At 69.6% G+C, this 57,671-nt stretch carries 47 protein-coding genes (2 of these 47 running past the window's edge); 25 read left to right on the plus strand and 22 right to left on the minus strand.

Going from position 1 to position 57,671, the window contains the following annotated elements; genetic code table 11:
- Together EKE94_RS11900 and EKE94_RS11905 are read right to left on the minus strand one after the other, a co-directional pair.
- On the minus strand, window positions 1-548 hold the 5' end (the start) of the coding sequence (locus EKE94_RS11900) for an MFS transporter (protein WP_127906812.1). 796 nt of this gene lie to the left of the window's left edge; the window shows 548 of its 1,344 coding nt (coding positions 1-548); the start codon lies at window positions 546-548; its stop codon lies off the left edge, out of view.
- A 362-nt stretch (window positions 549-910) separates the two neighbouring features.
- Window positions 911-1,429: an acyl-CoA thioesterase gene (locus EKE94_RS11905; protein WP_127906813.1), complete on the minus strand. Its 519-nt coding sequence runs from the start codon at window positions 1,427-1,429 to the stop codon at window positions 911-913.
- 258 nt (window positions 1,430-1,687) lie between these two features.
- Here EKE94_RS11905 and EKE94_RS11910 point away from each other — a divergent pair, with 258 nt between their 5' ends.
- Window positions 1,688-1,975, plus strand: coding sequence for a YggT family protein (locus EKE94_RS11910; protein WP_127906814.1), 288 nt, complete (start codon window positions 1,688-1,690; stop codon window positions 1,973-1,975).
- A 113-nt stretch (window positions 1,976-2,088) separates the two neighbouring features.
- A complete protein-coding gene (gene recQ / locus EKE94_RS11915; protein ID WP_127906815.1) occupies window positions 2,089-4,164 on the plus strand; it encodes a DNA helicase RecQ in 2,076 nt (691 codons plus the stop codon).
- Between the two features lie 203 nt (window positions 4,165-4,367).
- On the opposite strand, the gene EKE94_RS11920 is transcribed toward recQ, so the two are convergent.
- From EKE94_RS11920 to EKE94_RS11945, 6 genes are all read right to left on the minus strand, one after another.
- Entirely contained in the window at window positions 4,368-4,919 is a 552-nt protein-coding gene (locus EKE94_RS11920; protein ID WP_127906816.1) for a CHAP domain-containing protein, read from the minus strand.
- Window positions 4,920-5,184: 265 nt separating this feature from the next.
- Window positions 5,185-6,030 carry a hypothetical protein gene (locus tag EKE94_RS11925; protein ID WP_127906817.1) on the minus strand — a complete coding sequence of 282 codons (846 nt, stop codon included), beginning with the start codon at window positions 6,028-6,030 and terminating at the stop codon, window positions 5,185-5,187.
- Between the two features lie 131 nt (window positions 6,031-6,161).
- The gene (locus EKE94_RS11930; RefSeq protein ID WP_127906818.1) at window positions 6,162-7,445 is read right to left on the minus strand and encodes a TRAP transporter large permease; all 1,284 of its coding nucleotides are present in this window, start codon (window positions 7,443-7,445) and stop codon (window positions 6,162-6,164) included.
- Window positions 7,442-7,972: a TRAP transporter small permease gene (locus tag EKE94_RS11935; protein ID WP_235855996.1), complete on the minus strand. Its 531-nt coding sequence runs from the start codon at window positions 7,970-7,972 to the stop codon at window positions 7,442-7,444. Before EKE94_RS11935 ends, EKE94_RS11930 begins: the two co-directional genes overlap by 4 nt.
- Before the next feature lie 60 nt (window positions 7,973-8,032).
- Window positions 8,033-9,037 carry a TRAP transporter substrate-binding protein gene (locus tag EKE94_RS11940; RefSeq protein WP_127906819.1) on the minus strand — a complete coding sequence of 335 codons (1,005 nt, stop codon included), beginning with the start codon at window positions 9,035-9,037 and terminating at the stop codon, window positions 8,033-8,035.
- A 233-nt stretch (window positions 9,038-9,270) separates the two neighbouring features.
- Entirely contained in the window at window positions 9,271-11,997 is a 2,727-nt protein-coding gene (locus EKE94_RS11945; RefSeq protein WP_127906820.1) for a PAS-domain containing protein, read from the minus strand.
- 172 nt (window positions 11,998-12,169) lie between these two features.
- Between EKE94_RS11945 and EKE94_RS11950 the strand changes: the two genes are divergently transcribed.
- From EKE94_RS11950 to modC, 7 genes are all read left to right on the plus strand, one after another.
- Entirely contained in the window at window positions 12,170-17,668 is a 5,499-nt protein-coding gene (locus EKE94_RS11950) for an alpha-2-macroglobulin family protein (protein ID WP_127906821.1), read from the plus strand.
- Entirely contained in the window at window positions 17,665-18,240 is a 576-nt protein-coding gene (locus EKE94_RS11955; protein WP_127906822.1) for a putative glycolipid-binding domain-containing protein, read from the plus strand. Before EKE94_RS11950 ends, EKE94_RS11955 begins: the two co-directional genes overlap by 4 nt.
- Window positions 18,233-20,272, plus strand: a complete 2,040-nt coding sequence (gene pbpC / locus EKE94_RS11960; protein WP_127906823.1) for a penicillin-binding protein 1C — start codon at window positions 18,233-18,235, stop codon at window positions 20,270-20,272. Before EKE94_RS11955 ends, pbpC begins: the two co-directional genes overlap by 8 nt.
- 99 nt (window positions 20,273-20,371) lie before the next feature.
- Window positions 20,372-21,139, plus strand: a complete 768-nt coding sequence (locus EKE94_RS11965) for a glutaredoxin family protein (protein WP_127906824.1) — start codon at window positions 20,372-20,374, stop codon at window positions 21,137-21,139.
- A gap of 39 nt (window positions 21,140-21,178) precedes the next feature.
- On the plus strand, window positions 21,179-21,952 hold the full coding sequence (gene modA / locus EKE94_RS11970) for a molybdate ABC transporter substrate-binding protein (protein ID WP_127906825.1): 774 nt from the start codon (window positions 21,179-21,181) through the stop codon (window positions 21,950-21,952).
- 4 nt (window positions 21,953-21,956) lie between these two features.
- A complete protein-coding gene (gene modB / locus EKE94_RS11975) occupies window positions 21,957-22,661 on the plus strand; it encodes a molybdate ABC transporter permease subunit (RefSeq protein ID WP_235855997.1) in 705 nt (234 codons plus the stop codon).
- The gene (gene modC / locus EKE94_RS11980) at window positions 22,658-23,743 is read left to right on the plus strand and encodes a molybdenum ABC transporter ATP-binding protein (protein WP_127906827.1); all 1,086 of its coding nucleotides are present in this window, start codon (window positions 22,658-22,660) and stop codon (window positions 23,741-23,743) included. The genes modB and modC overlap by 4 nt, the downstream gene beginning before the upstream one ends.
- 211 nt (window positions 23,744-23,954) lie before the next feature.
- Here modC and EKE94_RS11985 read toward each other — a convergent pair whose 3' ends face one another.
- The 4 genes from EKE94_RS11985 to leuC all read right to left on the minus strand — a co-directional run bounded on the left by EKE94_RS11985 (window position 23,955) and on the right by leuC (window position 28,326).
- On the minus strand, window positions 23,955-25,043 hold the full coding sequence (locus EKE94_RS11985; RefSeq protein ID WP_206615067.1) for an endonuclease/exonuclease/phosphatase family protein: 1,089 nt from the start codon (window positions 25,041-25,043) through the stop codon (window positions 23,955-23,957).
- 95 nt (window positions 25,044-25,138) lie between these two features.
- Window positions 25,139-25,972, minus strand: a complete 834-nt coding sequence (locus EKE94_RS11990; RefSeq protein ID WP_127906829.1) for a hypothetical protein — start codon at window positions 25,970-25,972, stop codon at window positions 25,139-25,141.
- A gap of 258 nt (window positions 25,973-26,230) precedes the next feature.
- Window positions 26,231-26,836 carry a 3-isopropylmalate dehydratase small subunit gene (gene leuD / locus EKE94_RS11995; protein WP_127906830.1) on the minus strand — a complete coding sequence of 202 codons (606 nt, stop codon included), beginning with the start codon at window positions 26,834-26,836 and terminating at the stop codon, window positions 26,231-26,233.
- Window positions 26,837-26,922: 86 nt separating this feature from the next.
- Window positions 26,923-28,326, minus strand: a complete 1,404-nt coding sequence (gene leuC / locus EKE94_RS12000) for a 3-isopropylmalate dehydratase large subunit (RefSeq protein ID WP_127906831.1) — start codon at window positions 28,324-28,326, stop codon at window positions 26,923-26,925.
- A gap of 399 nt (window positions 28,327-28,725) precedes the next feature.
- On the opposite strand from leuC, the gene EKE94_RS12010 reads away from it, so the two are divergent.
- Complete coding sequence (locus tag EKE94_RS12010; RefSeq protein WP_127906917.1) at window positions 28,726-30,045, plus strand: mechanosensitive ion channel family protein; 1,320 nt, start codon at window positions 28,726-28,728, stop codon at window positions 30,043-30,045.
- Between the two features lie 104 nt (window positions 30,046-30,149).
- On the plus strand, window positions 30,150-31,211 hold the full coding sequence (locus EKE94_RS12015; RefSeq protein ID WP_127906832.1) for a sensor histidine kinase: 1,062 nt from the start codon (window positions 30,150-30,152) through the stop codon (window positions 31,209-31,211).
- A 109-nt stretch (window positions 31,212-31,320) separates the two neighbouring features.
- On the opposite strand, the gene EKE94_RS12020 is transcribed toward EKE94_RS12015, so the two are convergent.
- Window positions 31,321-31,584 carry a DUF7218 family protein gene (locus tag EKE94_RS12020; protein ID WP_127906833.1) on the minus strand — a complete coding sequence of 88 codons (264 nt, stop codon included), beginning with the start codon at window positions 31,582-31,584 and terminating at the stop codon, window positions 31,321-31,323.
- 154 nt (window positions 31,585-31,738) lie between these two features.
- Between EKE94_RS12020 and EKE94_RS12025 the strand changes: the two genes are divergently transcribed.
- The 4 genes from EKE94_RS12025 (at window position 31,739) to EKE94_RS12040 (ending at window position 41,050) form a co-directional block, all read left to right on the plus strand.
- Window positions 31,739-32,563: a formate/nitrite transporter family protein gene (locus EKE94_RS12025; RefSeq protein WP_127906918.1), complete on the plus strand. Its 825-nt coding sequence runs from the start codon at window positions 31,739-31,741 to the stop codon at window positions 32,561-32,563.
- A 194-nt stretch (window positions 32,564-32,757) separates the two neighbouring features.
- On the plus strand, window positions 32,758-34,554 hold the full coding sequence (locus EKE94_RS12030; RefSeq protein WP_235855999.1) for an autotransporter assembly complex protein TamA: 1,797 nt from the start codon (window positions 32,758-32,760) through the stop codon (window positions 34,552-34,554).
- 2 nt (window positions 34,555-34,556) lie between these two features.
- Complete coding sequence (locus tag EKE94_RS12035) at window positions 34,557-40,364, plus strand: translocation/assembly module TamB domain-containing protein (RefSeq protein ID WP_127906834.1); 5,808 nt, start codon at window positions 34,557-34,559, stop codon at window positions 40,362-40,364.
- A 53-nt stretch (window positions 40,365-40,417) separates the two neighbouring features.
- The gene (locus EKE94_RS12040; RefSeq protein WP_127906835.1) at window positions 40,418-41,050 is read left to right on the plus strand and encodes a PRC-barrel domain-containing protein; all 633 of its coding nucleotides are present in this window, start codon (window positions 40,418-40,420) and stop codon (window positions 41,048-41,050) included.
- Between the two features lie 63 nt (window positions 41,051-41,113).
- On the opposite strand, the gene EKE94_RS12045 is transcribed toward EKE94_RS12040, so the two are convergent.
- Genes EKE94_RS12045 through EKE94_RS12065 form a run of 5 tightly spaced genes read right to left on the minus strand, consistent with a single transcriptional unit; the run spans window position 41,114 to window position 45,313 of the window.
- Window positions 41,114-41,833 (minus strand): gamma-glutamyl-gamma-aminobutyrate hydrolase family protein, encoded by a 720-nt coding sequence (locus tag EKE94_RS12045; protein WP_127906836.1) that lies wholly within the window; start codon window positions 41,831-41,833, stop codon window positions 41,114-41,116.
- Window positions 41,830-42,822, minus strand: a complete 993-nt coding sequence (locus tag EKE94_RS12050; RefSeq protein ID WP_164870907.1) for an amidoligase family protein — start codon at window positions 42,820-42,822, stop codon at window positions 41,830-41,832. Before EKE94_RS12050 ends, EKE94_RS12045 begins: the two co-directional genes overlap by 4 nt.
- Window positions 42,823-42,868: 46 nt before the next feature.
- Window positions 42,869-44,614 (minus strand): sensor histidine kinase, encoded by a 1,746-nt coding sequence (locus EKE94_RS12055; RefSeq protein WP_127906838.1) that lies wholly within the window; start codon window positions 44,612-44,614, stop codon window positions 42,869-42,871.
- On the minus strand, window positions 44,614-45,171 hold the full coding sequence (locus EKE94_RS12060; RefSeq protein ID WP_127906839.1) for an RNA polymerase sigma factor: 558 nt from the start codon (window positions 45,169-45,171) through the stop codon (window positions 44,614-44,616). The genes EKE94_RS12055 and EKE94_RS12060 overlap by 1 nt, the downstream gene beginning before the upstream one ends.
- The gene (locus tag EKE94_RS12065; RefSeq protein ID WP_235856000.1) at window positions 45,161-45,313 is read right to left on the minus strand and encodes a NepR family anti-sigma factor; all 153 of its coding nucleotides are present in this window, start codon (window positions 45,311-45,313) and stop codon (window positions 45,161-45,163) included. Before EKE94_RS12065 ends, EKE94_RS12060 begins: the two co-directional genes overlap by 11 nt.
- Window positions 45,314-45,417: 104 nt before the next feature.
- Here EKE94_RS12065 and EKE94_RS12070 point away from each other — a divergent pair, with 104 nt between their 5' ends.
- Window positions 45,418-46,242 carry a response regulator gene (locus EKE94_RS12070; RefSeq protein ID WP_127906840.1) on the plus strand — a complete coding sequence of 275 codons (825 nt, stop codon included), beginning with the start codon at window positions 45,418-45,420 and terminating at the stop codon, window positions 46,240-46,242.
- A 94-nt stretch (window positions 46,243-46,336) separates the two neighbouring features.
- Here EKE94_RS12070 and EKE94_RS12075 read toward each other — a convergent pair whose 3' ends face one another.
- Together EKE94_RS12075 and EKE94_RS12080 are read right to left on the minus strand one after the other, a co-directional pair.
- Complete coding sequence (locus tag EKE94_RS12075; RefSeq protein WP_127906841.1) at window positions 46,337-46,501, minus strand: DUF1328 family protein; 165 nt, start codon at window positions 46,499-46,501, stop codon at window positions 46,337-46,339.
- A 98-nt stretch (window positions 46,502-46,599) separates the two neighbouring features.
- Complete coding sequence (locus tag EKE94_RS12080) at window positions 46,600-46,980, minus strand: response regulator (protein ID WP_127906842.1); 381 nt, start codon at window positions 46,978-46,980, stop codon at window positions 46,600-46,602.
- A 90-nt stretch (window positions 46,981-47,070) separates the two neighbouring features.
- On the opposite strand from EKE94_RS12080, the gene EKE94_RS12085 reads away from it, so the two are divergent.
- Window positions 47,071-47,799, plus strand: a complete 729-nt coding sequence (locus tag EKE94_RS12085) for a Crp/Fnr family transcriptional regulator (protein ID WP_127906843.1) — start codon at window positions 47,071-47,073, stop codon at window positions 47,797-47,799.
- A 65-nt stretch (window positions 47,800-47,864) separates the two neighbouring features.
- Here EKE94_RS12085 and EKE94_RS12090 read toward each other — a convergent pair whose 3' ends face one another.
- A complete protein-coding gene (locus EKE94_RS12090; RefSeq protein ID WP_235856001.1) occupies window positions 47,865-48,971 on the minus strand; it encodes a YihY/virulence factor BrkB family protein in 1,107 nt (368 codons plus the stop codon).
- A gap of 50 nt (window positions 48,972-49,021) precedes the next feature.
- Window positions 49,022-49,231, minus strand: coding sequence for a hypervirulence associated TUDOR domain-containing protein (locus EKE94_RS12095; RefSeq protein WP_127906844.1), 210 nt, complete (start codon window positions 49,229-49,231; stop codon window positions 49,022-49,024).
- A gap of 243 nt (window positions 49,232-49,474) precedes the next feature.
- Between EKE94_RS12095 and rsfS the strand changes: the two genes are divergently transcribed.
- The 8 genes from rsfS to EKE94_RS12135 form a co-directional block, all read left to right on the plus strand.
- Window positions 49,475-49,840, plus strand: a complete 366-nt coding sequence (gene rsfS, locus EKE94_RS12100) for a ribosome silencing factor (protein WP_127906845.1) — start codon at window positions 49,475-49,477, stop codon at window positions 49,838-49,840.
- Between the two features lie 15 nt (window positions 49,841-49,855).
- The gene (rlmH, locus tag EKE94_RS12105; protein ID WP_127906846.1) at window positions 49,856-50,326 is read left to right on the plus strand and encodes a 23S rRNA (pseudouridine(1915)-N(3))-methyltransferase RlmH; all 471 of its coding nucleotides are present in this window, start codon (window positions 49,856-49,858) and stop codon (window positions 50,324-50,326) included.
- A gap of 102 nt (window positions 50,327-50,428) precedes the next feature.
- Window positions 50,429-51,952 carry a 2,3-bisphosphoglycerate-independent phosphoglycerate mutase gene (gpmI, locus tag EKE94_RS12110; protein ID WP_127906847.1) on the plus strand — a complete coding sequence of 508 codons (1,524 nt, stop codon included), beginning with the start codon at window positions 50,429-50,431 and terminating at the stop codon, window positions 51,950-51,952.
- Window positions 51,949-53,190: a murein hydrolase activator EnvC family protein gene (locus tag EKE94_RS12115; protein WP_127906848.1), complete on the plus strand. Its 1,242-nt coding sequence runs from the start codon at window positions 51,949-51,951 to the stop codon at window positions 53,188-53,190. Before gpmI ends, EKE94_RS12115 begins: the two co-directional genes overlap by 4 nt.
- Before the next feature lie 10 nt (window positions 53,191-53,200).
- Window positions 53,201-54,643, plus strand: coding sequence for a S41 family peptidase (locus EKE94_RS12120; protein ID WP_127906849.1), 1,443 nt, complete (start codon window positions 53,201-53,203; stop codon window positions 54,641-54,643).
- Window positions 54,644-54,785: 142 nt separating this feature from the next.
- A complete protein-coding gene (locus EKE94_RS12125) occupies window positions 54,786-55,268 on the plus strand; it encodes an RNA pyrophosphohydrolase (RefSeq protein ID WP_127906850.1) in 483 nt (160 codons plus the stop codon).
- Between the two features lie 138 nt (window positions 55,269-55,406).
- Complete coding sequence (locus EKE94_RS12130; RefSeq protein WP_127906851.1) at window positions 55,407-56,864, plus strand: M16 family metallopeptidase; 1,458 nt, start codon at window positions 55,407-55,409, stop codon at window positions 56,862-56,864.
- Window positions 56,861-57,671: the 5' portion of a M16 family metallopeptidase gene (locus EKE94_RS12135; RefSeq protein WP_127906852.1), read on the plus strand. It continues 665 nt past the right edge of the window; 811 of the gene's 1,476 nt are visible here — the first part of the coding sequence; its start codon is at window positions 56,861-56,863; its stop codon lies beyond the right edge, outside the window. Before EKE94_RS12130 ends, EKE94_RS12135 begins: the two co-directional genes overlap by 4 nt.

The raw sequence follows: 57,671 nt of genomic DNA on the forward strand, positions 1-57,671 counted from the left end.
AAAGCCGGCGACAGGCCCGCGAAGGTGCGTCCGGACGCGCTGCTTTCGGCAAAGAACACCAGCATGATGACCAGCGCCACCAGCCCGCCGAGATAGCCGAAGGCCCAGCCATTGCCCGAGATCCGCGCGATCTCGTCCCGCCGCCCCAGATCCGGCAGCAGCGCGTTGGTGAAGATCGTCGCGAACTCCATCCCCACGAGGCCGATGCCGAAGCTGAGCATGACGAGGCCGGGGCGGAAGGCGTCGGGCGAGGCGAACCACAGGCCCGCCGATCCCAGGACGTAAAGCGCCGAGAACCCGGCGATCCAGCGCATCCTGTGGCCGCCCTGATCGGCGATCGCGCCCAGCACCGGCGCCATCAGCGCGATGGCGACGCCGGCCAGGCCCACGCCCGTGCCCCACAGCGCCTGCGCCGCGGCGCCGTCGGCCAGAAGCTCGGCCATGTAGGGACCGAAGATGAAGGTCAGCAGCAGCGTGGCATAGGGCTGGCTGGCCCAATCGAAGAAGAACCAGCCCCAGATGCGGCGGCGTTTCGTGACCTCGGTCATGGCGCGGGGGTCCCCTTGCGGTCGGAAGGCTGCGCCAGTCATGCCGCGGCGCGGGCGATCCCGCAATGTCGACGCGCCGCGGCCCCCGCCTTTGCGCCCGGGCGTGGCGCCAGGGTCCCGGCGCCGCCCGTCGCAAATCCACAGGGCCCCGGCCGCCCGGGCCGAAGGACGGTCGCCCCCGACCGTTGGACCGAACAAGGGGGCTCCGAGGTGTCATTACAAGGACGGCGCGGCCGCAGGCCGCCGGGCCGGTTGGGCCTGACTTGGTGGGCCTTTCTAGGGTCCCGGGCGCGGGGGGCGGACCCCGGTCCGGCCCCGGGCCGTTCCTGTCAGGTTCCGCGCGCGGGCGCCGGGGCGGGGGCCTAGAAGCGTGGCGGCCAGGGGCGGGTATCCTCGGCCGCGATCCAGGCGGTCACCCAGTCGGGCAGGGGCGGGCTTTCGGCGGCAAGGCCCGCATCGCGCGGCGGCACGATGCCCGAGGGCCCGGTCAGCGCCACGCGCAACAGCACGTTGTTGGCGCATTCCTCGCCCTTCCACAAAGCCTGCTCGATGTAGAAGAACCGCCTGTCCCACCCCAGCAGGCGCGAGCGCATCTCGAACCGCTCGAACATCTTGATCCGGCGGCGATAGCGGATCGAGGCGCCGGCCACCGCCGCGCCCCACTGGTTTTCGTACATCACCGGGCGCAGGCCGCAGCGATACATCATCACCACGCGCCCCAGATCGTAAAGCGTCAGGGTGCGGCCGTTGTTAAGCTCGCGCCACAGGTCGATGTCGATGGGCCAGCAGCGGTGATGCGAGACATGCGTGTCGAAAACCCCCAGCCGCGGCGCGCGGCGGAACTTCACGATCTCTTTGACGAAACGGATCACCGGATACATGTGCGCCCCCTTGGCCAGACCTGTCCGATGTCGCCAATATCCCCGGTAAGGTCAAACCGGCGCGGCAGGCAGGAACGCGACGTTCCGGGCAAAAGCGACGCATGGCGTCCCGCGCGGTGCGGTCACGACGGGGGCAAGGCGGGGCAAGGCGGGCTGCCGCGTCAACTCTGCGCACCGCAAAGGCTTGCCTCGCGCGCGGGGTGTCCTTACCTCTCCCCCGACCCAGTCTTGCGACAGATATTTCAGGAAAGTGCGCCGATGACCTCGCTAATCCAGATCCTGCTGATGATCCTCGACGTGATCTGGTTCATCATGATCGCGCACATCATCATGAGCTGGCTCATCAACTTCCAGGTCCTGAACCTGCGCCAGCCGCTGGTGTCGCAGTTGTGGTATGGCCTGAACCGCCTGCTCGAGCCCCTTTACGGGCCGATCCGGCGCATCCTGCCGGCGACGGGGGGGCTGGACCTTGCGCCGCTGGTGGCGCTGCTCATCATCTACGCGCTGCGGATCATCCTGCTCAACAACGCCGCCGCCTTCTACTGACGGGCGCGCGACGGGCGTGGCCCGGCGGCGCCGCGCCGCAGGGCCACGGACTTGTTTACCGATTCTCCATCTGAGATGTTGCAGCCTCAGAGCAGCCAGAAGATGTAACATCCATGCCGCCCAGCCCCCCTTCCGATGCCGGGACCGCAGATCCGCTGCGCGTCCTGCGCGAGGTTTTCGGTTTCAGCGCCTTCCGCCCCGGACAGGCCGAGATCGTCGAGGCCGTGGCGGCGGGGGAAAATACGCTGGCCATCCTGCCGACCGGCGGGGGCAAGTCGCTGTGCTACCAGCTGCCCGCACTGTGCCGCCCCGGCCTGACCATCGTCGTGTCGCCGCTGATCGCGCTGATGCGCGACCAGGTCCGGGCGCTGACCGAAGCGGGGGTCGAAGCGGGCGCGCTGACCTCGGCCAACACCGAAGAGGAAACCGACGCCGTGCTGGCGGCCCTGCGCGAGCGGCGTCTGAAACTGCTCTACATCGCGCCGGAACGTCTGGCCTCGGGGGCGACCGAACGTCTGTTGCGGCAGGCCGACGCGACGCTCATCGCGGTGGACGAGGCGCATTGCGTCAGCCAGTGGGGCCATGATTTCCGCCCCGACTACCTGCGCATCGGCGCGCTGCGCAAAAGCCTGGGCCTGCCACTGGCCGCCTTTACCGCGACGGCCGACGAAGAGACGCGGGCCGAGATCGTCACCCGCCTGTTCGAGGGCGAACAGCCGCGGCTGTTCCTCGGCGGGTTCGACCGGCCGAACCTGCACCTTGCCTTCCAGCCGAAAGACAATCCGCGGCGCCAGATCCTGGCCTTTGCCGCGGCGCGCAAGGGGCAGTCGGGCATCGTCTACTGCGCGAGCCGGGCCAAGACCGAAAGCCTTGCCGCGGCGCTGCGGCAGGACGGACACTCGGCCTGCCATTACCACGGCGCGATGGAGGCGGGCGAACGGCGCGAGGTCGAGAGGCGGTTCCAGCAGGAGGACGGGCTGATCGTCGCTGCGACCATCGCCTTCGGCATGGGCGTCGACAAGCCCGACATCCGCTGGGTCGCCCATGCCGACCTGCCCAAGTCGATCGAGGGCTATTACCAGGAGATCGGGCGCGCGGGCCGCGACGGCGCCCCGGCCGAAACGCTGACGCTGTACGGCCCCGACGACATTCGCCTGCGCCGCGCCCAGATCGACGAAGGCATGGCCCCGCCCGAACGCAAGGCCGCCGATCACGCGCGGCTCAACACCCTTCTGGGGCTGGCCGAGGCGCTGGGATGCCGCCGCCAGCGCCTCTTGCGCTATTTCGGGGAAGAGCGGGAGCCCTGCGGCAACTGCGATCTCTGCGACCGCCCGCCCGAGGTCTTCGACGGGACCGAGGCGGTGCGCAAGGCGCTGTCGGCGATGCTGCGGACGGGCGAAAGCTTCGGCTCGGGCCACCTGATCGACATCCTGACGGGCAACGTGACCGACAAGGTGCGGGCGCGGCGGCACGACGACCTGCCGACCTTCGGCGTCGGGCGCGATTACGACCGGCGGCAATGGCAGGCCATCTTTCGGCAGATGATGGGGCTGGACCTTGTCCGGCCAGATCCCGAACGCCACGGCGCGCTGTTCATGACCGATCCGGCTCGCCCCGTGCTGCGGGGCGAGGCGACGGTCGATCTGCGCCGCGACGCCCTGCGCGCCCAGACCTCGCGCCCCGTGGCCAAGGCGCTGGTCAGCGAAGAGGACGCGCCGCTTCTGTCCGCGCTGAAGGCCAAGCGCCGCGCCCTGGCCGAGGCCGCGCGCGTGCCGGCCTATGTCATCTTTCCCGACCGCACCCTGATCGAGATCGCCGAGCGTCGCCCCGGCTCGCTGGACGACATGGCCGGGATCAGCGGCATCGGCGCGAAAAAGCTTGAGCGTTACGGCGATGCCTTCCTGTCCGTCGTGACCGGCGCCGCCGCGGAAGAGATGCACCCGACCCGGCGCAAGCTTGCGGGCCGCGAGGCGGGCAGCATCTTCGACCGGCTGGAAGCCGCGCAGCGCGATCTCGTGCGGGGGCCGGACGGGACGGGCAAGTACCTTTCCTGCACCACCTCGACCCTGCGCCAGATCGCCGAGCGTCGTCCCGCCACGCTAAGCGCGCTCGCCGCCGTGCCGGGGATGGGAGAGATGAAGGTCGAACGCTTCGGCGATGCCTTCCTGACCGTGCTCGTCGCCGACTAGGCGGTCGGGACGCGGGGGCTGGAAAGCGGGAGCTGCAACCGCAATCCCCCGCGCCGCGCATCGCCGCCGACTGCCGCGCCGGGTGCGGTGAAGCTGGCGCCGCTTCGCGCAGGCCCAAGTTATGTCAGGAAGTCTCTCGCGCCCCGGGGCCCCCGGTGATGGGGGCGGTGGGGGCAAGGCCGCGCCCGGGTCGTTGAGAGCGATCAGATCGTCGAGGCGGGCGAGATGAAGCCGTCGATCAGGTAGACGCTGCCGAAGGTGCCGGGCTGGCTTTCGACCCGCACGCGCGACCAGTCATTCGCGTCCGAGACGTCCTTGACCGCCATGCCGAGCGAGACCTTGTTCCGTTCCCAGTTGGCGTGGTCGATCAGGATCATCCGGTCGGACAGGACCTTCGACACCACGGCGACATGGCCCATGGGCAGCGACGGGGTCGAGCTGAACGCCATGACCGCGCCGGGAACCGGGCGCTTGCCAGTCGGGAACTGGCCGATGGCCTGGTCCCACCACGTGCCCGCGTTGCCGCGGATCTGCACGCCCGAGGCGTTGCGCGCGAAAGGCACGCACCAGACCCGCTTGCCCGCGGCGCGCAGCGTCTCGGCCTCTTGAATGGCAAAGGCGGCGCGATGCGGCATGATGCCCCGCGTCGTCTCGACCTCGGGGGCGCGGGCGGTGCCGCAGGCGGTAAGGACCAGAAGTGTGGCGAAAACAGGCAGGCTGCGCAGCAGGCCCCTGATGCGTGTCGAAGCGATCATCCCTCGTCCCCGTTTTTATGGACTGCCCGTCCGGGGTTAACTTTGATTGGGATTGTCGCGAAAGTTTCCGTCGGAACAAGTTCGAGAGGATGGAACCGGCAGAATTCCGCCAAAATCGGAACTCATTGGGAACTTTATGCGAACGGGGCGCAAACCGATGCCGCGTTGCCGTGGGCTGCGGCGGGGCGCACCGCGTCCACCCCCGCGCCGAGGCGGCGCGGCGGGGGGAATCGTCCGGGTCGGGCCCCGAGAGGCGGGGGGCGGCTCAGGGCCGGGCGGGCGTCCCGGCGTCGGCCGGAGCCGGCGGCTGGGCCGCGGGGGCCGGCACGGCGGGCACGGCATCCAGCGGCAGGCTTTCCACCGGGGCCGGCAGGGCCGCGCCGGGCACGGCGTCCGATGCGGCGGGGTCCGCAGGCGGCGGCGCATCGGAGGGGGCGCCGGGGGCCGCCGTGGCGTCGGGCGTGCCGGGCGCCCCGGGGGACGACGGCACCGCCGCACCCGAGGTCTGGACATAGTCGACCCGGCCCAGAGACCGGTTGGGCCCCCACTTGCGATGCTTGAGCTGGCCGTTGACGATGTAGAGATCGCGGACGTCATAGGCGACGGGCTCTCCCTTGTCGTCGCGCATGTAGAGGATCGCGGCCTCGGGGTCGCCGCCCGCCGGGTCCAGCAGGAAATAGGCCGGATCGGCCGCGTCGGACATGCTGTCGAGAATGGCGAGAATCGTCGCGGGGTCGGTGATGCGTTCGTCGCGGAAGAAGCAGACCCCCTCCATCGCGCCGACGCCGAGGCCCAGCACCGCACCGGCGGTCAGCGCCGCGGGGGTCGACAGAACGCCCGCGGCGGTGCCCAGCCCCTTGCCGGCGCCCGCGACCAGCCCGCCCGCGCCGCCGCCCTGCGACAGCAGCGTGGCACCGGTGGCGGTATTGCTGAGCGAATAGAACCCCTTGACCGCCTCGACCGCGCCGCCGGTGGCGACGGGTGCGGTGCCCGCGGCCTCATCGGGGCCCTTGCCGCCGATGAACCCGCTCAGCCGGTAGTCGCAGACGCGGGCGGCGGCGGGGTGCGCGGCCAGCAGCGTGGCGGCAAGGATCAGGGGAAAGCGGCGCATGGCGAACCTCGCATCTGGGTCAGGGCAGCGCCTGCTCTATACCCGGGCGGGGTCCGCGCGGCTCTTCACATTGCGGTGGCCGCGGCGGATTTCGGGCGCTGTGTCGCCGCCGCGCCGGGCGCCGCCCGGGCCTAGAGGATCAGCCGCGGCAGGAGGGTCGACAGGCCGGGGACGTAGGTGATCAGCAACAGCACCACGAGGTTGGCGAGGATGAAGGGCCAGATACCCTGGATGATCGTGGTCACGGGACGGTTCAGCTGCGACGACGCGACGAAAAGATCCAGCCCGAAGGGCGGCGTCACCATCCCCAGCGTGACGTTGACCGCGACGATCATGCCGAAATGCACCGGGTCGATCCCCAGCGCGGTGGCCACCGGAAAGAGCGGCGGTACCAGGATCAGCTGGATCGAGTTCGGGTCGACGAACATGCCCGCGATGATGAAGATCACGTTGACCACGATCAGGAAGGTGATGGGTCCGCCCTCGATCGCCTCGAACCCGGCGATGATCGCGCCGGGGATCTGCGCCAGCGTGATGAAGTAGGACAGAAGGCTGCCCATGGCGAGCAGGATGAAGATCACGCCCGTCGCGATGGCCGCGCGTTCGGTGACCCGCACCAGGCCGCCGAAGCCCAGCTTGCGGTAGACCACGCATTCCACGAAGATCGCGTAGGCACAGGAGACGGCGGCGGCCTCAGTCGGTGTGAAGATCCCGCCGTAGATCCCGCCGAGGATGATCAGCGGCATCCCCATGGCCCAGCCCGCGCCGCGGATTGCGGCCCAGAGCTCGAACCGCGACGGGCGCGGATCGCCCCGCACGCCGCTGCGCCGGGCCTGCAGCGCGACCATGACGGCGAAGGCGAGCCCCAGCACCACGCCCACGCCCAGCCCCGCCACGAAGAGCGACGCGATCGAGGTGCCGGAGAGCCAGCCATAGATGATCAGCGCGATCGAGGGCGGGATCAGCAGCGCGGTTTCGGCGCTCGACACGATCAGCCCCAACGAGAATTTCTCGGGGAACCCGGTGCGGCGCAGCTCGGGATAGATGATGTGGCCCATCGCGGCCACGGTCGCGGGCGCCGATCCCGAGACCGAGCCGAAGCCCATCGCCGCGCCGATGGTGGTGTAGCCCATGCCGCCGGGCAGATGGCCCACGAAGGCGCGCACCAGCGTCGTCAGCCGCCGCGCGATCTGGCCCTCGCCCATCAGCTCGGCCGCGAAAAGGAAGAACGGGATCGCCAGCAGCAGCGACTGGTTGATGCCACCGGTCATCTTCTGCGCCAGCACCGCGTCGGGCAGCGCGGCGAAAAAGCCCTCCTTGACCACCAGCGTGGGCAGCCCGAGGACGAGGAGCATCTCGAACCCCGTAACCAGGAGGAGGACGGCAAGCGCGCAGATCGCGGCGATCAGGATCATTGCGCGATCTCCTCGGGCTCGGGGGTATTGAAGCGATGGACCACGCCGGCAAGGCTGAGCGCGTAGCGCAACGCCAGAAGGGCAAAGCCCAGCGCGGGGGCGAGGTAGATGTACCCGATGGGCACGTCCAGCGTCGGCGATCTCTGGCCCGTCGAGAAGACGAAGCGCGCCATCGTCAGGGCCATCCACGCGATGTAGAGACTGAAGAGGCAGCCCACGATGTCGATGATCCGCCGCAGCGGCAGGCCGGTGCGTGCCGCGATCCGGTCGCGCCATGTGTCGACGGCGACCTGGCGGCCGCGTTCCAGCGCCAGCCCGGCCGAGAGGAACACCAGAAACAGGTTCATCAACCGCACGGTTTCGTCGATCCAGGCCAGTTCGGCCGCCATCGGTCCGCCCCATTGGCGCACCAGCACGTTCAGCGCGAACAGCGCAACCATGCCCAGCAGGATGGCGACCAGTACCGTGCGTTCGGCCAGTCTGAGGGCGGTAAGGAACATCTTCATCAGGTCTGATCGCTCCAGCATGATCCGGGCGGCCGTGGGGCCGCCCGGGTGCTAAGGTGTTTCCGTTCTGGCAGTGCGGGGTTACTGCGTCGCGGTCGCGTAAGCCTCTTCGTAAAGGTCGATCAGCGTCTGCCCGGCTGTGCCCGCCCGATCAAGATAGGCCTCGCGTGCCGGGGCATACATCGCCGCGCGGAACGCGGCGGTTTCCTCTTCGGACAGCTCGCGCACCTCGGTGCCGCTGTCGCGGATGACCTGCAGCGCCTCTTCGCCCGCTTCGGCCTTCTTCTCGATCAGCTCGGGGATCACCTCGGCAAAGGCCTCGGTGATCGTGGCGCGGTACTCTTCGGGCAGGCTGTCCCAGAACATCGGGTTGAACAGGATCACGTTCTCGATCACGCCGTGGTTCGACACCAGAAGGTAATCCTGCACCTCGTGGAACTTCATGTTGAAGATGGTGTCGAGCGGGTTCTCCTGGCCCTCGACCACGCCGGTCTGCAGCGCGGTGTAAAGCTCGCCGAAGGGCAGCGGCACGGCAGTGGCGCCCAACGCCTCCATCTGCGCCTGCAGGATCGAGGATTCCATCACGCGGAAGGTCTGGTTCTGGAACGCGTCCATGTCCTCCATCGACGTGTTCGAGGTGAACTGCTTGCGCCCGTTGGGCCACAGGCCCACGCAATGCGTGCCACGGCTTTCGAAGCTCTCGCACAGGGCGGTGCCGAACTCGCCTGCGCGGATCTCCTGCGCGGCGGTTTCGTCGGCGGGATAGAGGAAGGGGATATCGACGATCGAGGCTTCGGGATTGAAGCCGCCGAGAAAGGCGATCGGCGCCACGGTGGCCTCCAGCGTGCCAAGCTGCACCGCCTCGGTCATCTCGCGCTGCGGTCCCAGCTGGCCCGAGGGGAAGAGCTGGAATTCCACCGCCCCGTCGGTGCGTTCCGAGACCAGGTCGCCGACCTTTTCGATCATCTGGTTGATCACCGCCTGCGGCGCTTCGAGGTTGCCGATCTTGGCGGTGAACTCCTGTGCCCCCGCGGGAAGCGCCAGCAAGGCGAGGGGAAGCGAGAGAAGGGCTTTGTCGAGGGGCATGGCGATCTCCACCGTTTCAATTTTGAGACTATGGCAAAAGCCATGACCCCCCTTGTGTCAAGGACTATCCCCCGCAGCGCAATATCTTGGCGAACTGCCCGCAATCCGCGCGCACTCCGGCGTCGGCTGCCTGATTTTTGTGCTGGTTTGGGGCGCGGCGCGCGGCGAAGACTTTGCGCGCCTCCCAGGCGGACAGGCTGGTCCGCCACGAAACCGGGTTCCGATCCGTATCGTTATAGGGGACCGCCCCCGTCCCTTTTCTGCCGTGTGGCGTCGAGGGTGGCGAGAAGCTGATCGCGTGACAGCGGTTTGGTCAGCGCCTGGTCGAAGCCGGAGCGGCGGAATTCCTCGATATCTTCGGGCATCGCGTGGGCGGTGACAGCGATGATCGGGACGGGCGGCAGGGCCGCGGCCTCTTCGTGATTTCGAATGCGGCGTGTCGCCTCGCTGCCGCCCATCACCGGCATCGAGATGTCCATCAGCACGAGGTCGGGACGTTCCTGCAGGTAGGCGGCCAGCGCCTCGGCCCCGTTTTCGGCAAAGCGCAGGGCCACGTTCTGGCTTTTCAGCATTCCGGCCAGCACCATCCGGTTGATGGCGTTGTCCTCGGCCGCGATCACCCGCAACGGCGCGAGCAGGGCGGCGTCGGTCCGGTCGACGGCGGCGGGCGGGATCGCGCGCGCGTCCATGGCGCGGTGCAGCGCCCGCTCCAGCGTGCGGCGGCGCGGCGGCTGCACCAGCCGTTCCGCGATTCCGGCGGGCAGCGGGGCCTCCGCCCCCTGCGTCATGGCATCGGGGGCCAACAGAAAGACCGGGCCCGCCCCGCAGGCGGTGCAGGCGGCCAGCGCGGCATCGCGTCGGGTGGGCGGCAGGCTCTGGGCGAGGAAGGCGGCATCGCCCGGGCGCAGGTCGGCAGCCTCTGCGACAGGGGCGATCCCCATGTCGTCCAGCAGCCGCAGCAGGTGCACGCGCTGCCGGTCATCCGGGTCCAGTACCAGCGCACGGGCCGGGTAGCCCCCGAGCGGGCCCGCCATCGCCGGACCCGTCTGCGCGACGAGGTCCAGCGGCAGGGCGAAGCCGAAGGTCGAGCCCTGCCCAGGGTCGCTTTCGACCCACATTTCGCCACCCATCAGGTGCACAAGGTCGCGGCTGATGGTCAGGCCCAGGCCGGTTCCCTCGGCCTGGCGGGTGTCGGTGCGGTCGACCTGGTTGAAGCTGCCGAAGATGTGGCCGAGCTTGTCCTTGCCGATCCCGATGCCGGTATCTGTCACCGCGACATGGAGCCGCCAGCGTTCGGGGCCCCCGCCGGGGCGCGCGCCGGACTGCGTGCCGGTCCCCGTCTCTGCCGCGGGATCCGGGGCGAAGCCTACGACGCGGATCGTCACGCTCCCCGAGGGGGTGAACTTGACCGCGTTGCCCACGAGGTTGATCAGCACCTGCCGGATGCGCCCGGCGTCGCCGTCGTAGCGGGCGGGCAGGCCCGTGTCGTAGTCGACCCGCAGGTCCAGCCCCTTTTCCCGGGCCCGGGGGCGCAGCAGGGCGGCGGTTTCGTCGATCAGCGATTCGAGGTCGAAGGCGGCCCGCTTCAGCGTCAGCTTGCCGGCCTCGATCTTGGAATAGTCGAGGATGTCGTTGAGGATCTCCAGCAGCGCGGCGCCGGACGACCGGATGGTGTCGACAAAGCGGCGCTGCTCGGTATCCAGCCCGGTCTCGCCCAGAAGCTCGGCCATGCCGACGACGCCGTTCATCGGGGTGCGGATCTCGTGGCTCATGTTGGCGAGAAAGGTGGATTTGGCCCGGCTCGCGGCCTCGGCCCTCTGGCGCGCCTCGTCCAGCGCGGCCTGCTGCGCCTTGATCGCGGTGATGTCGACGCGCAGCCCGACGCGGCCGCCATCCGGGGTCTCGGCTTCGAGGATGCGCAGCCAGCGGCCATCGCTCAGGTGCTGTTCCAGCATCGTGTCGGCCTGGCGGTGGGCGGTCAGCCGTTCGTCCAGCCACGCCTCTTCGCGCCCCGTTGCGGCGGCGTACTGGCCGTTCTCCAGGCCGAAGCGCAGGATGTCCTCGAACGGGGTGCCGGGAATCATCGCGGCGGCGCTTTCGGGATAGATTTCGCGGTAGCGGCGGTTGCAGACGACCAGCCGGTCCTCCTGGTCGAAGAGGACGAAACCGTCGGGAATGGTCTCGATCGCGGCCAGCATCCGCATCTCTTCGGTGATGTCGGTGATCCGGCTGACCCGGCCGCCATCGGGCATCCGCCGGTTCTCGATCCGCAGGGTCGCACCGCCGAAATGGCGAAACGTCAGGTCGGGCGCCGGATCGCCCTCCCAGCACGCCGCCGCCTCGGCCAGCCAGGCCTCGCGCCCGCCGTCGGGCACGGCGATGCCCTCGTCGATCAGCAGGCTGCAGATCTCGTGGTAGAGGATGCCGGGCTGCACCGCCTCCAGCTCGTCGAAAAGCTCGATATAGGCGGGGTTGGCCAGGACCAGGCGGGCGTCGCGGTCGAAGATCGCCAGCGCCTCGGGCAGGGTGTGCAGCGCATGCAGGGTGGTGGCCAGCGTGTCGCGTATCGCCTCGGTCTGGGCGCGGGCGGTATCGCGCGCCGCCAGCGCCTGCCGGCAGGAGTCCTGGGCGGCGGCGGCACGCTCGGCCGCCGCCGCCCGGTCGGCCAGGTCGAGCGCCTGCGCGGCCAGCCTGCGGTTGGCGGTGCGAAGCTCGGCCTCGCGCCGTTCCAGCAGCCGTTCCGCCGCCAGCCTGCGCCGGCGTTCATCGGAGAGGGGCTGAGATGGGGACTGAGACAGCGACTGAGACAGGGGAGCGGGCCGCAGGTCGTGCCGGAGCTCGGGTTGAAGCCCGGCCAGCGAGTCGGGCGCCAAGTCGGGCAGCCGGTCAGCCCGCGGGTCGGGTTGAGGCCCGTGCGGGGTCTCATGCGACGGCTCGTGCGGGGGCTCTGGCAGATCCATTGCGTCATCCCGGTTCAGCGCGCGACGGGTGTCGGGCGTCCGGACCGTGTTTGACCCGGCACGGGTAAACGCCGCCCTAAGGCCCGGCCGCCACGCCCGGGGGATTCGCGATTGTGCGGCATCTGGGGGCGTGCGATCCTTCGGGTCGGGACATACGAAGGGAGTCGTGGCCATGCGTCGCATCGTGAATGCCATAGTGCTGGCACTGGCGACGGGTGCGCCCGCTCTGGCCCAGACCCCCGAAGCCGACCCCGCTGCGCCCATCCCCGAGCGGCGGCTGATCGTGTCGCAGGACACCGATTTCTACGGCGGCGACCTGCGCGCCCTGTTCGACACCACGCTCGAGGCCTGCATCACCGCCTGTACCGGCGATGCCGACTGCCGGGCGTTCACCTATAATGCCACCAAGGGCAGCTGCTTTCCCAAGTCCTCGGTCCTCGACCGGACGGCCTTTGTCGGGGCGACCTCGGCCGAGGTCGTCGACCGTCCGTCGGGGGACCTGGCGCTGGCCCGCACCCGGGCAGATGCGCTGTCGTTCCTGCGCCCGGCCGATTTCGACGCCGCGCGGAACGAGGCGCGGGCCCTGCCGCTGCGCCACGCTGCCGACGGGCGTCTGGCGGTCGACCTGATCCAGCAGGCGAGGCGCGAGCGGGATCGCGGCAACATCATCGCGGCGATGGACCTGACCGGCGCCGCGCTGGGCGAAACCGACGCCGCCGAGCTGTGGGTCGATTACGCGCGGCTGGCGCTGGCCGCCCGGACCAACGACCAGTCCCGCGACGAGGACCTGCGCGACCGCGGGCTTGCCGCGGCGATCAACGGCTATCTCCGGGCCCGTGCGGTTCCGGTTCAGGTCGAGGCGCTGTCGACCATGGCCATGGCGCTCGAGCGCGGCGAACGCGGGCGCGACACGATCCCCGCCCTGCGGTTGGCGCAATCGCTGACGCCGGACGCGGAAGATCCCGACCTTGCCGCCCGGCTGGACGAGGCCGTGGCGCAGTTCGGATTCCGCATCACCGACCACCAGATCGACAGCGATTCCGAGGCGCCGCGGATCTGCGCGCAGTTCTCCGAGCCGCTGGCGCAGGCGGGAACCGATTACGCGCCCTTCGTGCAGGCCGATGCCGCCGGACTGGCCGTGGAGCCCCAGGGCGACCAGCTGTGCCTGAGCGGGGTGGAGCATGGCACGCGCTACCACGTGACCTTCCGCGAAGGTCTTCTCGCCGCCTCGGGCGAGGTGCTGGCGGCGTCCGTACCGCTCGACCTTTACGTGCGGGACCGCGCGCCCGGCGTCCGCTTTCCGGGCCGCGGCTACATCCTGCCCGCCGGGGGCGAGGTCGCGGTGCCGGTGGTGACCGTGAACCTCGATGAGGTCGCGCTGGAGCTGCGGCAGGTCAGCGACCGCAACCTGATCCGCGCGATGCAGCAGAACCTGTTCGCCGGTCAGGTGCCGGAATACGACCGCGAGACGTTCGAATCCGAGCTGAGCCGCGAGGTCTGGACCGGCACCGGCGCGGTGGCGCGGGATCTCAACCGCGACGTCACCACCCGCCTGCCGCTGGGCGAAGTCGCGGGCGATCTGTCGGCGGGGATCTACGTCCTCTTCGCCAGGATTCCCGGCGCCGACCCGTGGGAGACCCCCGCCGCGGCCCAGTGGTTCGTGGTGAGCGACCTCGGGATGACCACCCTGTCGGGCAATGACGGGCTGCATGTCTTCGTCCGTTCGCTCGACACCGCGGCCCCGGTCGGGGACGTGACGCTGACGCTTCTGTCGCGGGCCAACGCGGTGCTGGGCAAGGTCCAGAGCGACGGGCAGGGCCACGCGGCCTTCGCGCCCGGCCTCGCCCGCGGCACCGGGCCCGAGGCGCCGGCGATGGTGCTGGCCGAAACCGGGGGGGACATGGCGTTCCTGCCGCTGACCGACCCCGAGTTTGACCTTTCCGATCGCGGGGTCGCGGGGCGCCCCGCCGCCGGGCCGGTCGACGTGTTCCTGGCCACCGACCGCGGCGTCTACCGCGCGGGCGACACGATCAATGCCACCGTCCTGGCCCGCGATGCGGGCGCCCGGTCGCTGCCGGGCCTGCCGCTGACGGCGATCCTGACCCGGCCCGACGGGGTGGAATACGCCCGCCGCGTGTCGTCGGGTGCCGATGCGGGTGGCCATGTCTTCGCCCTCGCCACCACCGACGCGGTGCCGCGTGGCACCTGGCGGCTGGACATCCACGCCGACCCCGAGGCCGAGCCGCTGGCCTCGACCCCGCTGCTGGTCGAGGATTTCCTGCCCGAACGCATCGATGCCGACCTGTCGCTGCCCGAGGGGCCGCTGCGCCCCGGCACCCGGCCCGACCTGTTGGTCGAGGCGCGCTATCTCTTCGGCGCGCCCGCCGCCGGTCTGCCGGTCGAGGCCGAGGTGCGGCTTGCCCCGGCAGAGGGGCTCGAGGGGCGGCCGGGCTATGTCTTCGGTCGCCACGATGCCGCCGCCGACCCTGTGACGCAGTATCTCGATGCCGCCGAAACCGGGCCTGACGGCACCGCGATCCTGCCCCTGACGCTGCCCGAGATTGGGCCCGAGACGGGGTCCGGGATGGAGGGCCGCCCGATCGAGGCGCGCGTGCTGGTGCGGCTGCGCGAAGGATCGGGGCGCCCGATCGAGCGCATGCTGACCCGCCCGGTCGCCCCCGATGGCCCGATGATCGGGCTGCGCCCCCTCGTCGAGGGGGTGGTGCCCGAAGGCGGCGAGGCCGCGTTCCAGGCCATCGCGGTCGTCCCCGGCCAGGCGGCGCCCGAGATGCCCGCCCGCTGGACGCTGAACCGGGTCGAGACCCGCTACCAGTGGTTCCGCATGTACGGCGACTGGCAGTGGGAGCCCGTGACCCGCCGCGAACGCGTCGCCTCGGGCGAGGTGACGCTGGGCGACACCCCGGTGCGCATCGCCGCCCAGGTGGACTGGGGCGAATACGAGCTGCGGATCGAGGCCGCCGATGGCAGCGCGACCGAGACCTCGACCGCCTTCACGGCCGGCTGGTACGCGATGGGCGATACCGTCTCGACCCCGGACATGCTCGAGGCATCGCTGGATGCCGAGGCCTATGCCCCCGGCGACACCGCGACCCTGCGGATCGTGCCGCGGTTCGCGGGCAAGGCGCTGATCACGGTCATGTCCGATCACCTGATCGACATGAAAGCCGTCGACGTGCCCGAGGGCGAAAGCCTGATAGAGCTGCCGGTGACCGACGACTGGGGCCCGGGGGCCTATGTCGCGGCCAGCGTGCTGCGGCCTGCGGACCGCGCGGCGGGGCAGGGCCCGGCGCGGGCCCTCGGGCTGGGCTATGCCACGGTCGATCCCGGCGACCGCGCGCTTGCGGCGCGGCTGGAGGTGCCGGACGAGATCCGCCCGCGCGGGCCGCTCGACGTGACGCTGGCGGTGGACGGCGTGGCCGAGGGCGAAACCGCCTGGGCCACGATCGCGGCGGTGGATGTCGGCATCCTCAACGTCACCGGGTTCGAGCCGCCCGATCCCTCGGACCACTATTTCGGCCAGCGCGAACTGGGCGTCGGCATCCGTGACGTCTATGGCCGCCTGATCGACGGGATGAGCGGCGAGATGGGGCGCCTGCGCTCGGGCGGGGACGCGGGCGGCGCGCTGCAGATGCAGTCGCCACCGCCGAGCGAGGATCTGGTGGCGCTGTTCCATGGCCCGGTCGAGATCGGCGCCGACGGCACCGCGCGGGTCAGCTTCGACATTCCGGGCTTCGACGGCACTCTGCGGCTGATGGCGGTGGTCTGGTCTGCACGCGGCGTGGGCGAGGCGCAGGCCGATGTGCTGGTGCGTGACCCGGTGGTCGTCTCGGCCACGCTGCCGCGGTTCCTCGCCCCCGGCGACACCTCGCAGATGCTGCTGGAGGTGACGCATGTCGGCGGACCCGCGGGCCGGGTCGAAATCGGCGCCGCGGCGCCCGAGGGCCTGCTGCCGCCCCGCGCCCTGCCCACTGCCTTTTCGCTCGAAGCGGGGGGCATCCGGCGCATCGCGGTGCCGCTGACCGCCCCGGATGCGCCCGGGGATTACACCATCGCGCTGACCGCCACCCTGCCGGGCGGCGAGGAGGTGACCCGCAGCCTGCGCCTGCCGGTGCGCGCCAATGATCCCGAGATCACGCGCACCAGCCGGTTCGACCTGGCCCCCGGCGCCAGCTTCACCCTGGATGACGAGGTCTTTGCCGGCCTGCGCCCCGGCACAGGCACCGCCACGCTGACCGCCGGGCCGCTGGCGCGGTTCGACGCGCCGGGGCTGCTCGAGGCGCTCGACCGCTATCCCTATGGCTGCACCGAGCAGGTGACGAGCCAGGGCATGCCGTTGCTCTACCTCTCCTCGGTCGCGCAGGCGCTGGACCGCGCCGCGCCCCGTGACATCGACGCCAAGCTCGACCGCGCGGTGGCGCTGATCCTGACCAACCAGGCGTCCTCGGGCAGTTTCGGGCTGTGGCGCCCGGACTCGGGCGATTTCTGGCTGGACGCCTATGCCACCGATTTCCTCTCCCGCGCGCGGGCGCAGGGGGTCGCGGTGCCCGACACGGCCTTCCGCCTCGCGCTCGACAACCTGCGCAACCGGGTGAACTATGCCCCCGATTTCGAGGAGGGCGGCGAGGATATCGCCTATGCCCTCTACGTCCTCGCGCGCGAAGGCGAGGCGGCGGTCGGCGACCTGCGCTACTATGCCGACACCAAGGCTGCCGATTTCGCCACGCCGCTGGCGCTGGCGCAGCTGGGCGCGGCGCTGGCCTTCCGCGGCGACCCGGCGCGCGCCGACGCGATGTTCGCCGCGGCCGACGCGCGGCTGGCCGCGCTGCCGCAGGCCGCCGACCCGGGCCTGTGGCGCGGCGATTACGGCACCCCGCTGCGCGACCGCGCCGCGGTGCTGGCCCTGGCGGCCGAGGCCGGCAGCGAGGCCGTCGATCGGCCCCGCCTGATCGACGCGGTGGCACAGGCCCCCGGCGCGCCCCGCTCGACGCAAGAGGCCGCTTGGTCGCTGATGGCGGTCGCGGCGCTGCCCGGGGCGGTGGGCGCCGCCGATCTGCGCGTCGACGGGCAGGCGGCCACGGGCCCGCTGGTCCGGCGCCGGTCCTCGGGCAGCGATGCGGCCCCCGTCGAGGTGGCGAATACCGGAGGGGACACGGCCGAGCTGACGCTGACCACCTTCGGCGTGCCCGACATCGCGCCCGAGGCGATGGGCGAAGGCTACGACATCGAACGCCGCAGCTTCACCCTGGACGGGACACCGGCCACGCTGGACGACGTGGCCGTGGGTACCCGGCTTGTCACCCTTCTTACGGTACAGCCCTGGGCGCCGGTCGAGGCGCGGCTGATCGTCGACGACCCGCTGCCCGCGGGGTTCGAAATCGACAACCCCAACCTGCTGCGGTCGGGCGACGTGCGGGCGCTGGACTGGCTCGATGCGCTCGAGGACGTGGCGGCGACCGAGTTCCGTAGCGACCGCTTCGTCGCGGCGGTGGACTGGCGGTCGGGCGACACCTTCCGGCTGGCCTACATCATCCGCGCCGTGTCGCCGGGCAGCTATCGCCACCCGGCGGCCAAGGTCGAGGACATGTATCGCCCGCGCTACCGCGCGATCACCGGCACCGGCCGCGCCAGTGTCGTTGAGGGCGCGGAATGACCGAGCGGGCCAAGGGCCGGTGCGTCGCCGTCGCGCGCTGGCAGCGGCTGGACATCGAAGGCGACGACACCTGCCGCCTGATCGCGGGCGCCGAGGGCTGGATGCTGTCGGGGCACGCGCGGATGGCGGGGCCCGAGGGGCGTTCCCGGCTGGATTACGTCGTCTGGGCCGACGCCGAGTGGCGGACGACCGGCGCCGACGTGACCGGCACGCAGGACGGCCGCCCGGTCGGCTGGCGAATCCGCCGCGATGCGCAGGGCTGGACGCTGGACGACCAGCGCATCGCCGGGCTGGACGGCGCGACGGACGTGGACCTGTCCTTCACCCCCGCGACCAACCTGCTGCCGCTGCGGCGCCTCGCGCCCGTGGCGGGCGCCGTGGTGCCCGTGACGGCGGCGTGGTTCACCTATCCGCAGATCGCGCTTGCGCCGCTGGTGCAAAGCTATGAACGCCTGTCCGACACGACGCTGGCCTATCGCTCACCCGATTTCCAGGCCCGGCTGACGGCCGATCCTTCGGGCTTCGTGACCGATTACCCGGGGCTCTGGCGCGGTGCCGTCACGGATGACTGAGCGGCGCGGCGCCGCGTGGCTGTGCCTGCTGGCGGCGCTGCTTTTCGCCGGGGCCACGTTGCGCGACCGCTACGATGCGTGGATCGATGCCACGCCCCTGCCGTCCCTGACACTGACCACCTCGACCGAGGTGGTGGACCGCGCGGGGCTGGTTCTGCGCGCCTATACCGTGGATGACGGGCGCTGGCGGCTGGCGGTCGACCCGGCGGCGGTCGATCCGCGCTACCTCGCCATGCTGGTGGCGTATGAGGACAAGCGGTTCCACCGTCACGGCGGCGTGGATCCCCGCGCCACCCTGCGCGCGGCGGGGCAGGCCGTGGCGGCCGGGCGCATCGTCTCGGGCGCTTCGACGCTGACCATGCAGGCCGCCCGGCTTCTCGACGAGGGGCCCACCGGCCAGTGGGCGGGCAAGCTGCGTCAGGTGCGGCTGGCGCTGGCTCTGGAGCGGCGGCTGACCAAGGCGCAGATCCTGGGGCTCTACCTTGCCCGGGCGCCCTTCGGCGGCAACCTCGAGGGTCTGCGCTCGGCCTCCCGGGCGTGGTTCGGCAAGGACCCAGCGCGGCTGACCCCGGCCGAGGCGGCGCTTTTGGTGGCGCTGCCGCAATCGCCCGAGGCGCGCCGCCCCGATCTGCATCCCGACGCCGCCCGCGCCGCGCGCGACCGGGTGCTGGACCGGCTGGCCGCCGCGGGGGTGCTTTCGGACGAGACCGCGCGCGCCGCCCGGGCCGAGCCGGTGCCGACCCGGCGTCGCGACCTTCCGGCGCTGGCGCCTCACCTGGCCGACCGGCTGCGTGCCGAGACCCCGCAGGAGGGCCGCATCGCCACGACGCTCGACGCCGCGCTGCAGGCGCGGGTCGAGGATCTGGCCCGCAGCGCCCTGCGCGGGGCCGGCGCACGGGTGCAGGTGGCGATCGTCGTCGCCGATCACCGCAGCGGAGAGATCCTCGCCCATGTCGGATCGGCCGCCTATGCCAGTGACCGCCGGCAGGGCTTCGTCGACATGAGCCGGGCGATGCGGTCGCCGGGCTCTACGCTGAAGCCGCTGATCTACGCGCTGGCCTTCGACGCGGGGCTGGCCCATCCCGAGACGCTGATCGAGGATCGGCCCACGGATTTCGGCGGCTACGCCCCGCAGAACTTCGACGGGCGCTTCCGCGGCACCCTGCGCCTGCGCGAGGCGTTGCAGCAGTCCCTGAACATCCCGGCGGTAAAGCTGACGCAGGCGGTGGGGCCGGCGAGGCTGATGGCCGCGCTCGACCGGGCGGGCGTCGCCACGGCGCTGCCCGGCGGGCGCGCGGGGCTTGCCGTCGCCCTGGGGGGCGTGGGCACGACGCTCGAAGGGCTCACGTCCCTTTATGCCGGGCTGGCCGAGGGCGGTCGCAGCGTGGATCTGCACGCCCGCGCCGGGGCCGCCGCGGTGCCGCGCCGACGGATCGTCGGCCCGGCGGCGGCGTGGCAGGTGGGGGACGTCCTGACCGGCCTCACCCCGCCTCCGGGCGCCCCGCACGGGGTGCTGGCATGGAAGACCGGCACCTCCTACGGGCACCGGGATGCCTGGGCGCTGGGATGGGATGGGCGCCACGTGGTTGGCGTGTGGATGGGCCGTCCCGACGGCACGCCGGTGCCGGGGGCCTTCGGCGGCGATCTCGCGGCGCCGGTGCTGTTCCAGGCCTTCGGGCGGATCGGCCGCGACCGCGCCCCGCTGCCCGCCCCGCCGCCCGACGCGCTGACGGTCGGGGCGGCCGATCTGCCCGCGCCGCTGCGCCATTTCGGTCGCGAGGCCGAAGACGCCGGCCCCGCCCCCGCCATCGCCTTTCCGCCCGACGGGGCCCGGCTGGCCGTGGCGGGCGAGCTTGCGGTGAAGGTGCGCGACGGCACGCCCCCCTTCACCTGGCTGGCCGACGGGGCGCCCGTAGCCATCGCCGTGCGCGACCGCGAAAGCTGGATCGCGGCGCCCGGGCCCGGCTTTGTCACCCTGTCGGTGATCGACGGCACCGGCCGCGCCGCCCGCACCCGCGTCCGCCTGGACTGACACCGCCGTGCCGGGGTGTCGGGGAGCCGCATGGCCTTCGGGGAACCCGACCGCCCCGGCGGCGCGTTCCCGAGACGGAACGCACAGCCGGAGACCCCCATGCCCAGGGACACATCAGACACCAAGACGGCCCGGATCTACCGCATGGTGATGCCCGATCACCTGTGTCCCTTCGGGCTGAAGAGCGTCGCGCTGCTGGAGCGCGAAGGGTTTGCGATCGAGGACCATCACCTGACCACGCGCGAGGAAACCGACGCCTTCAAGTCCCGCCACGGGGTCGAGACCACGCCGCAGACTTGGATCGACGGAGACCGGATCGGCGGCTACGACGAGCTGCGCCGCTATTTCGGACAGGACGTGAAGGACGGGGACGAGACCAGTTATCGCCCGGTTCTGACGATCTTCGCCATCGCCGCCCTGCTGGCGCTGGGGCTCAGCTGGTATGCCTTCGGCAGCCTGCTGACGCTGCGCGCCGCCGAATGGGTCGTGTCGATCTCGATGACGCTCTTGGCGCTGCAGAAGCTGCAGGATGTCGAGAGCTTTTCGACCATGTTCCTGAACTACGACCTGCTGGCCCGGCGCTGGGTGCGCTACGGCTACGTCTATCCTTATGCCGAGGCGCTGGCGGGGATCCTGATGGTCGCGGGCGCGCTGATCTGGATTGCCGCGCCGGTGGCGCTGTTCATCGGGATCGTCGGCGCGGTGTCGGTCTTCAAGGCGGTCTATATCGACAGGCGAGAGCTGAAATGCGCCTGCGTCGGTGGGGCGTCGAACGTGCCCCTGGGCTTCGTGTCGCTGACCGAGAACCTGATGATGATCCTCATGGGCGTCTGGATGCCCTTGCGGATGGCGATGGGCTGGGGCTAGGGCCGGGTGGACCGCGCCGCAGCCCCGCAGGAGACCCCCATGCCGCCCCTTGCCCGCCGCCATCGCCTTGCGACCCTCGCGGCGCTTTTCGCGCTGGGTGCCGGCGCCGTGCGGGCCGAGACGGTGACCGTTTTCGCCGCGGCCAGCCTCAAGACCGCGCTGGACGAGATCGCGGCCGGGTACGAGGGCACGACGCAGGACGACATCGTCATCTCCTACGCCGGGTCTTCGGCCCTGGCGCGGCAGATCGAGCAGGGCGCGCCCGCGGACCTGTTCCTGTCGGCCAGCACCGACTGGATGGAGGCGGTGGCGCGGGCCGGACGGATCGACGTCGACAGCCAAGCCGACCTTCTGGGCAATGCGCTGGTGCTGATCTCGCACGATCCCAAGGCAGAAGGGGTGCGTATCGGGCCCGATCTGGACCTGCCCGCCATGCTGGGCGACGGACGTCTGGCGATGGCGCTGGTCGATGCCGTCCCTGCCGGGATCTACGGCAAGGCGGCGCTGACCTCGCTTGGCCTTTGGGACGGCGTGGCGCCCCGGGTGGCGCAGGCCGACAACGTGCGCGCGGCGCTGGCGCTGGTCGCCGCGGGGGCGACGCCGCTGGGCATCGTCTATGCCACAGATGCCGCCGCCGAACCGCGGGTGACGGTGGTGGGCCTGTTCCCCGGCGACAGCCACCCGCCGATCATCTATCCCGCCGCCGCGCTGGCCGACGCCCCTGCGGCGGCGCATGCCTTCCTCGATCATCTGCGCAGCGTCCCCGCCCGCGCGGTGTTCGAGACGCAGGGCTTCCGCGTGCTGGCGGACTAGGCCGGTGGACGCGCCACTCGACTGGCTGGATGCCGAGGCGTGGCAGGCGGTGCGCCTGTCCCTCCGCGTGGCCTTCTGGGCCACCCTCGTCAGCCTGCCCTTTGGCGTGGGCGTGGCGTGGCTGCTGGCGCGGTGCCGGTTCCCGGGGCGGCAGCTTCTGAACGGATTGGTGCACCTGCCCTTGATCCTGCCGCCGGTGGTCACGGGCTACCTTCTGCTTCTGGGCTTCGGACGGCAGGGCCCCTTGGGCGGACCGCTGGCCGAGCTGGGGATCGTCTTCGCCTTTCGTTGGACGGGCGCAGCGCTGGCCGCCGCGATCATGGGCTTTCCGCTGATGGTCCGCGCGATCCGCCTGTCGCTCGAGGCCGTCGATCCGAAGCTCGAGCAGGCCGCCGCGACGCTGGGCGCCTCGCGCTCGATGGTCTTTGTCACCGTCACGCTGCCGCTGATCCTGCCGGGAATCCTGGCCGGTGCGATCCTCGGCTTTGCGCGGGGGATGGGAGAGTTCGGGGCCACGATCACCTTCGTGTCGAACATCCCCGGCGAAACCCAGACGCTGCCCTCGGCGATCTACACCTTCCTGCAGGTGCCGGGGGGCGAGACGGCGGCGCTGCAGCTGGTCGCCGTTTCGGTCGCCATCGCCATGGCCGCGCTGCTGCTGTCCGAGTGGATCGGCACGCGCCTGGCCCGACGGGTGGCGGGGGCATGAGTCTCGCGGTTGCGCTGCGCCATGCGCAGGGGGCGTTCCGTCTGGACGTGACGTTCGAGGCGCCGCCGGGGATCACCGTGCTCTTCGGGCGCTCGGGCTCGGGCAAGACCACGATCGTCAATGCCGTCGCGGGGCTGTTGCGGCCCGACGCGGGGCGGGTCGTGCTGCGGGGGCGGACGCTTCTCGACACCGCGGCGGGGATCGCGCTGCCGCCGCACCGCCGCCGCCTGGGCTATATCTTTCAGGAGGGGCGGCTCTTTCCGCATCTGAGCGTGCGGGGCAATCTGCGGTACGGACGTGCCTTCGCCCCCCGCGACGCCCGGCCCGCGGACGAGGCCCGCATCGTCGAGATGCTGGGTATCGGTCACCTGCTGGACCGCCGCCCGGCGGCGCTTTCGGGGGGCGAGAAGCAGCGCGTCGCCATCGGGCGGGCACTCTTGTCGGCGCCGCAGATGATCCTGGCGGATGAGCCCCTGGCCGCGCTGGACGAGGCGCGCAAGGCCGAGATCTTGCCCTATTTCGAACGGCTGCGCGACGAGGTGTCGATCCCGATCCTCTACGTCAGCCACGCCGCGGCCGAAGTCGCGCGGCTGGCCACCACGGTGGTCGCGCTGCAGGACGGCCGCGTGGTGGGGCAGGGACCGGCCGAAGAGGTTCTGGGCGATCCGATGGTGACCCCGGCCGGTGTGCGGGCGGCGGGCGCGATGTTGCGGGCGCAGGTGGTGCGCCACCATGCCGACGGCCTGACCGAGCTTGATGCCGGGGGTGTGCCCCTGTTTCTGCCGGCGCTGGATCTGGCGCCGGGGCAGGGGGTGCGGCTGCGCATCGCGGCGCAGGACGTGATCCTGTCGCGCGACCGGCCCGAGGGGCTGTCGGCGCTGAACATCTTGCCCGGCCGGGTCGAGGCGCTGCGCCCCGGGGCCGGGCCCGGCATGCTGGTGTCGCTGGCCACGCCGGCGGGACGGGTGCTGGCGCGGGTCACCCGCCGGTCGGCCGAGACCCTCGCCCTCGCCCCCGGCATGACCTGTCACGCGGTGATGAAGTCCGTGGCCATCGCGCCCGGCGACATCGGCGGCAACTGAGCCCGGCGCCGCCGATACGGACCATCGATCAGGGCCACCGACACGGGTCCCTGACACGGGCCATCTTTGGCCACGGTCCTGCGCCACCGACCTGACCGCTGACGCGGCCCGCGGCAAGCCACTGCCCTTGCCGCTGACTGTCTTAGACGGAAGGGGCTGACGCCCCGAAGCCCCGGCCCGGGGGCGCATCCGAAGCACGCCATGGGGGGCGTCACTTCTCGGGGTGCTCGGGCAGCGGGCGTGGATCCCATCCGCGCCCGGGGATGTCGATGTCGACCCAGACGGGATGATGCCGTGAGGCGGGCGTGCCGTCGACCGAAAAGACCGCGGCGTCGGGCGTGTCGGGGACAGGCCAGAACACCCCGGCATCGCGCACCTGCAGATCGCGCGAGGGCAGGATGTAGTCGACGCGCAGGTTGCCCGGCGCGGCGCGGTCCCAGTCTCCGGGGTCCTCGAACCAGTCCGCGGTGTCGAGCGCGGGGTCGCCCCGCTGCGCCGCATTCGGCCCGCCCTGAGCCGCGGCGGCCAGGGCGGCGCCCCGGCTGCGGGGCGCGGGGTCCTGCAGCGCCGGATGGGCCAGCAGGGTCCGGATGGCCAGGGTACGCCCGTCGCCGTCGGCGGGGTCGAGGTTGGCGTCGCCCAGCACGATGAAACGGCTCTCCGGCGGGGGCTGGGCCAGCCGTCCGCGCAGGTAGGCCAGCCACAAGGCGGCCTCATCATGATTGCGCCGCCCGTTGCGGTCGCGCGGCCCGTCGAAGACCGGCGGCGTCGCGTGCCAGATCAGCAGGCGCAACGAGGTGGCGCCGATGCGCACCGGCAGATCCCAGTGGGCATTCGACGACAGCCGCTGCCCGGGCGCCGTGCCCTCTGGCGCGTGGTTGTCGGGCAGGTCCAGCCATGCAAGGCCCGAGAAATCCCGCAGGTCGTCCGCGGCGATCGGGTGGCGCGACAGGACGGCCAGCGCGCCTTCGCCCCGGAACCGACCATAGCCCTGTGCGTCGCCCGGCCCGCCGCGCCGCCCGTCACCGTCCAGATCCAGCCCGCTGCCCGCCCCGGCATTGGGCGCGCCGGCAAAGACGTGGGGCATCGGGTGGCCGGCCTCGGCGATGCGCCGGGCCAGCGCGTCGAGGGCGCGCCCCTCGTGATCCCAGTCGACCCCGGACAGGACCGCGATGTCGGGGGAGAGATGGGCAAGCGTGCGCGCCACGGCCAGCACCTGCGGGTCGGCGCGCAGGATGTCGCGGTAGAGCAGCCCCGGCCCGTCGCGCGCCAGTTCTGTGTTGAAGTAGACGATCCGCACCCGCTCGGCCCCCGTTTGAGCAGGAGCGGGGACAGGGGCGATCAGGGCGATGCAGGCGGCCAGCACCGCGGCGCGCGCGCCGCCCGGCCATCCGTTCAGGCGGTGACGAGCCCGCCCTCGGGGTCGGAGTCGAGCTGGCGTTGCCGCGCGATGATCCGGGCCACGCGCCCCATCGCGATCCCGCGCATGAACAGGGAGGTGGGAAGGAACGCCCATGCCGCAACCGTCCAGACCAGTGTCTGCGGCGTGTCGATCGCGACCCGGCCGAACACCGAACTCGCCTCGACAATCACCATCGGCATCACGAATGGCAGGAAGAATCCTAATGCGACGTTAATCATGCTGTCGCGGCGCAGGCGGTCGACCACGTCGCCGCCCGAGGTGGGATCGAAGGTCGGCAGGTTGATCCACACGTTGAACCGGCCCGAATCGAGCGGCCAGTGCTTTACCTTGCAGCAGATGACGAAGCCCGACAGCGACAGCAGCGCGGCGAGGAAGGCCATCCCCACCATGGCCCGCATGAGCAAAACCTCCCCCACCGGGGCGCCGTCGGGCAGCATTCCGATCGCCAGTTGCACAGGGGAATAGGGGAAATCCATCGCCTTGCCGACCACGCCGCCCACGGCCTGCACGAAAAGCGTGAGCGAGGTTTCCTCGACCAGCCCCCGGGTGATGATCGACAGCAGGAAGACGGTCGCGAAGAGCGATCCGAAGCGGATGCGATTGAAGGGCGGCGCGTCGCGGAATTCGTAGAGGCAGGGATAGGCCGAGGCGTATTCCGAGATCGTCAGGATCGCGGCGGCCAGCGCGACCAGCGACACGACCTGCGCCCCGTCTTCAGTGATGCCGGTGCCCATGAGCGACGGCGTGGCGATCAGCACCATCACCAGAAACCCACGCGCCACGGCGCCTGTCAGACGTGAAATCACTGCCCGCTGTCCTTGCCTCGGATGAACGCGATGCAGTGCCGCGCCCTTGTTCGCTGCGGTCCCCGATCTGTGTCGTGGGTTGCCTCAATCTTGCCCAATTGTTGCCGCTTTCCAAAACCCGTCTCAATCATGGGTTAACTTTGCCGAAATATCTGGGCGATTTCGTGGAGGGATTGGTGCCCCTTTGCATCAGTTCTGCGCACAAAAAAGGCCGCCCTCGGGCGGCCTTTTCAGGTTCGGAAACAGTGCGTCGCTGGATCAGAGCCAAGGGCGTTCCGCGGCAAGACGACCCTCGAATCCATCGATTGCGGGGGCCTGTTCCAGCGTCAGGCCGATATCGTCGAGTCCGTTCATCAGGCAGTGTTTGCGGAACGGATCGACGTCGAAGGAGATGGTGTCGCCGTCCGAGGTGGTGATGACCTGGTTTTCCAGATCCACCGTCATGCGCGCGTTGGCGCCCTTTTCGGCGTCGCGCGTCAGCAGGTCGACCTGCTCCTGTGGCAGGGCGATGGGCAGGATGCCGTTCTTGAAGCAGTTGTTGAAGAAGATGTCGGCAAAGCTGGGCGCGATGACGCAGCGGATGCCGAAATCCTTGATCGCCCAAGGGGCGTGTTCGCGCGACGAGCCGCAGCCGAAATTGTCGCCGGCGACAAGGATCTCGGCATCGCGGTAGGCGGGCTGGTTCAGCACGAAGTCGGGGACCTCGTTGCCATCGCGGTCATAGCGCATCTCGTCGAAGAGGTTCACGCCCAGGCCGGTGCGCTTGATCGTCTTCAGGAACTGCTTGGGGATGATCATGTCGGTGTCGATGTTGACCATCGGCATCGGCGCCGCGATCCCCGTGAGCTTTTCGAATTTTTCCATCTTTCAAATCTCCTGTCCGGCGCTCATCGCCCCCATGGGACCCTCTTGATGAGAGGGTCCCATGGGGGGCGACAGGCGCCCGGGGGTCACGCCAGATCGCGCACGTCGGTCAGCCGGCCGGTCACGGCGGCCGCCGCCGCCATTGCCGGGCTCATCAGGTGAGTGCGGCCCTTGTAGCCCTGCCGCCCCTCGAAGTTGCGGTTCGAGGTCGAGGCGCAGCGTTCGCCCGGGGAAAGCTGGTCGGGGTTCATGCCCAGGCACATCGAACAGCCCGCCATGCGCCATTCGAAGCCCGCCTCCTGCAGCTTGGCTGCGATGCCCTCTTCCTCGGCCATCGCGCGGACAAGGCCCGATCCCGGCACGATCATCGCGCGGATGCCGTCCTTGACCCGCCGGCCCTCCATGATCTTCGCGACCTCGCGCAGGTCCTCGATTCGGCCGTTGGTGCAGGAGCCGATGAAGACGGTATCGATCTCGATATCGCTCAGCTTCTGGCCCGGCGTCAGGCCCATGTAGTCGAGCGAGCGCTTCGCCGCGGCGACCTTGCCGCCGGCGAAATCGTCAGGCGAGGGCACGGCCGCGGTGATCGGCAGCACGTCCTCGGGGCTGGTGCCCCAGGTCACGACCGGCGCGATTTCCGAGGCGTCGATCTCGACGATGCGGTCGTACTGCGCGCCCTCGTCGGATTTCAGCGACTCCCAGTATTCGACGGCCTTGTCCCAGTCGGCATCCGACGGCGCGTGCGGCCGGCCCTTGACGTAGGCATAGGTCTTTTCGTCCGGCGCGATCAGGCCGGCGCGGGCGCCGCCTTCGATCGCCATGTTGCAGACGGTCATCCGGCCTTCCATCGACAGCGCGCGGATCGCCGAACCCGCGTATTCGATGACGTGGCCGGTGCCGCCGGCGGTGCCGGTGCGGCCGATGATCGTCAGCGTGATGTCCTTGGCGGTGACGCCGGGCGCAAGCTCGCCCTCGACGCGCACCAGCATGTTCTTGGACTTCTTCTGGATCAGCGTCTGGGTGGCCAGCACGTGTTCGACCTCGGAGGTGCCGATGCCGTGGGCCAGCGCGCCAAAGGCCCCGTGGGTCGCGGTGTGGCTGTCGCCGCAGACGATGGTCATGCCCGGCTGGGTCCAGCCCTGTTCGGGGCCGATGATGTGGACGATGCCCTGACGCACGTCGTCGACATCGTACATCTCGACGCCGAAATCCTTGGCGTTCTGGCGCAGGGTGTCGACCTGGATGCGGCTCATCTCGTCCCGGATGCCCTGCAGGCGGGTGGGATCGGTCGGCACGTTGTGGTCGGGCACGGCAATGGTCTTTTCGGGCGCACGCACGGTGCGGCCGGCCATGCGCAGACCTTCGAAGGCCTGCGGGCTCGTCACCTCGTGGACGAGATGGCGGTCGATATAAAGAAGGCAGGTGCCGTCGTCGCTTTCATGCACGACATGGGCATCCCAGATCTTGTCATAGAGAGTCTTGGGGGACATGCGGTCCTCTCCCGGCTGTAATGGCGTCTCAAGAGTCGATGGCGGGGGGGGCGGGGGCGCGCGCGGACGGGCGCCCGATCACAGTCGGGCGCGGATACTGCGCGTCTCACCGTAGAACCGCCACGGCAGGCGGGCCCGGTCGTCCATATCGAAGACTCGTTCCATCCGCGCTGAAATAAAGGGCGCGGGCGGCTGCCGCAAGGGCCGCGACGCAGGCGGCGGGCCCGCGTGGGTCGTGTGCCACGGCAATGTGCCCCATCATGCGTCCCGCGCCGCGCCGGAAGGGGCCTGCGGGCGAAGTGCGCCAGCGCGGTGACGGGCGCGCGCAGTCGTGGCTTGCCGCCCCATCCCGACCGGCTAGGATGGCGGGCACGGGAAATGCGGCGGGGCAGTATGGAGATGTCGTTCGAAGGGCTGCGCGAGGCACTCGGCTTCGTGCTGCTGAGGGTCGAGGCGCTGCTGTCGAACCTTCTGCTGCCCTCGCGGCTGGCGCAGGTGGCGATCCTGCTTCTGTGCGTGGGGCTGGCCTGGGCGCTGGCACGCTTGACCCGGCCGCGGATGCGCGACTGGATGCACTCGCTGGAAGGCTGGGCCAAGTGGCGGCTGCGCCTGCTGCTGCTGGTCAACCGGCGGCTGCAGCTGATCTACTTCGTGCTGCTGTCCTGGATCGCCTTCGCGGTGATGCGGCTGATCTTCTTCTTTCCCTCGCGCAGCTACATTATCGAACTGGTGGCCACCATCGCGCTGGTGCTTTTGCTGGTGGCCTTCATCACCCGGCTGGTGCGCAACCACGCGCTGCGCGTGGTGCTGCGGTGGTTCTTGTGGATCTACACGATCCTCTACTACCTGGGCTGGCGGGATGAAGCCGCGACCCTCCTGGACCGGGCGGCCTTCGAATCCGGCGATTTCCGTCTGTCACTGCTGACGCTGGTCAAGGCGATGCTGGTCCTGGGCGCTCTGCTGACGCTGGCGCGGATCGTCACGCAGACCTCTTCGGCCCGGATAAAGCGCGACGACGACCTGTCGCCGTCGATGCAGGTGCTGGTCGTCAAGGTCATGCAGATCCTGCTTTACGGCGCCGCGCTCTTCATCGGGCTCAAGGCGGTGGGCGTGGATCTGACCGGCCTCGCCGTCCTGTCGGGGGCCATCGGCGTCGGCCTGGGCTTCGGCCTGCAGAAGGTGGTGTCGAACCTCGTTTCGGGCGTGATCATCCTGCTCGACAAGTCGGTGAAGCCCGGCGATGTCATCAGCCTGGGCGAAACCTTCGGCTGGATCAACGCGCTGGGGGCGCGCTACGTGTCGGTCGTCACCCGCGACGGCAAGGAATACCTGATCCCGAACGAGGATCTGATCACCGGGCAGGTGGTGAACTGGTCGCATTCCAACGAATTCGTCCGCCTCGACATCTATTTCGGCACCGCCTACGCGAATGACCCCCACATCGTGCGCCGCGTCGCGATCGAGGCGGCGAGCGCGGTGGACCGGGTGCTGACCACCCGCGCGCCGGTCTGCCACATCGTGGGCTTCGGCGACAGTTCGGTGGATTACATCCTGCGATTCTGGATAACCGACCCCACGGGAGGGCTGACCAACATCCGCGGAAACGTGTATCTGGCGCTTTGGGATGCGTTCAAGGCGAACGACATCTCGATCCCCTTCCCGCAGCGCGAGGTGAAGATGCTGGAGGGGTCGCAGATCGGCACGCGTCCGCTGGATTGACGTCCCGGGCGGGCTCAACCGGGGGGTGACGTCGGCGAAGTCACTGGACAAGTCGCCCGCGCCGCTTCAAGAGGGCACATATGGCGAACACGGCGGGATAAGCAGTGCGCAAACGACTTAGGGATTGGGCGCTGGCCGAAAAGAGCTTCGGCTACAAGGCGTCGTTCGTGACGGTAGGCTTCGTGCTGGCTTTCGGTCTGCGCTATCTGCTGCGCGGGCACCTGCCGCTGGGCTTTCCGTATCTGACCTTCTTTCCGGCGGTGATCCTGACGACCTTCTTCGCCGGCATCCGTGCGGGCGCGCTGCAGGCGGCGCTGGGCGGGCTGGCGTCGTGGTATTTCTTCATCGCCCCCTACAACTCGTTCCAGTTGTCCGGGCTGACCGCTTTGGCGCTGGCCTTCTACATCTTCATCGTCACCACCGACATCGTGCTGATCCACGTGATGAACGAATCGCTGGCCCGCCTGCAGGAAGAGCGGGAGCGCAGCGAGACGCTCGCCCGGTCGCGTGAACTGATGTTCCACGAACTGCAGCACCGCGTATCGAACAACTTGCAGGTGGTGGGCTCGCTGCTGCAGCTTCAGCGCCGCAAGGTCGAGGATCCCGCCGCACAGGCCGCTCTCGACAGTGCCGCGGGCCGACTGGCGGTCGTGGCAAAGATCCAGAGGCGGCTGCACGACCCGTCGCGGCAGGAAATGGATTTCCGTCACTTCTTCGAAGAGATTGTGCCCGACATCATCGCCGCCGCCGGGGCCGAGGGCCGCGTGGTGCCGCGGTTCGAGATCGAGGATCTGCCGATCACCAACGATCAGGCCATTCCGCTGGCGCTGATCGCGACGGAATGCGTGTCGAACGCCATCGAACACAACCTGCCGCATCGCCAGCGGATCGTTCTGACCCTGCGGCTGGTGCGCGAAGGGGACGACGACGGCGCGCTTGAGGTGCGCGACGATGGTGTTGGTCTGCCCGAAGGATTCGACGTGAACCGGGCGCGGTCGCTGGGGCTGATGGTCGCGCGCCAGTTCGCGATGCAGTTGGGCGGTGCGCTGGAGATGCGCGACACCGATCCCGGGGCCCTGGCGCGCGTCGCCTTCCCGCTGGAACAGCCCGAGGACGAGGCGCCCGACCCCGGTTCGGTGCACCCGCTGATCGTCCGCACGATCTGACTGCCGGGACCTGACCGCGATGGCGCGGGGCGCGGGCCGGACCAACCCGCCTTGCAGCCCGCCCCGACCCTCGGCGCCGCCGCTCGGGGGGCTGTCCGGCTCGGCGCAATCAGTGCTCGCGCAGGGCGGCGATCAGCTCGTCCTTGGTCATGTCCGACCTGCCGTCGATACCGATTTCCTGCGCACGGCTGTAAAGCTCGTCCTTGGTCCAGTCCTCGTAGGGCGAGGCCTCGCCCCCCTTCTGCGAGGGGTGCATGTCGTCGTTCGCCTTGGCATTGGCGATGCGCGCAGCCTTCTCCTTCGAGTTGCCGTCCTGGCGAAGTTCCTCGTAAAGCTTGTCGTCCTTCACCGACGCCCCATGATTCCGTGTCATCTCCGGTCTCCTCTGGTTCCCGTCGATGTCCAGCGCCGGAGCGGGGGATCGGGTTCCCGGGCCGGGTGGGCGGCTTGTCCGCCCCCGTACTCATCCGCCCGTGTAAGAGTGCAGAACACCGAAGGAGACCGGTTTGGTCAAAGCCCCCGACGAGATGTCGCGAAAGCACGAAAAGGAAGTCGAGGAGGATTCGGTCGAGGACGCGACGCGTCTTTCGGCGCGACTGATCTACGAGGTGATCCGCCGCGACGGCCATGACGAGCTGAACCGGCCCAGGCATTCGCTGATCTGGTCGGGACTGGCGGCGGGCATCCTGATCAGCTTTTCGGTAATCGGCGAAGCGATCTTTCGTGCCTACCTGCCCGATGCGAAGTGGATATTCCTCCTTGAGAACCTGGGGTATTCCTTCGGCTTCCTGCTGGTGATCCTGGGTCGGATGCAGCTTTTCACCGAGAACACGATCACCACGGTCCTGCCGCTGATGGCGCAGCCCTGCCGGGAATATTTGTGGAAGGTGGTCCGCCTCTGGGGGATCGTGCTGACGGCCAACGTGGTGGGGGCCTTCGTCGCGGCCGCGTTCCTGATCATGTCGGGGGCGTTCCAGCCCGAGGTGCTGGACGCGATCCGCGAATTGTCACTGCACGCCACCGGGATGTCGCCGTGGCAGGCCTTCGTCAAGGCGCTGCCCGCGGGGGTGCTGGTCGCCGCCATCGTGTGGATGCTGCCCACCGCGCCGCGGCAGCCCTTCTTCATCATCCTGACCTTCACCTGGCTGCTGGCGGCGGGCGACTTCACCCATATCATCGCCGGCGCGGTCGAGATGGCGTACCTGCTGCTGCAGGGCGACCTGGCGCTGGGGCAGGCGGTGTTCGGGTTCTTCTTCCCGGTCCTGATCGGCAACGTGATCGGCGGCACGGCCGTCTTCACGATGATCACCTGGGGGCAGGTCAAGGCCGAGGTCGCGCCCGCCTCGCGCTAGCGCGCGCCGCCACCGCCCGAAGCCCGGTGCGGCCTTGCCACGGGGCCCGAGTGCAGGGTGAGGGAGGGGCATGAGCGGATCGCCGCCTGCACCTGTTGCAGCAGATCGACGCCGCCGCATCGTGATCCGGCGGCGCTAGCCACACAACAGCGCCCCGTCTATCAAAGTGGATAAGTGTGAGGGGGCCAGAGCCAGTGCGATTCGTATCCGTTAATCCCGTTGTCCGCATTGGTATTCCGCTGCTGGCGATCCTGCTGACGACCACGGCCGCCCCGGCGATCGAGATCGATTTCGACACGCCCGCCGCCTCGGACGACCTGCGCGACGACCTGGCCGATGCCTCGCTTCTGATCGGGGCGCGCGACGAAGGCGTCGACGACCCGCAAGAGCTTCTGGCCGCGGCACGGGCGGATTACGCCCGCCTCGTGGGCGCGCTTTATGCCGAGGGCCGGTTCGGCGGCACGGTCAACATCCTCGTCGACGGGCGCGAGGCGTCCGAGATCCCGCCGCTGGGCGGACTGGACCGGATCGACCGGATCGTGGTGCGCATCGATCCCGGCCCGGTCTACGATTTCAGCCGGGCCGAGGTCGATCCGCTGGCGCCCGAGACCGAGCTTCCCGAAGGCTTTGCGCTGGGCGAACCGGCCCGCACGCCGCTGATCGAAAGCGCCGCCTCGGCGGGTGTCGAGGGCTGGCGCGGACAGGGCCGGGCCAAGGCCGATATCGGTGACGAGCAGATCGTCGCAGACCACGACGCCGACACGCTGGCCGCCCGCATCGTCATCGCCCCGGGGCCGGTCGTCCGCTTCGGCGACCTGCGGCCCCAGGGCTATACCCGGATGCGGCCCGACCGCATCGTCGAGATCGCGGGCCTGCCTACGGGCGAGGTCTTCGACCCCGACGAACTGGAACGCGCCGCCTCGCGTCTGCGGCGCACGCAGGTGTTCCGCTCGGTCGCGCTGGTCGAGGACGAGCAGCTGGCCCCCGGCAACGTCATGGGGATCGAGGCGCAGCTGGACGAAGAGGCGCCGCGGCGCTTCGGCTTCGGCGCCGAGCTGTCGTCGATCGACGGGCTGACGCTGTCGGCCTTCTGGCTGCACCGCAACCTCTTCGGCGGGGCCGAGCGGCTGCGTGTCGACGGCGAACTGGCGCAGCTGGGCCTGGAGGGGGGCGAGGATTACAGCTTTGCCACCCGGTTCGAACGGCCTGCCACCTTCGGCGCGGATACCGATCTTTATGTCCTGGGCGAAATCGAACGCCTGAACGAGGATGACTTTACCTCGAACACCGGCACCATCGGGGCGGGGCTCACCCGCATCGTGACCGAGGATCTGAGCGTCGAGGCCGGGATCGCCTACCGCTTTTCGCGGGTCGAGGACGAGGCCGGCGAACGCGACTATTCGCTTCTGACCTTCCCGCTGGGCGCGACGCTGGACAAGCGCGACGATACGCTGAACCCCGCCAACGGCTATTACGTCGATGCCGACCTGACGCCGTTCCTGGGCTATCAAAGCGCCGACAACGGCGGGCGGCTGACCTTCGACGCGCGCGGCTATCGCGGCTTCGGAGAGGAGAACCGCTTCATCTTCGCCGGTCGCCTGCAGGGCGGGTCGATCCTGGGCGCCGACCTGGAAGGCGTGCCCAACGACTACCGCTTCTATTCCGGCGGCGGCGGCACGGTGCGCGGGCAGGATTACCAGTCGCTGGGCGTCACGCTGCCCTCGGGTGTCGAGTCGGGCGGCGCGTCGTACCTTGCCGTCTCGACCGAGGCGCGGGTGGGCGTGACCGATAATATCGGCGTCGTGGGCTTCGTCGACTGGGGCTCCGTCAGCGAAGATTCCGTGCCCGGCAGCGGCGACAGCCATTCGGGCGCCGGTCTGGGCGTCCGCTACTACACCCCCATTGGCCCGATCCGGCTGGATGCGGCGGTCCCCGTCTCGGGCGGGGGCAGCGGCGTGTCGCTGTATGTCGGGATCGGTCAGGCCTTTTGAGTATGTCCACGCTGCGCAAGTTCCTCGCCCCCCTCGCGCTGACCCTCGCGGTCGCGCTTCCCGCCCAGCCCGTCCTGTCGCAGGATGATGACGAGGATGGCGGCGGGTTCCTGGAAAATCTGATCGAGGACAACCTGTCCTCGGCCGGGCGCGAGGTGCGCATCCGTGGCTTCGAGGGCGCGCTCAGCTCGCGCGCCACCATCGCCGAGCTGTCCATTTCGGATGACGAAGGCGTGTGGCTGACCCTGCGCGACGCGGTGCTGGACTGGAACCGGTCCGCCCTACTGCGCGGACGGCTCGAGGTTGAAGAGCTTTCGGCGGCCTCGATCGACCTGCCGCGCCTGCCGCAGGCGGGCGGGACGCAGCCGCCCCCGGCCGAGGCGCAGCCTTTCTCGCTTCCCGATCTGCCGGTCTCGGTGGTGATCGAGACGCTGGATATCGAGCGCGTGGCGCTGGGCGAGCCCCTGTTCGGCGAGGCGGCCGAGATCGCGCTGAACGGCAGCGCCCGGCTGGCCGGCGGCGAGGGCGAGGCGCAGCTGGCGGTCGAGCGGCTGGACGCCGAGGGCGCGCTGACCTTCGAGGGCAGCTACGCCAACGACACCGGCGAGCTTGTGCTGGATCTGTCGCTGCAAGAGGGGGCCGACGGCATCGCCGCGAACCTGCTCGACCTGCCCGGCCGCCCCTCGGTCGCGCTGTCGGTGGCGGGCGAGGGCCCGGTGTCGGACTTCACCGCCGACATCCAGCTGGCGACCGACGGCGAAGACCGGATCGCGGGCACCGTTTCGGTCGCGTCGGAAGAAGGCGAAGACGGCACGACGCGCAGCTTCGCCGCCGATATCGGCGGCGACATCGCGCCGGTCTTCTCGCCCCAGTTCCGCCCCTTCTTCGGCCCCGACATCCAGCTTGAGGTGCAGGGCGCCAGCTATCCGGGGGGCCGGGTCGAGATTCCCGAACTCAGCCTGACGGCGCAGTCGCTGACGCTGCAGGGGCGCATCGCCGTCGGCGCGGACGGCCTGCCCGATGTCATCGACGTCGAGGGGCGCATCGCCGATCAGGGCGGCGCGCCGGTGCTTCTGCCCGTGGGGCAGGACCTGCGGGTGCAGGGGGTCGACCTCGACATCGCTTTCGATGCCGCGCGGGGCGAGGATTGGCAGGCGCTGATCGCCATCGATGCGCTCGACACCGCGACGGCAGATATCGGCGACCTGCGGCTTGAGGGCACGGGCCGGATCGGCACCACCGACGCCGGCGCGCAGACCGTCACCGCCGATTTCGATTTCGCCGCGGAAGAGCTTTCGCTGGCCGATGGCGGGGCGCAGGCCGCGCTGGGCGACGCGATCACCGGCGATGCCGCGATCCGCTGGACCGCCGGCGCGCCGGTAACGCTGGACCGGCTGGCCCTGTCCGGCGACAGCTTCGAGCTGACGGGCGAGGGCGCGGTCGACGCCACGGGCGAAGGCACGGACATCACGCTTGACGCCGATCTCGCGGCCCGGGACCTGTCGGCCTTCTCCGCACTGGCGGGGCGGCCGCTGTCGGGCGGCGCGCAGCTGTCGCTGGACCTGACCTACGGCCTGCTTCAGGGCCGCTTCGACGTCGCGCTGGACGGGACGACCACGGACCTTTCGCTCAGCCAGCCCGCGCTGGACCGGCTGCTTGCCGGGGAAACCACCCTGACGCTGCGCGCGGATCGCGACGAGACCGGCACGCGGGTCGAGACCCTGTCGCTGCAAAGCCCCGCGCTGCAGGTGGCGGGCGAGGCTGACCTGACCTCGCAGGACGCTTTCGTTTCGCTCAATGTCGACGTGCCGGACGCCGCCGCGCTGGATCCCCGCGCCACAGGTGCGGCCAATGTCGATTTCGAAGCGACGCTCGAGCAGGGCCTGTGGCAATACACGCTGGACGCGGGCGGCCTGCAGGCGACGGTGGATGCCGAAGGGCAGATCACCGTGACTGAGGATCAGCCGCTGCGCATCCAGTCGCAGGCGGATATCGCCGCCGCGGACCTGTCGCTGTTCTCCGACCTCACGGGCCGTCCGCTGGCCGGATCGGTCGATGTCGCCGCCAATGGCTATGCGTTGAGCGACCTGTCGGCCTTTGACATCGGGCTCGACGGCACTTTGCAGTCGGTCGAGGTCGGTATCCCGCAGGCCGACAACCTCTTGCAGGGCGAAACCGTCCTGTCGGGGTCGGCCCGGCGGGACGAAACCGGGATCATCGTGCCCGGCGTCACGGTCGAGAACCCGCAGCTGACGCTCGCGGGCGAGGGCCGCTATGCCGAGGGGGAAAGCCGCGCCGATGCGCAGTTCCGCCTGTCGGACGCGGGACTTCTTCTGCCCGAGCTGACCGGGGCGGTCACCGCCGACGTGCAGGCGCGCGAGATCGCGGAAGGCTGGAACGTCGTGGCGCAGGCCGCGGGCCTGGGCGCCACCGTCGATGCCGATGTCGAGATCACCGAGCTGTCGTCGGATGCCCCCCGCGTCACGGGTCGCGCCGATGTCACGGCCGAAGACCTGGCGCGGTTCGCCCCCCTTGCCGGGCGCCCGCTCGAAGGTGCGGTGGATCTCACGCTCGACGGTGGCGCGCGGACCGATCTGTCCGAGTTCGACCTGGCCATCGACGGCAGCAGTGCCGACATCGCCATCGGGCAGGACATCGTCGACGGCCTGATGCAGGGCCGCACGCAGATCGCCGTGACCGCCGCGCGCGCCGGTGAGCAGTTCGACCTGCCGCGCCTGCATATCGAGAACCCGCAGATCCGCGCCACGGGCGAGGGCAGCTATGCCCCCGATGGCGGCAGTATCGACGCCGATATCGACATCGCAGACGCCGCGCGCATCCTGCCCGAGCTTGAAGGGCCGGTGACGCTGGATCTGCGCGCGGACGCGGCCGAAGAGGTCTGGACCGTCGATCTGGATGCCGAGGGTCTGGGCGCCCGGATCACCGCCGATGCCCGGGTCAGCGACCTGCGTGCCACCCCGCGTGTCGAGGGCGATGCGCAGGTCGTCGCGGGCGACCTGTCGCGCCTTCAGGCGCTGGCGGGCCGGCCGCTTGCGGGGGCGCTGAACCTCGACCTGTCGGGGTTCGCCGTGACCGACCTGTCGGCCTTTGACCTGACGGCCGAGGGCACCGCCCGGTCGGTCGAGATCGGGCAGGATCTGGTCGACGGCCTGCTGCAGGGCGACACGGATCTGGAGATTGCCGCCGCGCGCGACGAAAATGGCATCGAGGTGCCGCAGTTCCGCATCGCGAACCCGCAGATCAGCGCCACTGGCGGCGGCAGTTATGCCCCCGGCGCGGGCGCCTTCAACGCCGATATCGAGGTCCCCGACGCGGCGCGCATCCTGCCGCAATTGGAAGGTCCGGTGACCCTGACGCTCGATGCCGCCGAAGAGGGTGGCGCGTGGAATGTCGACCTGTCGGGCGACGGTCTGGGCGCCCAGCTGGCCGCCGACGCGGTGGTCAGCGACCTGCAGGGCGACGCCGCGCCGCGGGTCGAGGGCACCGCCCGTGTGGTGGCCGAGGATCTGGCCCGGTTCGAGGCCATCGCCGGTCGGCCCCTGTCGGGGTCGCTGAACCTGACCGCCTCGGGTGCCGCGCGCATCGACGGCAGCGATTTCGACGTGGATATCGAGGGCGCCTCGCGCTCGGTCGAAATCGGGCAGGAGATCGCCGACAACCTTCTGGCGGGCGCGACCGAGGTCGATATCGAGGCGCGGCGCAACGACGAGGGCGTCGAGATCCCCGCCTTCCGCATCGCCAACCCGCAGATCCGCGCCACGGGCGAGGGCAGCTATGCCCCGGGTGCCGGCGCGATCACGGCCGAGCTGGTGCTGGCCGACGCCGGTGACGTGGTCCAGGGCCTGTCCGGTCCGCTGAACGCCGACCTGTCGGCCGAGGAAACCGGCGGCGCATGGTCCGTCACGCTGGATGCCGAGGGGCTGGCCACGATCATCGAGGCGGCAGTCCGGATCAGCGAGATCGACACAGGTACGCCGCTGGTCGACGGGACGGTCCGCCTGACCGCGCGCGACCTGGCGCGGTTCCGCGCGGTCGCGGGCCTGCCCCTGTCGGGTGGCCTGCAGGCCGAGGCGCGGGGCCAGATGCGCAGCGACCTGTCGCGCTTCGACGTGACGCTCGATGCCACGGGCACGAACCTCGGGATCGGGCAGGCCGAGGTCGACCGCATCCTTGGCGGGCAGACGCAGATCGACCTCAGCGCCAGCCGCGACGCTGCGGACGCCCCGATCCGCATCGCCCGTGCGGTGGTCGATACCGGGCTTCTGGACGTCAGCGCCTCGGGTCAGCTGGGGGCGGGTGGCAGCGGTGTCGAGTTCGACGCGCGCCTGACCGACATCTCGCCCTTCGTCGACGGCTTTTCGGGCGCCGTGACCGCCGACGGGCGCCTTGCCCAGACGGGCGACGGCTACCGGATCGACGTCACGGCAACCGGACCGGGGGGCACCGACGCCCGGATCGCGGGGACGGCCGCGGGCGATTTCTCGACCCTCGATCTGGATATCGACGGCACGGCCCCGCTGGCGTTGGCGAACCGGTTCACGACGCCCAATTCGCTGGACGGGAGCGTCAGCTTCGATCTGGCGCTGAACGGCGCGCCGGGGCTCGACGCGCTGTCGGGCCGGGTCACCACATCCGGCGCGCGGGCGGTCGTCCCTTCGGTCAGCGTGGTGCTGGAGAATATCGGCGCCACGGTCACGCTGCAGAACGGCACCGCACGGGTGCAGGCGCAGGCGGACAAGCAGACGGGCGGTGGCCTGACTGCGCAGGGCAGCATCGGCCTGTCGGGCAACCTGCCTGCCGACCTGACGATCGACCTGGCGCGGTTCGACCTGACCGATCCCAACCTCTATGAAACCGCGGTGAACGGGAGGGTGACGATCAACGGCCCGCTGGCAGGTGGCGCCACCATCGCCGGGCGGCTGTCGCTGGGTCAGACCGAGGTGCGGATCCCCTCGACCGGGCTGGGCGCCACCGGGCCCATCCCGGAGGACCTCGTGCACCTGAACGAACCCGCCGAAGTACGCGCGACCCGCTCCCGGGCCGGGCTGATCCAAGAGCCGGGCGAAGGCGGGTCGGGCGGCGGCGCCTCGGTCGCCTATCCGCTGGATATCGAGATCGTCGCCGACAATCAGATCTTCGTGCGGGGGCGGGGCCTGGATGCTGAGCTGGGCGGCGCGCTGGCGCTGACCGGTACCACCGCCAACGTTATCCCGGCGGGCAGCTTCGAGCTGATCCGCGGGCGGCTCGACATCCTGGGCCAGCGGCTGACGCTGGACGAGGGCACGATCACCCTGCAGGGCGATTTCACGCCCTATATCCGGCTTGTCGCCTCGACTGACCAAGGCGACGTGACGGTGCAGATCGTGGTCGAGGGTCCGGCGCTGGAGCCCGACATTGACTTCCTCTCGCAGCCGCAGCTGCCCGAGGAAGAGGTGCTGGCGCGGCTGATCTTCGGCCGGTCGCTGACCTCGATCTCGCCCTTGCAGGCGGCGCAGCTGGCCTCGGCCGTGGCGACGCTGGCCGGGCGCGGCGGCGACGGCGTGGTGGGCAACCTGCGGCAGAACTTCGGGCTGGATGATCTCGACGTCACCACCGACGAAGAGGGCAACCCGGCGGTGCGCGCGGGTGCCTACCTGAACGAAAACGTCTATACCGACGTGACGGTGAATGCCGAAGGACAGGCCGAGCTGAACCTGAACCTCGATGTCACCCGGTCGCTGACCGTACGCGGCGGCGTGTCGAACGAAGGCGGCACCAGCCTGGGCGTGTTCTTCGAGCGCGATTACTGACCGCGCACACCGACGTGGCGGAACCCGAGGGCGCAGCCGATGGTTGCGCCCTCATGACATATCGCCTGACCCGCCTTCTAAACCTGACCGTTGCCGCCGGCGACGACCGGTATCCTGTCCGCACCCTGCTTTGCGATCCCGCGGGCTGGCGGCTACGGCACGCCGCGCTCGACATCGGGGGATGGTGGAACCGGCACGACGTTGTGGTTTCCCTGTCGCGCCTGGGCCGGATCGACGCGGCCGAGGGTCTTTGGCACGCGCCTGAACTGACGCGGGACGAGATCGAGGCCGCGGCCCGCTGGTCGGGCGAGGGCGCGCCGCTGGAGGGCCTGTCGCTATGGCCGCCGCTGATCGTCGGTCCCTTCGGTGGTACCTATGCGCCGCTTCTGATGCAGTCGCTCTGGAACGAAGAAATGGCCGACGTGCCCGAGAGCGAGGCCGAGCCTCCCAGCCACCGCACTGACGCCCGCGACTGGATCGGGCGCGATGCCTTTGGCGACGACGGCCTTCTGGGCCGGATCGAGGATGTGGAAGTCACGGAGGATACCTATCGCTTCGTCGCGGTCGTGATCGGCGGCGAGGGGATGGAGACGGGGCGCACGGTCCCCCTGACTGCGCTGCGCTACCTGGCCGACCAGGGCCACGCGGTGTTCGACCTGGACCGGGCGGCGCTGGCCGCGATGTGACGCCACGGGCGAGGCGCACGCGCCGCCGCGTCCTTCGCCTCCATCCCTGTCCCCCTTCTCGCCTCAGGCCCCGGCGAGGTCGCTGACCACGGGAAGCTGGTTCCTTGCCTCGCGCCCGGCTCGGGCGGCGGCCACCAGGGCGCGAAACAGGGCCCTTTGACGATAGGCGTAGAACAGGTGTTCGGGGTGCCATTGGACGCCCAGGGCAAAGGGTTCCTCTACCCGCTCGACCGCCTGCACCATGCCGCCGGTGTCACGGGCGGCAATGCGCAGGCCAGCGCCCAGCTCCTTCACCGCCTGGGAATGCAGGGCATTCACACGCATCGGCCGCACGCCGGCCAGGCGGCCAAGACGGGTGTCGGGCACGATCTCGATCTCTTTGCGCGGCAAAATCGTCCAGTGCCGGTCGCTGGCCGTGTAAACGCCGTAGGCATCTTCGTGCAGGGTGCCCCCCAGTGCGACGTTCAGCATCTGTGCGCCGCGGCAGATCCCCAGCACCGGCTTGCCGCGCGCCATCGCCTCTTCGACCAGGCATTGCTCCATCGCGTCGCGGTCGGGGTCCAGCCGGGCCGAGGTGATGATCTCGCCACCATAAAGATCGGGCGAGATGTCGTCGCCCCCGCCGATGATGAGGCCGTCGACCGTGGCAATGTCCGAAGGCCGTCCGGCGACCCACCGCACGCCGCGCCCGCCGGCCAGCCAGAGGTTCAGCGCGACGAGCGGGAAGATCCGCCAGCCCGATTGCCGCGAGGTGGTGACGCCGATCAGCGGACGTTCGGTCATGAGGCGGTCAGCCCCTGCGGAATGCCCAGGATGTCGGATACGGTCAGCGCCCAGTTTCCCCGGCCGAAGGGCAACCGGCGGGACCGGTACTTGCGCCACCCGTCCGCCAGGGCGTCAAGCGCCGCGGGATCGGCCGCCACGCGTTCGACACGCACCCAGCGGTTCCATTCGCGGGTGACCGACCAGTCGGGGTCGTCGATGCGGCAGTCGGGCAGGCGATAGTGATAGGCTGGGCGGGCCTTGATCGAGCTGGCGCCATCGACTTCGTTCTGCACCCGGTCGGGGGCGAGGTGGCGGATCAGCGGCAGCATGTCCAACCCGCGATTGCGCGACGGCGTCAGCCGCAGGTACGTGTCGATCAGCGATTTCATGTCCCACCCGGCGGCGTCGGGCGCGGCAAGCGCATCGACGAAGCGGGCCGGGTAGGGGTCGACGAAAGGCAGGATCCGCCGCGAGGCGTCGATCGGATCTGCGCGTCGCAGCCATGCCTCCATCAATGCGAAGGCCCGCAGGGTGGGCAGCACCCCGTCGACGCCCAGTCCCGCGGCCGTCACGTTGAGATGCACGCCGAAGCCCAGGAAGGCGCCATCGCGCGTGCCGGTGGCCCCGGCGGCGCGCAGGGCGCGGCAGAAGGCGTCCACGTGCACCAGATCGGTGGGCAGGATCGGGTCGGTCACGAATTCTACCGGGATCACGCCGCGTCCCATATCCAGTCCCCGGCGCACCAGTTCGGTCTGCGCATGGTCTTTCAGCGCCGTGTCCAGCATGACTTGAAGATCGCCGATGCTGGTATCGGTCACCGCGAATTCGTAGCCGGCCGTCCGCCGGGCGCTGCCGCCCAGAACCTGGGTCGCGATGCCGGCCAGCCGCTCCTCGGTCAGGCCACCGCACTCGACCTCGACCCCCACGCGACGCGGGTTACCCTCCGCGTCCTGGGGATGCGGCAGCAGGGCGACGGGGGGCAGGTCTGGAAGATGCGGGGCGTCCATGCCGGGCAAACTTCTGCGCAGGCGCGGCGGTTCCCCGCCGGGCCGGTCAGATGTCCTTGGTCGCCTCGGAAAAGTCGCTGGGCGTGAAGTTGACCCGGACGGAGTAAAGGTCATCCGTCTGCTCGGTATCGGTCTGGGCGCCCAGCTGCATGGTGAAGGCGGCCATCAACTGGCTGCCCAGGCCGGACCTTTCGTTGCCCACCTCGGTCTTGACCGGGTCGCCGATGGTGTTCTGCACCAGCATCGTCGCGGTCCCGTCCTCCTGGTTGGTCAGCGCGACGCGGATCCACGGCTTGCCATTCGTGCCCTCGCCCGCGGGACGGCCCAGGTATTTCAGCGCGTTGGTCATCGATTCCGTCAGCAGAAGCGCAAGGGGCACCGCCTGGTCGGGGTAGAGCGTCACCGGGTCGAGCTCGACCGAAAAGCCGATGTTGGACCCCGCCGGAATACCGCTGACCGCCAGCTGATTGGCGATTTCGGACAGCAGTTCGTCGGCCGAGACCTGCGACAGCGCCGTCGCCTGGTAAAGCGACCGGTGGATCGCGGCGAGGCCCATCACCCGGTCCTGCAGACGGCGCAGCACGAACCGCGTTTCGTCGTTGCGCGACTTGCGGATCTGCATGTTGGTGATCGACGCGATAAGCTGAAGGTTGTTCTTCACCCGGTGGTGGACCTCCTTCAGCAGGACGTCCTTTTCGTGCAGGTTGTTTTCAAGATCGGCCTCGTCGCGGATGATCCGGTCGGTCATGTAGACGAAGGCTTCTGTCACTTCGCGCAGCTCGGCGGGCATGTCGTCCAGCCGCGGTTCGCTCAGCAACCGCCGGGTCGAGGTGAAGACGCGGATGCGGTGCCGCAGCGACCGGATATGCCGGATCACCAGCGAATGGACGGCGAAATAGGCCACGGCCAGCGAACAGGCCCACATCAGCAGCGGAAACGCCACCGCGGTCGAGGCGTGCAGCTTGGCGCTGCCCAGCCGTGCGGGGGGCCAGACGGCAAGAACGTAGACCTGGTCCCGCAGCAGGGGAGCGACGGTATAGACCTGCTCCACCCCCGAGACGTCGACGTCGGTGAAGATCGCCGCGTTTTCAGTCTGCAGCGCCGAAAGCGACCGGTTGGCGGGCAGACGGTCCGGCGCGGTGTCGAGCCCGCGGTCGGAGGTCAGGATCTGGCCCTCGTTGTTGAAGGTCATGATGTCGCGCGGGGCGGTGTGGCTGAACATCTCGGGCCGGATGGGCAACGCCGTGTGCGGCACCGACAGCGCGAGATAGCCGTAAAGTTCGTCATCGAGGTCGATCGGCTGGCGGATCACGACGACCGATTCATCCGAAATCGAGGGGTTGCCCACGGCGTTGACCGACCGCACCGGAGAGGCCGCGAAGGCCTGGTACCCGGCCGAACCCGAGACGTCGGCGTCGACCCCGCGCGATCCGCAGACCACGACCCCGTCGGACAGGCGCACGACGCCCGCAAAGGACAGCCGGCCGTTCTCTTCGACCAGTTCGCTCAGGAGGACGGAGCATTCGTCGGGCGTGTCGAGGGTGGGTTCTATGACCGACGCGATGTTTTGTGCCGAGCTGAGGGTGCCGGCGATCAGGTCACGCTCGGCCAGGGCCGCATCCATCGTCTCGCCCAGCAGCCCGGCCTCGATCCGGGCATTCGCCTCGTCGATCATGCGATAGGTCTGCGCGATCGCGATCAGCCCCACGGGAAGCAACGCCACCCCGAGCAGCAGCACGAGCCGGACATCAAGCCTGTCGAGCTTGGCGAACCCCAGACCGCCCGGAACCATCAGCGGCTCGACGTCGGCGCGCTCATCACCGAAGCGCTCATCGAATCCGAAATGGTGGGATCCTCGCCCTCGGCAAGATGCAGAAGCTCGGCCAGCCGCTTGCGTCCGCGGTTGGCGCGCGACTTGATCGTGCCGATGGCACAGCCGCACATGTCGGCGGCCTCTTCGTAGGAAAAGCCGGACGCGCCAACCAGGATCAGCGCCTCGCGCTGTTCGTCGGGCAGCTTTTCGAAGGCGACGCGGAAATCGTTCAGGGCCAGGCGCCCGTCATGCGCGGGCTTTTCCGACAGCGACGCGGCAAGCACACCGTCGACATCGGCGACCTCGCGCTTGGCCTTGCGGCGGGAAGAGTAGAACGCGTTGCGCTGGATCGTGAAGAGCCAGGCGCGCAGGTTCGTGCCGACCTGGAACGAATTGATGTTCTTCCAGGCCTTTTCGATGGTATCCTGCACGAGGTCGTCGGCCCCGGCCGAGTTCCGTGTCAGTGACATTGCAAAGGCGCGCAGCGCGGGCAGATGGTCGACCAGCTCGTCACGCGGGTCTTTGTTACTTTTCATTCGGGGTGTCCTGCTCCTTCAACCGTTCAAGAAGATCCTTGAAACGGTCCGGGACGTCGTCATTCGCGATCTCGCGATAGACGTGCCGGAGGCTTTCGTCGATTTGCCGCATGACCTTCGACGTGTCTTTCTTCTGGTGCATATAGGACTGCCTGCCCGGCTTTTCTATTTTCGAATCGGGAACAAACGTCGGGCCGGCGCGTTCGGTTCCCGCCTAAAGCAGATAAAGTCAGGGAAAAACAATTCATGAGTTCGAATACCACGGGCGGTGATCTCTCCGGCCGCATCGCCGGGGACCTGCCCTACCTGCGCCGCTATGCCCGCGCCTTGACGGGCAACCAGACGACCGGCGACAATTATGCTGCCGCGACGCTTGAGGCGATCCTGCAGGACCGGTCGATCTTCGACAACTCAACTCGCCCCAAAGTGGCTTTGTTCCGCGCCTTCCATATGATCTGGTCGACCGCCGGCGCACCTGCCGGGGTGTCCGACGAACTGGGCGATGCGCTTGAGCACGCCGCGATGGATCACATGGCCAACCTCACCGCGAACACGCGCGAGGCGCTGCTGCTTCACACGGTCGAGGGCTTCAACTTCGAGGAAGTCGGCCACATCATGAAGATCGAGGCGAGCGAGGCGGAGAATCTGGTCGAGATCGCCGTCGACGAGATGCAGCGCTCGATGGCCGGCCGCGTCATGATCATCGAGGACGAGGCGATCATCGCGATGGACATCCACTCCATCGTTTCGGACATGGGCCACGAGATCATCGGGATCGCGCGCACCCGGACCGCGGCGGTCGAGATGGGGTCGAAATCGCGCCCCGACCTGATCCTTGCGGACATCCAGCTGGCCGATAATTCGTCGGGAATCGATGCGGTGAACGATCTGCTGGGGCAGTTCGGCGACATCCCGGTGATCTTCATCACCGCCTTCCCCGAGCGTCTCTTGACCGGCGAGCGGCCCGAACCGGCCTTCCTGATCTCGAAGCCCTACGCCGAGGATCAGGTGCGGTCGGCCGTCAGCCAGGCGATGTTCTTCTCCAGCACCGAGACGCTGAAGACCGCGTGATCCGCGGGACCCGGCGGGGCGACGGCCCTGGCGCAACAAAAAACCCGGGCGGCGCGATCAGCGCCGTCCGGGTTTTTTCGTATGTCTTCTGCCATCAGATCCGCCGGGACAGGCGCGCGACAAGCGCAACCACGAAGAGCACGAGAAGCGCGAAGAACACGATCTGCGCGACCCCGGCAGCGATGCTGGCGAGACCACCAAGCCCGAGGAGGCCGGCGATCATCGCGACAGGCAGGAAGACCAGTGCCCATTGTAGCATGGGGTCCTCCTTGCAGTCTGGTGGTGGGCCCGAAGCCCTTTCGTTGACCGTACAACAGTCGGCCCGGCCTGGCGGTTCCCCAGCGTCCGCGGGGCCGCTCAGCGAGATTGCAATAGATCGGTTAAAATCCCGCGCACCATATCGGTGACGAAGGGGACGGGCAGGGTGGCATCGCTCTGGTGCAAGGGGGCGTATCTTCCCGGGGCGCCATCGATCACGACGACCCGGGTGTCGCTGTCGCGAAGCATCTGCGGAAGTCGTGACTGGCGCAGCTCCTCTCCTCCGATCCCAAGGAAAAGGATGTCGGCGCCGGTTTCGGTCAGCGCGCGCTCGGCCTCGGGCAGGGTGGCGCAGACGCGTACCTCGGCCCCGGGATGCGTGTCCTCGACGGTTTCCTGCAGGTCGCGCGCGACAAGGAACATGCGCTGCACGATGAGAACCTTGATCTTGCGGTCGAAAATAGGGCCGGCTGTAGCCACGATATACCTGGAATACGAAAGTTGAGGCTGGCCGCTTTTGCGCCTTTAGCACTAGGTTTGCATTTAACTGTGACATAGGAGACGGCGCGAATGCCGACCAAGTGCGAGGCTTGTCCGCTGCGCGGGAAATCCCTCTTCCTGCCGTTCGCCGGCGAGGAACTGGCCTTCATGCAGAGGTTCAAGGCAGGCGAACTGAGCGTCGAGCCGGGGTCGCAGATCCTGATGGAGGGGGCCAACAGCCCGCAGCTTTTCACCGTGCTGCGCGGGCTGGGGCTACGCTACAAGACACTACCCGACGGACGCCGTCAGGTCGTGAACTTCATCTTTCCAGGGGACTTCCTGGGCATGCAGGCCGGCCTGATGGGCGAGATGCGCCATTCGGTCGAGGCGACGACCCAGATGACCCTGTGCGTCTTCAACCGCTCGGATATCTGGAGCCTGTTTCGGTCGCAACCGCACCGGGCCTTCGACATGACGTGGCTTTCGGCGGTCGAGGAGTCGTTTCTGGGCGAGGCGCTGACCCGGATCGGCCAGCAATCCGCGGTCGAGCGGATCTGCTGGGCCCTCCTGCGCATCTACTACCGGGCCGACCAGCTGGGGATGGTGCACGACGGCGGCATGGCGCTGCCCTATCGTCAGCAGGATCTGGCGGACGCCCTGGGGCTGTCGCTGGTGCATACCAACAAGACGCTGGCCAAGCTGCGCGAAAGCCAGCTGGCATCGTGGCAGGACGGGCGGCTGCGTATCAACGACCCCGACGCGCTGGCGCGGATCGCGGGGATGGAGGGCGAAGAGATCGCGCGCCGGCCGCTGATGTAGGCCCCGCCGCCCTGAGCGGTGGGCCAGGGGGGGGCTTGCGGTCGGTCGAGGGGCCGGACGCTGCCTCAGTCAGCGGCGGTATAGTGGTCGGCCACGTAGGCGCCGCGGAACCCGGGCGGGTTCGATGGCCCGATGGTGGAATCCTGCCGCGTGCGCAACTCCAGCTCGGCGTTTAAAAGCGCCCCCAGCAGCACGACGAAGGCCGAGATGTACAGCCACATCAACAGCGCGATGACCGCGCCGAGCGCGCCGTAGACCTCGTTGTAATTGCCGAAATTCGACAGGTAGTAGGAAAAGGCGTAGCTGGACGCGCCCCAGATCAAGACAGCCAGGCCCGCGCCCGGCGACAGCCACGCCGATCGCGCGGCCTTCCGGTTCGGTCCGAAGCGGTAGATCACCCCCAGCGCCAGCATCATCACCGCCACGGTGGTGATCCAGCGGACGGCGGATACCGCCAGCGCGGCCAGCGGGCCCAGCGGCAGGAAGGCCAGGATCACCGGCATCACCACCACGCTGGCCAGCGCAACCAGCGCCACACCGATCAGGATGAAGGTGACGATGAAGGCGGTGACCAGGTGCAGGACGCCGTTGCGGTCCTTTTCTCGGTAGATCGCGTTCAGCCCCTGTATCAGCGACGCAACCCCCAGCCGCGCCGACCACAGCGCTGCGGCGAGCGAAATGATCGTCGTCCAGCCCAGGGCGCTTTCGTTGGTATCGACCAGCTGCGCGACCTGGGTTTCGATGATGGAATAGGCGTCGGCTGGCACGAACCCGCGCAGAAGCTGGATCTGCTCTTCCACGATCAAGGGGTCCGAGATGAAGCCCCAGACCGAGATCACCGCCCCCATGGCCGGAAACAGGGCCAGCATCGAATAAAAGGCCACCCCCGCCGCGACGAGAAACAGGTTCAGCTCGCCCACGTTGACCACCATGGCCTTGACGGCGCCCCAGGCGGCCCGGCGGCCCGGGTCCGAGCGGGGGCGCACCGGGTCGGACCGTCGCGGCGGCGGGTGGGTGGCCGAGTTCGGGGCGGGAGCGGCCGCCTTTCCTGCTGCCGGGGCCCGGCCCGCGCCGATCCGCTCTGCGCCGATCAAAGCTTCGTCGACCGATTCCGCGCCAAGCCGCCGCGTGTCTGTCCCTGTCGCTGATCCGCCGCCCTCGGCTGCCGTCATGGCCATGGCCCCTTTTCACGGCGCTGCCCGGCGCCGCGGGGCACCGGGGGTCAATCCAGTTCGGACGCCGATTTCAGGACCTTGTCGCCATCCGCCTGCTCAATCAAGTAGGCGGGATTGTCGTCGCTGGCGTTGCGTGTGATTTCTGACCCGGAAATCTTGCGCGTGACACGGCTGGTAAAGCGCTCCTTCACCTTGCCCTCGCCACGGCCATTGGCCCATTTCCACGAAACCTTTTCGCCGATCCTGTGCTGCGCCATAGCGGTGTTCGCCTCTCTCGTGTCCGCCGCGGCGGTCGCGGCATTGGGGCAACCTTGCCACCGGGTGCGGAGTTCCGGCGTAGGACCGCAAGCGCCCGCTGGCAGAACATTGAGATCGGGCCTCCGGGATGCTATGTTGCCAACAGGCCAGCGCCGTGGCCCGGACGGCGCATCGTGAAGGAGGACGATGTCCTGTCATTGCACATCACCGCGGCACCCCAGGCTGCCGCTTCGGACGCCCGCATGAGCCGCGGCGCCGACAGGAGTGGAAGCGACGCCGCACTGGCCCGCATTCTCACCTCGCTCGAAGACGACAAGGCCGAGGATATCGTGAAGGTCGACCTTCGCGGCAAGTCCGAGATGGCCGACTGGATGGTCGTCTGCTCGGGCCGCTCGTCGCGGCAGGTCGCCGCGATCTCCGATCACCTCGTCGATGCGCTCAAGCACCAGCTGGGCGTGATCTCCAAGGTCGAAGGCAAGGATGCCGGCGACTGGGTGCTGATCGACACGGGCGACGTGATCGTCCACGTCTTCCGCCCCGAGGTGCGCGAATTCTACCAGCTCGAAAAGATGTGGCTCAGCCCGACCGAGCAGACGCTGAACCGTTGATGGCACTCCGCTGACATGCGGGTGCATATCTGCGCCGTGGGCCGGCTGCGGTCGGGCCCCGAGCGTGCGCTGATCGACGATTATCTCGCCCGGTTCGACCGGACCGGGCGCGGCCTGGGCCTCGGGCCCGCGAAGCTTGTCGAGGTCGAGGATCGCAAGGGCGGCGGCATGGCCGGCGAGGGGCCGCTTCTGCGCCGGGCGATTCCCGCGGGCGCGCTTGTCTGCTGCCTCGACGAACGGGGCGAAAGCTTCTCCTCGCCCGGCTTCGCCGACAGGCTGGCGCAGTGGCGTGATCAGGGCCGGCAGGACCTGGCCTTCGTCATCGGTGGCGCCGACGGCATCGACCCCGCGCTGCGGTCCGAGGCCGACGCCGCGCTGTCCTTCGGCGCGATGGTGTGGCCGCACATGCTGGCCCGCGTGATGCTGGGCGAACAGCTCTACCGCGCCGCCAGCATCCTCGCCGGTTTGCCCTATCACCGGGCATAGGGTTTCTTCTCTTCTGAAAATACTCCCGCCGGAGGCGTCCTGCCGGTTCCGCTTGGCGCGCCATCGGCGTAAAAGCATGGCGTAAGCCAGAAGGAGACCCCAATGCCCGGCAAGAAACCCGTGGTCCTCTGCATCCTCGACGGCTGGGGCAAGCGCGCCGAGCGCGACGCGAATGCCCCCGCGCTGGCCGATACCCCGAATTTCGATCGGATCATGCGGACCTGCCCCAACGCGCAGCTGATCACCCACGGTCCCGACGTGGGCCTGCCCACCGGGCAGATGGGCAATTCCGAGGTCGGCCACACCAATATCGGCGCGGGCCGGGTGGTGGCGATGGACCTTGGCCAGATCGAACTGGCGATCGAAGACGGCTCTTTCTTCGAAAACGAGGCCCTCCTCGACTTCATCCAGAGGGTGAAGTCGGCCGGCGGCACTGCGCACCTGATGGGCGTGATCTCGGACGGCGGGGTGCACGGGCATCTCGACCACGTCGCCGCGGCCGCCACGGCGATCGCGCGCGCAGGCGTGCCGGTGGCGGTCCACGCCATCACCGACGGCCGCGACGTGGCGCCGAAATCCGCCGATGGCTACCTGGCCGAGTTCGAGGGCAAGCTGCCCGAAGGCGCCTTCATCGCCACGGTCACCGGTCGCTACTACGCCATGGACCGCGACAACCGGTGGGAAAGGGTCGAAACCGCCTATGCCGCGATGATCCGCGGCACGGGCGAGGCCACCGCCACCACCCCCGCCGAGGCGGTGACCCAGTCGTGGGAGGCGGGCAAGACCGACGAGTTCATCCCCGCCACGGTGATCGGCGACTATGCCGGCGCAGCCGACGGCGACGGCGTCTTCTGCACCAATTTCCGCGCCGACCGGGCGCGCGAGATCATGCGCGCCATCGCGCAACCGGATTTCGCCGATTTCGACGTCTCCGGCCGGCCGGACTTCTCCGCCATCCTCGGGATGGTCGAATATTCTTCGGCGCATACCGCGTGGATGCAGGCGGCCTTCCCGAAGCGCAAGATCGTCAACACCCTGGGCGCCTGGGTCGCCGCGCAGGGCCGCACCCAGTTCCGGCTGGCCGAAACCGAGAAATATCCCCACGTCACCTTCTTCCTCAACGGCGGCAAGGAAGAGCCCGAGCCGGGCGAGGACCGCTTCATGCCCAAGTCGCCAAAGGTCGCGACCTACGACATGCAGCCCGAGATGTCGGCGCCAGAGGTGACCGAGAAATTCGTCGAGGCCATCGACAAGGGCTACGACCTGATCGTGACGAACTTTGCCAACCCCGACATGGTGGGCCACACAGGTGACCTCGATGCCGCCATCGCCGCCTGCGAGGCGGTGGATCGCGGACTGGGGCAGGTGCTTGACGCGCTAGAGAGGGCCGGCGGCGCGATGATCGTCACCGCCGACCACGGCAATTGCGAGGTGATGGTCGACCCCGAAACCGGCGGGCCGCATACCTCCCACACGCTCAACCCGGTCCCGGTGATCGTCGTGGGCGGGCCCGAGGCTGCCACGCTGTCCGACGGGCGGCTGGCCGACCTTGCGCCGACGCTTCTGGACCTCATGGGGCTGGATGCGCCCGAAGAGATGACCGGCAAGAGCCTGATCACCCGATGACCGATGGCCGCGCGTCGCGGAGGGCCGAAGCCCGGGCCTGGGCACCAGCCCGGGACCTGGCCCGGACCGTGCGGGCGGCCTGCCCGGCCCCGGCGCTGGCCGCCGTGACCTGCGCCGTGCTGGCCGCCGTGCTGGCCGTCGCGCCCGCTGCAGGCGTCGCGGCGCAGGACGATCCCGGCGCGCTGGCGCGCCGCGCCGCGGCGGATCTCGATGCCGCGGCGGCGGGGTTGGCCCGGGCCGACGGCGCCCGCGACCGGGTGGCAGCGCTGACCCGCACCGTGCGCGCCTACGAAGACGGGCTTGCCGCGCTGCGCGACGGGATGCGCCGTGCGGGGCGGCGCGAACAGGCGATCCGGGCCCGGTTCGATGCCGAAAGCGACCGTCTGGGCCGGCTGATCGGCGCGCTTCAGGTGATCAACCGCACGCCCGAAACGACGCTGCTGCTGCACCCCTCGGGCGCTGTGGGCACCGCGCGATCGGGCATGATCCTCTCCGATGTCAGCCCCGCGCTTGCCGCCGAGGTGGGCGCGCTGCGCGAGGATCTGGAAGAGCTTGCCACCTTGCGCGCACTGCAGGCCAGCGCGGCCGACACGCTTGGCGACGGGCTGGCCGGGATCCAGGCTGCGCGCACCCGGCTAAGCCAGGCCGTGTCGGACCGCACCGACCTGCCGCGCCGGGTGACCGAGGACCCCGACGAGATGCGCCGCCTTCTGGCCTCGACCGAAACGCTGTCGGGATTTGCCAGCGGTCTGGCCGCGCTGCCCGAGGATGACGATGCGCCCGAGCTGCCGGATTTCGCGCAGGCGCAGGGCGACCTGGGCTGGCCCGTCGCGGGCGATGTGCTGCGCGGGTTCGAAGAGGCCGACGCCGCGGGCGTCCGTCGCCCGGGGCTGGTGATCGCGGCGCGCCCCGGCGCCGTCGTTACCACCCCGTGGCCGGCGACGATCCGCTATCTGGGGCCGCTTCTCGATTATCGCAACGTGGCGATCCTCGAGCCGTCCGAGGGGTATCTCATGATCTTCGCCGGCCTCGACGAGGTCTTCGGCACGGTCGGGCAGGTGGTGCCGGACGGCACGCCGCTGGGCCTGATGCCCGGGCTGGGGCCGGAAACGGCGGCCTATTTCGGGAACGTGACCGCGGGGGAGGTGACCCCGCCCCCTGAGACGCTGTATGTGGAACTGAGACAGGACAACGCGCCGGTCGATCCGGCCGCGTGGTTCCGACGGGATGAGAACTAGGACATTGCACATGAGAAAATTCGTCATGGCCGCCGTCGGCGGTACCCTCGCAGGCGCCGTTCTGACGACGCAGGTCGCCGGGCCTCTCATCGCGCAGGAAAGCACGCGCAACGCCAGCATCTACGAACAGCTCGACCTGTTCGGCGACATCTTCGAACGCATCCGCGCGCAATATGTCGAGGAAGTGGACGAAACCGATCTGATCGAGGCGGCGATCGACGGCATGCTGACCTCGCTCGACCCGCATTCCAGCTACCTGTCGCCCGATGACGCGGCCGACATGCGGGTGCAGACGCGCGGCACCTTCGGCGGCCTCGGGATCGAGGTCACGCAGGAGGAAGGCTTCGTCAAGGTCGTGTCGCCGATGGACGGCACCCCGGCCGATGCGGCGGGCGTCGAGGCGGGCGATTTCATCACCCATGTCGACGGCGAATCGGTGCTGGGCTTGACCCTGGACGAAGCGGTCGAACTGATGCGCGGGCCCGTGGGATCGGAGATCGTCATCACCCTGGTCCGCGAAGGCCGGGACGAGCCCTTTGACGTGTCGATCATCCGCGACACGATCGAGCTGACCGCCGCCCGCGCCCGCACGCAGGGCAAGTCCATCGTGCTGCGCGTCACCACCTTCAACGATCAGACCTTCCCCAACATGGAAGAGGGTCTGGAGCGCGAGATCGAGGCCGCCGGCGGGATCGAGAACGTCAACGGCATCGTGCTTGACCTGCGCAACAACCCCGGCGGGCTGCTGACCCAGGCGATCAAGGTGTCGGACGCCTTCCTCGACGAGGGCGAGATCGTGTCGACCCGCGGCCGCGCGCCCGAGGACAGCGACCGCTACAACGCCACCGACGGCGATCTGGCGCAGGGCAAGCCCATCGTGGTCCTGATCAACGGCGGCTCGGCCTCGGCGTCCGAGATCGTCGCCGGTGCGCTGCAGGATCACCGCCGCGCCATCGTCATCGGCACCAAGAGCTTCGGCAAGGGGTCGGTGCAGACGGTCATGCCGCTGCGCGGCGACCGCGCGATGCGGCTGACCACGGCGCGCTACTACACGCCGTCTGGCCGGTCGATCCAGTCGCTGGGCGTGTCGCCCGACATCGTCGTGCAGCAGCCCGCGGTGATCGAGACGGACGAGGAGGAAGAGGTCGACGCCCGCCCGCTGCGGTCCGAAGCCGATCTGCGCGGCGCCATCGACAACGATTCGGTGACCGAAGAAGAGCGGCGCATCATTCTCGAAGAGCAGCAGGCCGCCGAAGACGCCGCCCAGCTGCGGGACGAGGATTACCAGCTGGCCTACGCCATCGACGTGCTGAAGGGCCTGACGGCGCTTCGGCCCGAAGTCGCCTCGGCCGCATCGGGTGCACATGACGCGCAAACTGGCGAGGCCGAGACCTCCGCGACCGACGCCGCCCCCTCCGACGAAGACGGCGCCGACGCGCCGGCAGAGGACTAAGCCCACCGGGGCGGACGCCCGCCAGCGTCCGCCCCGCCATTTTACCGAGCCGCCGTTTCACCCGGCGGCGGTTCCCCTTACACCACTGCGCCGCCTCTCGCCCCGGGGGCGGCGCTGCGCCATTTTCCCGACAGGAGTGACGATGACACCCGAGCAGATCGCCGCGCTTCCCTATCGCCCCTGCGTGGGCGTCATGCTGGCCGACGCGCAGGGCCGCGTCTTCGTGGGCCAGCGCATCGACCGCGACAGCGACGCCTGGCAGATGCCGCAGGGCGGGATCGACCCGGGGGAAGAGCCGCGCACCGCCGCGCTGCGCGAGCTGGAAGAGGAAACCGGCATCCCCGCGCGGCTGGTCACGGTCGAGGCCGAGGGCGCGGACTGGCTGGCCTACGACCTGCCCGCCGACCTCGTGCCGCGGATCTGGGGCGGGCGGTTCCGCGGTCAGCGGCAGCGCTGGTTCCTGCTGCGCTTTCACGGCACGGATGCCGACGTGCGCATCGACACCGCGCATCCCGAGTTCTCGGACTGGGCATGGATTGCGCCGGACGAGCTTCTGCCCCGCATCGTGCCCTTCAAGCGCGAGGTCTATGCAAGCGTTCTAGAGCAGCTGGGCGACCGGCTGTAACGACCCTGCCGGCCCGTTGCGGCGCCCGTTGGCCCACGGCGGCGCACGTTCGCTCAAATCCTCGACACTTCCGCGGGATCGTCGTTGCGCCCCGCCGCCGGGCGGCTCAGGTTGGCCACGACCCGACGGAGGAGTTTCATGCACCGCCTTCTTTCCACCTGTTTCGCCCTTGCGCTGACGGCCGGGGCGCCCGGTCTCGCCGCCGCGCAGGAACCGCCCGCCCCGCCCGCCGCAGCGACCGACGCCACCGCCGGACCTTCGGCCGAGGCCACAACCTTCACGCTCGCCAACGGCTTGCAGGTGGTGGTGCTGGAAGATCACCGCGCGCCCGTCGTCGTACACATGGTGTGGTACCGCGCCGGAGCCGCGGACGAGCAGCCCGGCGTGTCGGGCATCGCGCACTACCTAGAACACCTGATGTTCAAGGGCACGGACGAGCTTGAGCCCGGCGAATTGTCGGAAATCGTCGCGGCCAACGGCGGCACCGACAACGCATTTACCAGCCAGGATTATACCGCCTACTTTCAGCGCGTCGCCTCGGACCGCCTTGGGCTGATGATGGAGATGGAGGCCGACCGGATGCGCGATCTGCAGCTGGCCGACCGCGACATCCTGACCGAACGCAAGGTGGTGCTCGAAGAGCGCAACCAGCGGATCGAGAACGAGCCCGGCGCGCTGTTTTCCGAACAGCGCATGGCGGCGCAATACCTCAACCACCCCTACGGCAAGCCGGTCATCGGCTGGCGGGCCGAGATCGAAGAGCTCGATCTCGACGACGCGCTTGCATTCTACCGGACCTATTATGCCCCCAACAACGCGGTGCTGGTCGTCGCGGGCGACGTCGCGCCGGACGAGGTGCGCGCCCTGGCCGAAGAACATTACGGCCCGCTCGCCCCGACCGAAAATCTCGCCCCCCGCGTTCGCCCGCAGGAACCCCCGCAGCGGGCCGAGCGGCGCATGGTCTACGAGGATGCGCGCATCGCGCAGCCCTACCTGACGCGCAGCTACCTGGCCCCCGAACGCGACCCGGGCGACCAGGACCGCGCCGCGGCGCTGACCCTTCTGGCCGCGGTTCTGGGTGGATCGCCGCAAACCTCGGTGCTGGGCACGAACCTGCAATTCGCCACGCGCGAGGCGCTTTATACCTCGGCCTACTACGATGGCGTCTCCTTCGATGACACGACCTTCACGCTGGTCGTCGTGCCGACGCCCGGCACCTCGCTGGACGAGGCCGAGGCCGCGCTCGACCGCGAAATCGCGGCCTTTCTCGAGGATGGCGTCGACGAAGAGCAGCTGGACCGGATCAAGATGCAGCTGCGCGCCGGGCTGATCTATGCCGAGGACAGCGCACAGGCGCGCGCCCGCCGCTATGGCGCTGCGCTGACCAGCGGGCTGACGATCGAGGATGTCGAGGCCTGGCCGGAGCTTCTGCAGCAGGTCACGGGCGAGGATATCGTCGCCGCCGCGCGCGACGTCTTCGACCGCGATGCCGCCGTCACCGGCTGGCTGCGGCCGCCGGAAGGGGCCCCGGCGCCGGGCGCCGATGCCGCGCCTGCCGCTCTGCCCGATCCCGCCGCGATGGAGGAAACCCAATGATCCTGCGCCTCGCCTGCACCCTGACGCTGACCCTGTTCGCCGCGCTGCCCGTGCGCGCCGAGGTCGAGATCGAAGAGGTCACATCCCCCGGCGGTATCACCGCCTGGCTGGTCGAAGAGCATTCGATCCCATTCACCGCGCTCGAAATCCGGTTCCAGGGCGGCGCCGCGCTTGATCCCGAAGACAGGCGCGGGGCGGTCAACTTGATGGCCGCGACGCTTGAGGAGGGTACCGGCGACCTCGATGCGCAGGGCTTTGCCGCCGCGCGCGAGGCGCTGGCGGCCAGTTTCTCCTTCGACGCGTCGCTCGATTCGGTATCGGTCTCGGCACAGTTTCTCAGCGAAAACCGCGAAGAGGCGGTGGATCTGCTGCGGCAGGCCATCGTCGCCCCCAGCTTCGACCAGACCGCGATCGACCGTGTGCGGGGGCAGGTTCTGTCGATCATCCGGTCGAACGCCACAGATCCCGGCGAAATCGCCAGCGATACCTTCTATGCCGATGCCTTCGGCGATCACCCCTATGGCGGCGACATGAACGGCAGCCTCGCCTCGGTCGAGGCGCTGACCCGCGACGATATCGTTGCCGCCCATCAGGCCACCATGGCGCGCGACCGGGTCTTCGTGGGGGCCGTGGGCGACATCACCCCCGAAGAGCTTGGGCCGCTGTTGGACGAGCTTCTGGGCGAGCTTCCGGCCGAAGGCGCGCCGATGCCCGGGCGGGCCGAGTACCGGGCCGAGCCCGGCGTGTCGGTCGTGCCGCTCGATACCGCGCAGTCGGTGATGCTGTTCGGGCACGAGGGCATCCCGC

The sequence above is a fragment of the Mesobaculum littorinae genome (assembly GCF_004011175.1).
Lineage (GTDB): Bacteria > Pseudomonadota > Alphaproteobacteria > Rhodobacterales > Rhodobacteraceae > Tranquillimonas > Tranquillimonas littorinae.

Excerpts from the sequence above, each read along its gene's own strand:
- leuD (WP_127906830.1), bottom strand. The coding sequence starts at position 26,836 with ATGGAAAAATTCGAAAAGCTCACGGGGATCGCGGCGCCGATGCCGATG.
- EKE94_RS11930 (WP_127906818.1), bottom strand. The coding sequence starts at position 7,445 with ATGATCCTGATCGCCGCGATCTGCGCGCTTGCCGTCCTCCTCCTGGTT.
- EKE94_RS12035 (WP_127906834.1), top strand. The coding sequence starts at position 34,557 with ATGTCCACGCTGCGCAAGTTCCTCGCCCCCCTCGCGCTGACCCTCGCG.
- EKE94_RS11925 (WP_127906817.1), bottom strand. The coding sequence starts at position 6,030 with ATGCGCCGCTTTCCCCTGATCCTTGCCGCCACGCTGCTGGCCGCGCAC.
- EKE94_RS12055 (WP_127906838.1), bottom strand. The coding sequence starts at position 44,614 with ATGGTTCCGGGCGGTCTGGGGTTCGCCAAGCTCGACAGGCTTGATGTC.
- modC (WP_127906827.1), top strand. The coding sequence starts at position 22,658 with ATGAGTCTCGCGGTTGCGCTGCGCCATGCGCAGGGGGCGTTCCGTCTG.
- EKE94_RS11905 (WP_127906813.1), bottom strand. The coding sequence starts at position 1,429 with ATGTATCCGGTGATCCGTTTCGTCAAAGAGATCGTGAAGTTCCGCCGC.
- EKE94_RS11950 (WP_127906821.1), top strand. The coding sequence starts at position 12,170 with ATGCGTCGCATCGTGAATGCCATAGTGCTGGCACTGGCGACGGGTGCG.
- EKE94_RS12020 (WP_127906833.1), bottom strand. The coding sequence starts at position 31,584 with ATGACACGGAATCATGGGGCGTCGGTGAAGGACGACAAGCTTTACGAG.
- EKE94_RS12065 (WP_235856000.1), bottom strand. The coding sequence starts at position 45,313 with ATGCACCAGAAGAAAGACACGTCGAAGGTCATGCGGCAAATCGACGAA.
- EKE94_RS12025 (WP_127906918.1), top strand. The coding sequence starts at position 31,739 with ATGTCGCGAAAGCACGAAAAGGAAGTCGAGGAGGATTCGGTCGAGGAC.
- EKE94_RS12045 (WP_127906836.1), bottom strand. The coding sequence starts at position 41,833 with ATGACCGAACGTCCGCTGATCGGCGTCACCACCTCGCGGCAATCGGGC.
- EKE94_RS11940 (WP_127906819.1), bottom strand. The coding sequence starts at position 9,037 with ATGCCCCTCGACAAAGCCCTTCTCTCGCTTCCCCTCGCCTTGCTGGCG.
- EKE94_RS12120 (WP_127906849.1), top strand. The coding sequence starts at position 53,201 with ATGAGAAAATTCGTCATGGCCGCCGTCGGCGGTACCCTCGCAGGCGCC.
- EKE94_RS12040 (WP_127906835.1), top strand. The coding sequence starts at position 40,418 with ATGACATATCGCCTGACCCGCCTTCTAAACCTGACCGTTGCCGCCGGC.
- EKE94_RS11920 (WP_127906816.1), bottom strand. The coding sequence starts at position 4,919 with ATGATCGCTTCGACACGCATCAGGGGCCTGCTGCGCAGCCTGCCTGTT.
- modA (WP_127906825.1), top strand. The coding sequence starts at position 21,179 with ATGCCGCCCCTTGCCCGCCGCCATCGCCTTGCGACCCTCGCGGCGCTT.
- pbpC (WP_127906823.1), top strand. The coding sequence starts at position 18,233 with ATGACTGAGCGGCGCGGCGCCGCGTGGCTGTGCCTGCTGGCGGCGCTG.
- recQ (WP_127906815.1), top strand. The coding sequence starts at position 2,089 with ATGCCGCCCAGCCCCCCTTCCGATGCCGGGACCGCAGATCCGCTGCGC.
- EKE94_RS12090 (WP_235856001.1), bottom strand. The coding sequence starts at position 48,971 with ATGACGGCAGCCGAGGGCGGCGGATCAGCGACAGGGACAGACACGCGG.
- EKE94_RS12050 (WP_164870907.1), bottom strand. The coding sequence starts at position 42,822 with ATGGACGCCCCGCATCTTCCAGACCTGCCCCCCGTCGCCCTGCTGCCG.
- rlmH (WP_127906846.1), top strand. The coding sequence starts at position 49,856 with ATGCGGGTGCATATCTGCGCCGTGGGCCGGCTGCGGTCGGGCCCCGAG.
- EKE94_RS11955 (WP_127906822.1), top strand. The coding sequence starts at position 17,665 with ATGACCGAGCGGGCCAAGGGCCGGTGCGTCGCCGTCGCGCGCTGGCAG.
- rsfS (WP_127906845.1), top strand. The coding sequence starts at position 49,475 with ATGAGCCGCGGCGCCGACAGGAGTGGAAGCGACGCCGCACTGGCCCGC.
- EKE94_RS12010 (WP_127906917.1), top strand. The coding sequence starts at position 28,726 with ATGTCGTTCGAAGGGCTGCGCGAGGCACTCGGCTTCGTGCTGCTGAGG.
- EKE94_RS12060 (WP_127906839.1), bottom strand. The coding sequence starts at position 45,171 with ATGAAAAGTAACAAAGACCCGCGTGACGAGCTGGTCGACCATCTGCCC.
- leuC (WP_127906831.1), bottom strand. The coding sequence starts at position 28,326 with ATGTCCCCCAAGACTCTCTATGACAAGATCTGGGATGCCCATGTCGTG.
- EKE94_RS12125 (WP_127906850.1), top strand. The coding sequence starts at position 54,786 with ATGACACCCGAGCAGATCGCCGCGCTTCCCTATCGCCCCTGCGTGGGC.
- EKE94_RS12085 (WP_127906843.1), top strand. The coding sequence starts at position 47,071 with ATGCCGACCAAGTGCGAGGCTTGTCCGCTGCGCGGGAAATCCCTCTTC.
- EKE94_RS12115 (WP_127906848.1), top strand. The coding sequence starts at position 51,949 with ATGACCGATGGCCGCGCGTCGCGGAGGGCCGAAGCCCGGGCCTGGGCA.
- EKE94_RS11965 (WP_127906824.1), top strand. The coding sequence starts at position 20,372 with ATGCCCAGGGACACATCAGACACCAAGACGGCCCGGATCTACCGCATG.
- EKE94_RS12130 (WP_127906851.1), top strand. The coding sequence starts at position 55,407 with ATGCACCGCCTTCTTTCCACCTGTTTCGCCCTTGCGCTGACGGCCGGG.
- EKE94_RS12070 (WP_127906840.1), top strand. The coding sequence starts at position 45,418 with ATGAGTTCGAATACCACGGGCGGTGATCTCTCCGGCCGCATCGCCGGG.
- EKE94_RS12095 (WP_127906844.1), bottom strand. The coding sequence starts at position 49,231 with ATGGCGCAGCACAGGATCGGCGAAAAGGTTTCGTGGAAATGGGCCAAT.
- EKE94_RS12075 (WP_127906841.1), bottom strand. The coding sequence starts at position 46,501 with ATGCTACAATGGGCACTGGTCTTCCTGCCTGTCGCGATGATCGCCGGC.
- EKE94_RS11945 (WP_127906820.1), bottom strand. The coding sequence starts at position 11,997 with ATGGATCTGCCAGAGCCCCCGCACGAGCCGTCGCATGAGACCCCGCAC.
- EKE94_RS11910 (WP_127906814.1), top strand. The coding sequence starts at position 1,688 with ATGACCTCGCTAATCCAGATCCTGCTGATGATCCTCGACGTGATCTGG.
- gpmI (WP_127906847.1), top strand. The coding sequence starts at position 50,429 with ATGCCCGGCAAGAAACCCGTGGTCCTCTGCATCCTCGACGGCTGGGGC.
- EKE94_RS11935 (WP_235855996.1), bottom strand. The coding sequence starts at position 7,972 with ATGCTGGAGCGATCAGACCTGATGAAGATGTTCCTTACCGCCCTCAGA.